The sequence below is a fragment of the Mesorhizobium sp. WSM4848 genome, assembly GCF_055811375.1.
The window spans coordinates 1-56226 of the sequence record NZ_JBVVPX010000044.1 but is presented as its reverse complement, the minus strand read 5'-3'; the positions used below and the strand labels follow the sequence as shown (position 1 = coordinate 56226).

At 63.1% G+C, this 56226-nt stretch carries 48 protein-coding genes and 4 pseudogenes; 31 read left to right on the top strand and 21 right to left on the bottom strand.

Annotated features, from left to right (window positions below):
• Positions 1-305 precede the first annotated feature (305 nt).
• On the top strand, positions 306-1241 hold the full coding sequence (locus tag AC0L16_RS29425) for a bifunctional helix-turn-helix transcriptional regulator/GNAT family N-acetyltransferase (RefSeq protein ID WP_473624910.1): 936 nt from the start codon (positions 306-308) through the stop codon (positions 1239-1241).
• Between the two features lie 45 nt (positions 1242-1286).
• Here the strand turns inward: AC0L16_RS29425 and AC0L16_RS29420 are convergent, their stop codons facing one another.
• Positions 1287-2120 (bottom strand): AraC family transcriptional regulator, encoded by an 834-nt coding sequence (locus AC0L16_RS29420; RefSeq protein ID WP_473624909.1) that lies wholly within the window; start codon positions 2118-2120, stop codon positions 1287-1289.
• A 268-nt stretch (positions 2121-2388) separates the two neighbouring features.
• On the opposite strand from AC0L16_RS29420, the gene AC0L16_RS29415 reads away from it, so the two are divergent.
• The 3 genes from AC0L16_RS29415 to AC0L16_RS29405 are packed head-to-tail and all read left to right on the top strand — an operon-like array spanning position 2389 to position 5587.
• Positions 2389-2868: a MarR family winged helix-turn-helix transcriptional regulator gene (locus AC0L16_RS29415; RefSeq protein WP_473624916.1), complete on the top strand. Its 480-nt coding sequence runs from the start codon at positions 2389-2391 to the stop codon at positions 2866-2868.
• Positions 2865-4043 carry an HlyD family secretion protein gene (locus AC0L16_RS29410; RefSeq protein ID WP_473624907.1) on the top strand — a complete coding sequence of 393 codons (1179 nt, stop codon included), beginning with the start codon at positions 2865-2867 and terminating at the stop codon, positions 4041-4043. The genes AC0L16_RS29415 and AC0L16_RS29410 overlap by 4 nt, the downstream gene beginning before the upstream one ends.
• 14 nt (positions 4044-4057) lie before the next feature.
• On the top strand, positions 4058-5587 hold the full coding sequence (locus AC0L16_RS29405; RefSeq protein ID WP_473624906.1) for a DHA2 family efflux MFS transporter permease subunit: 1530 nt from the start codon (positions 4058-4060) through the stop codon (positions 5585-5587).
• A gap of 74 nt (positions 5588-5661) precedes the next feature.
• Here AC0L16_RS29405 and AC0L16_RS29400 read toward each other — a convergent pair.
• Together AC0L16_RS29400 and AC0L16_RS29395 are read right to left on the bottom strand one after the other, a co-directional pair.
• Positions 5662-6146, bottom strand: a pseudogene (locus AC0L16_RS29400) (CAP domain-containing protein).
• 627 nt (positions 6147-6773) lie between these two features.
• Positions 6774-7097 (bottom strand): transposase, encoded by a 324-nt coding sequence (locus AC0L16_RS29395; RefSeq protein WP_473624915.1) that lies wholly within the window; start codon positions 7095-7097, stop codon positions 6774-6776.
• A 333-nt stretch (positions 7098-7430) separates the two neighbouring features.
• Between AC0L16_RS29395 and AC0L16_RS29390 the strand changes: the two genes are divergently transcribed.
• From AC0L16_RS29390 to AC0L16_RS29375, 4 genes and pseudogenes are all read left to right on the top strand, one after another.
• Positions 7431-8576: a serine hydrolase domain-containing protein gene (locus AC0L16_RS29390; RefSeq protein WP_473624904.1), complete on the top strand. Its 1146-nt coding sequence runs from the start codon at positions 7431-7433 to the stop codon at positions 8574-8576.
• Positions 8577-8766: 190 nt separating this feature from the next.
• Positions 8767-9270: a DUF2165 family protein gene (locus AC0L16_RS29385; protein WP_473624903.1), complete on the top strand. Its 504-nt coding sequence runs from the start codon at positions 8767-8769 to the stop codon at positions 9268-9270.
• 238 nt (positions 9271-9508) lie between these two features.
• A pseudogene (locus AC0L16_RS29380) lies at positions 9509-9873 on the top strand (chloride channel protein); the annotation flags it as partial.
• Between the two features lie 48 nt (positions 9874-9921).
• Positions 9922-10385, top strand: a pseudogene (locus tag AC0L16_RS29375) (response regulator); the annotation flags it as partial.
• Between the two features lie 507 nt (positions 10386-10892).
• Here AC0L16_RS29375 and AC0L16_RS29370 read toward each other — a convergent pair.
• Complete coding sequence (locus AC0L16_RS29370) at positions 10893-11456, bottom strand: TetR/AcrR family transcriptional regulator (RefSeq protein WP_473624902.1); 564 nt, start codon at positions 11454-11456, stop codon at positions 10893-10895.
• 110 nt (positions 11457-11566) lie between these two features.
• On the opposite strand from AC0L16_RS29370, the gene AC0L16_RS29365 reads away from it, so the two are divergent.
• Positions 11567-12355 (top strand): SDR family NAD(P)-dependent oxidoreductase, encoded by a 789-nt coding sequence (locus AC0L16_RS29365; protein ID WP_473624900.1) that lies wholly within the window; start codon positions 11567-11569, stop codon positions 12353-12355.
• A gap of 61 nt (positions 12356-12416) precedes the next feature.
• Positions 12417-13511 (top strand): alkene reductase, encoded by a 1095-nt coding sequence (locus AC0L16_RS29360; protein ID WP_473624899.1) that lies wholly within the window; start codon positions 12417-12419, stop codon positions 13509-13511.
• 179 nt (positions 13512-13690) lie between these two features.
• On the opposite strand, the gene AC0L16_RS29355 is transcribed toward AC0L16_RS29360, so the two are convergent.
• The 4 genes from AC0L16_RS29355 to AC0L16_RS29340 form a co-directional block, all read right to left on the bottom strand.
• Positions 13691-15391: a flotillin family protein gene (locus tag AC0L16_RS29355; RefSeq protein WP_473624897.1), complete on the bottom strand. Its 1701-nt coding sequence runs from the start codon at positions 15389-15391 to the stop codon at positions 13691-13693.
• 58 nt (positions 15392-15449) lie between these two features.
• The gene (locus AC0L16_RS29350; RefSeq protein WP_473624896.1) at positions 15450-16070 is read right to left on the bottom strand and encodes an OB-fold-containig protein; all 621 of its coding nucleotides are present in this window, start codon (positions 16068-16070) and stop codon (positions 15450-15452) included.
• Positions 16071-16075: 5 nt separating this feature from the next.
• Positions 16076-17197, bottom strand: coding sequence for a PspA/IM30 family protein (locus AC0L16_RS29345; RefSeq protein ID WP_473624895.1), 1122 nt, complete (start codon positions 17195-17197; stop codon positions 16076-16078).
• Between the two features lie 208 nt (positions 17198-17405).
• Entirely contained in the window at positions 17406-18041 is a 636-nt protein-coding gene (locus tag AC0L16_RS29340; protein ID WP_473624893.1) for a TetR/AcrR family transcriptional regulator, read from the bottom strand.
• A gap of 71 nt (positions 18042-18112) precedes the next feature.
• Here AC0L16_RS29340 and AC0L16_RS29335 point away from each other — a divergent pair, with 71 nt between their 5' ends.
• Positions 18113-18523 (top strand): DUF1761 domain-containing protein, encoded by a 411-nt coding sequence (locus AC0L16_RS29335; RefSeq protein ID WP_287069675.1) that lies wholly within the window; start codon positions 18113-18115, stop codon positions 18521-18523.
• Positions 18524-18757: 234 nt separating this feature from the next.
• Here the strand turns inward: AC0L16_RS29335 and AC0L16_RS29330 are convergent, their stop codons facing one another.
• Positions 18758-19120 carry a winged helix-turn-helix transcriptional regulator gene (locus AC0L16_RS29330; protein ID WP_473624892.1) on the bottom strand — a complete coding sequence of 121 codons (363 nt, stop codon included), beginning with the start codon at positions 19118-19120 and terminating at the stop codon, positions 18758-18760.
• Positions 19121-19247: 127 nt separating this feature from the next.
• Here AC0L16_RS29330 and AC0L16_RS29325 point away from each other — a divergent pair, with 127 nt between their 5' ends.
• The gene (locus AC0L16_RS29325; protein ID WP_473624891.1) at positions 19248-19952 is read left to right on the top strand and encodes a glutathione S-transferase family protein; all 705 of its coding nucleotides are present in this window, start codon (positions 19248-19250) and stop codon (positions 19950-19952) included.
• Between the two features lie 171 nt (positions 19953-20123).
• Entirely contained in the window at positions 20124-20951 is an 828-nt protein-coding gene (locus tag AC0L16_RS29320; RefSeq protein ID WP_473624890.1) for a DUF2189 domain-containing protein, read from the top strand.
• 251 nt (positions 20952-21202) lie between these two features.
• Here the strand turns inward: AC0L16_RS29320 and AC0L16_RS29315 are convergent, their stop codons facing one another.
• A complete protein-coding gene (locus tag AC0L16_RS29315) occupies positions 21203-23167 on the bottom strand; it encodes a TadE/TadG family type IV pilus assembly protein (protein ID WP_473624913.1) in 1965 nt (654 codons plus the stop codon).
• 349 nt (positions 23168-23516) lie between these two features.
• Between AC0L16_RS29315 and AC0L16_RS29310 the strand changes: the two genes are divergently transcribed.
• Together AC0L16_RS29310 and AC0L16_RS29305 are read left to right on the top strand one after the other, a co-directional pair.
• A complete protein-coding gene (locus AC0L16_RS29310; RefSeq protein ID WP_473624889.1) occupies positions 23517-24377 on the top strand; it encodes a TIGR01459 family HAD-type hydrolase in 861 nt (286 codons plus the stop codon).
• A gap of 26 nt (positions 24378-24403) precedes the next feature.
• On the top strand, positions 24404-25387 hold the full coding sequence (locus AC0L16_RS29305; RefSeq protein ID WP_473624887.1) for a bifunctional riboflavin kinase/FAD synthetase: 984 nt from the start codon (positions 24404-24406) through the stop codon (positions 25385-25387).
• A 58-nt stretch (positions 25388-25445) separates the two neighbouring features.
• On the opposite strand, the gene AC0L16_RS29300 is transcribed toward AC0L16_RS29305, so the two are convergent.
• On the bottom strand, positions 25446-26000 hold the full coding sequence (locus AC0L16_RS29300; RefSeq protein WP_292487921.1) for an HdeD family acid-resistance protein: 555 nt from the start codon (positions 25998-26000) through the stop codon (positions 25446-25448).
• Positions 26001-26330: 330 nt separating this feature from the next.
• Here AC0L16_RS29300 and AC0L16_RS29295 point away from each other — a divergent pair, with 330 nt between their 5' ends.
• Entirely contained in the window at positions 26331-27236 is a 906-nt protein-coding gene (locus AC0L16_RS29295) for an alpha/beta hydrolase (protein ID WP_473624886.1), read from the top strand.
• 269 nt (positions 27237-27505) lie between these two features.
• Positions 27506-28318 (top strand): annotated as a pseudogene (locus AC0L16_RS29290) (MipA/OmpV family protein).
• A gap of 35 nt (positions 28319-28353) precedes the next feature.
• Here AC0L16_RS29290 and AC0L16_RS29285 read toward each other — a convergent pair.
• Positions 28354-28668, bottom strand: coding sequence for an antitoxin Xre/MbcA/ParS toxin-binding domain-containing protein (locus AC0L16_RS29285; RefSeq protein ID WP_473624911.1), 315 nt, complete (start codon positions 28666-28668; stop codon positions 28354-28356).
• Between the two features lie 16 nt (positions 28669-28684).
• Complete coding sequence (locus tag AC0L16_RS29280) at positions 28685-28870, bottom strand: hypothetical protein (RefSeq protein WP_023802265.1); 186 nt, start codon at positions 28868-28870, stop codon at positions 28685-28687.
• A 55-nt stretch (positions 28871-28925) separates the two neighbouring features.
• On the opposite strand from AC0L16_RS29280, the gene ileS reads away from it, so the two are divergent.
• Positions 28926-31913: an isoleucine--tRNA ligase gene (ileS, locus tag AC0L16_RS29275; protein WP_473624885.1), complete on the top strand. Its 2988-nt coding sequence runs from the start codon at positions 28926-28928 to the stop codon at positions 31911-31913.
• A 304-nt stretch (positions 31914-32217) separates the two neighbouring features.
• Entirely contained in the window at positions 32218-32895 is a 678-nt protein-coding gene (locus AC0L16_RS29270) for a hypothetical protein (protein WP_473624884.1), read from the top strand.
• Between the two features lie 29 nt (positions 32896-32924).
• Here the strand turns inward: AC0L16_RS29270 and AC0L16_RS29265 are convergent, their stop codons facing one another.
• Complete coding sequence (locus AC0L16_RS29265; protein ID WP_473624883.1) at positions 32925-33377, bottom strand: nucleoside deaminase; 453 nt, start codon at positions 33375-33377, stop codon at positions 32925-32927.
• Positions 33378-33553: 176 nt separating this feature from the next.
• Between AC0L16_RS29265 and AC0L16_RS29260 the strand changes: the two genes are divergently transcribed.
• The 5 genes from AC0L16_RS29260 (at position 33554) to AC0L16_RS29240 (ending at position 40119) form a co-directional block, all read left to right on the top strand.
• Positions 33554-35665 (top strand): pseudouridine synthase, encoded by a 2112-nt coding sequence (locus tag AC0L16_RS29260; RefSeq protein WP_473624882.1) that lies wholly within the window; start codon positions 33554-33556, stop codon positions 35663-35665.
• Positions 35646-36200, top strand: coding sequence for a 16S rRNA (guanine(966)-N(2))-methyltransferase RsmD (gene rsmD, locus AC0L16_RS29255; RefSeq protein WP_473624881.1), 555 nt, complete (start codon positions 35646-35648; stop codon positions 36198-36200). The genes AC0L16_RS29260 and rsmD overlap by 20 nt, the downstream gene beginning before the upstream one ends.
• A gap of 94 nt (positions 36201-36294) precedes the next feature.
• Positions 36295-37662, top strand: a complete 1368-nt coding sequence (locus AC0L16_RS29250; RefSeq protein ID WP_473624880.1) for a M16 family metallopeptidase — start codon at positions 36295-36297, stop codon at positions 37660-37662.
• Positions 37663-37866: 204 nt separating this feature from the next.
• Positions 37867-39180 (top strand): M16 family metallopeptidase, encoded by a 1314-nt coding sequence (locus AC0L16_RS29245; RefSeq protein WP_473624878.1) that lies wholly within the window; start codon positions 37867-37869, stop codon positions 39178-39180.
• A 54-nt stretch (positions 39181-39234) separates the two neighbouring features.
• On the top strand, positions 39235-40119 hold the full coding sequence (locus AC0L16_RS29240) for a patatin-like phospholipase family protein (protein ID WP_473624877.1): 885 nt from the start codon (positions 39235-39237) through the stop codon (positions 40117-40119).
• Between the two features lie 213 nt (positions 40120-40332).
• Here the strand turns inward: AC0L16_RS29240 and AC0L16_RS29235 are convergent, their stop codons facing one another.
• Complete coding sequence (locus AC0L16_RS29235; protein ID WP_473624876.1) at positions 40333-41484, bottom strand: helix-turn-helix transcriptional regulator; 1152 nt, start codon at positions 41482-41484, stop codon at positions 40333-40335.
• A gap of 351 nt (positions 41485-41835) precedes the next feature.
• Here AC0L16_RS29235 and AC0L16_RS29230 point away from each other — a divergent pair, with 351 nt between their 5' ends.
• Together AC0L16_RS29230 and AC0L16_RS29225 are read left to right on the top strand one after the other, a co-directional pair.
• Positions 41836-42195: a hypothetical protein gene (locus tag AC0L16_RS29230; protein ID WP_473624875.1), complete on the top strand. Its 360-nt coding sequence runs from the start codon at positions 41836-41838 to the stop codon at positions 42193-42195.
• A gap of 63 nt (positions 42196-42258) precedes the next feature.
• A complete protein-coding gene (locus AC0L16_RS29225; protein WP_473624874.1) occupies positions 42259-42693 on the top strand; it encodes a cytochrome c family protein in 435 nt (144 codons plus the stop codon).
• 27 nt (positions 42694-42720) lie between these two features.
• Here AC0L16_RS29225 and AC0L16_RS29220 read toward each other — a convergent pair whose 3' ends face one another.
• Both AC0L16_RS29220 and AC0L16_RS29215 read right to left on the bottom strand, forming a co-directional pair.
• A complete protein-coding gene (locus AC0L16_RS29220; RefSeq protein WP_473624872.1) occupies positions 42721-43869 on the bottom strand; it encodes a CapA family protein in 1149 nt (382 codons plus the stop codon).
• 364 nt (positions 43870-44233) lie between these two features.
• Entirely contained in the window at positions 44234-45130 is an 897-nt protein-coding gene (locus AC0L16_RS29215; RefSeq protein ID WP_473624871.1) for an MBL fold metallo-hydrolase, read from the bottom strand.
• Between the two features lie 163 nt (positions 45131-45293).
• Between AC0L16_RS29215 and AC0L16_RS29210 the strand changes: the two genes are divergently transcribed.
• Together AC0L16_RS29210 and AC0L16_RS29205 are read left to right on the top strand one after the other, a co-directional pair.
• Positions 45294-46202 carry a LysR family transcriptional regulator gene (locus AC0L16_RS29210; RefSeq protein WP_473624870.1) on the top strand — a complete coding sequence of 303 codons (909 nt, stop codon included), beginning with the start codon at positions 45294-45296 and terminating at the stop codon, positions 46200-46202.
• A 446-nt stretch (positions 46203-46648) separates the two neighbouring features.
• Entirely contained in the window at positions 46649-48007 is a 1359-nt protein-coding gene (locus AC0L16_RS29205) for a phosphatase PAP2 family protein (protein WP_473624868.1), read from the top strand.
• 329 nt (positions 48008-48336) lie between these two features.
• Here AC0L16_RS29205 and AC0L16_RS29200 read toward each other — a convergent pair whose 3' ends face one another.
• Positions 48337-49356, bottom strand: coding sequence for a PQQ-dependent sugar dehydrogenase (locus AC0L16_RS29200; RefSeq protein ID WP_473624867.1), 1020 nt, complete (start codon positions 49354-49356; stop codon positions 48337-48339).
• Positions 49357-49489: 133 nt separating this feature from the next.
• Entirely contained in the window at positions 49490-50080 is a 591-nt protein-coding gene (locus AC0L16_RS29195; RefSeq protein ID WP_473624866.1) for a dihydrofolate reductase family protein, read from the bottom strand.
• 155 nt (positions 50081-50235) lie between these two features.
• Here AC0L16_RS29195 and AC0L16_RS29190 point away from each other — a divergent pair, with 155 nt between their 5' ends.
• The gene (locus tag AC0L16_RS29190) at positions 50236-51135 is read left to right on the top strand and encodes an HNH endonuclease (protein ID WP_473624864.1); all 900 of its coding nucleotides are present in this window, start codon (positions 50236-50238) and stop codon (positions 51133-51135) included.
• A 54-nt stretch (positions 51136-51189) separates the two neighbouring features.
• Here the strand turns inward: AC0L16_RS29190 and AC0L16_RS29185 are convergent, their stop codons facing one another.
• Positions 51190-53028, bottom strand: coding sequence for a hypothetical protein (locus AC0L16_RS29185; RefSeq protein ID WP_473624863.1), 1839 nt, complete (start codon positions 53026-53028; stop codon positions 51190-51192).
• Positions 53029-53036: 8 nt separating this feature from the next.
• The gene (locus tag AC0L16_RS29180) at positions 53037-53255 is read right to left on the bottom strand and encodes a hypothetical protein (protein ID WP_473624862.1); all 219 of its coding nucleotides are present in this window, start codon (positions 53253-53255) and stop codon (positions 53037-53039) included.
• A gap of 344 nt (positions 53256-53599) precedes the next feature.
• On the opposite strand from AC0L16_RS29180, the gene AC0L16_RS29175 reads away from it, so the two are divergent.
• The gene (locus AC0L16_RS29175; RefSeq protein WP_473624860.1) at positions 53600-54661 is read left to right on the top strand and encodes a LacI family DNA-binding transcriptional regulator; all 1062 of its coding nucleotides are present in this window, start codon (positions 53600-53602) and stop codon (positions 54659-54661) included.
• A gap of 71 nt (positions 54662-54732) precedes the next feature.
• Positions 54733-55974 (top strand): ABC transporter substrate-binding protein, encoded by a 1242-nt coding sequence (locus AC0L16_RS29170; RefSeq protein ID WP_473624858.1) that lies wholly within the window; start codon positions 54733-54735, stop codon positions 55972-55974.
• Positions 55975-56226: the final 252 nt, after the last annotated feature.

The following is a 56226-nucleotide window of genomic DNA, read 5'->3' as shown; positions in this document are numbered from 1 at the left end:
CGCCGGACAAACCTATAAGCCCGGCGGCGCCGGACCTACGCTTAGCACTCACCGATGGCGAGTGCTAACGTGGCGGTGAGATAAGCCGGCGGCTGGCGAGAGTCAAGGTGCTGAGTGAGCCGATCGACGCCAGCGATGAAGTACTGGCGCCTCGGCAGTATAAGCACCAACCGGCGTCGTTCCGCCAGCGGGTAGCAGCCGCTCGGCACGACTCGCACCGGACTGGACAATGCGGGTGCCCTGCTTCGATCGGATGCTTGACTAAGTCAAGTATCTGATCGATCTTGTGCGGGCAGGAGGATGCCATGACGATCCATCATCAACCCGGCAGGGAGCGGATCGATGCTGTGCGGGGCTTCAACCGCTTCTACACCCGCCAGATCGGGCTGCTCGACGAAGGGCTGCTGAAAAGCGCCTTCTCGCTGACCGAGGCTCGGGTGCTCTATGAACTGGCGCATCGCGATGGCCTGACCGCCACCGATCTTGCGCGCGATCTCGGTCTCGACCCCGGCTATCTCAGCCGGTTGCTGAAAAAGTTCGAGGAGCGCGGCCTGGTCGAGCGCGCGGCGACGCAAGCCGATGCGCGGCGCTCGTCGATTATGCTGACGCCGGCGGGAAGAACGGCGTTCGCGCCGCTGAACCAGGGTTCGCACGATCAGGTCGCGACCCTGCTCGACCGGCTTTCCGCACCGGAACAGGACAGGCTGGTCAAGGCGATGCAGACGGTGCAGCGCCTGCTGGGCGAGAGTGCAGAGCCCAAGGTCCCTTACATGCTGCGGTCTTTGCAGGTCGGCGACATCGGCTGGATCATCCATCGCCAGGGCTTGCTCTATGCGCAGGAATATGGCTGGGACGAAACTTATGAGGCGCTGGTCGCCGAAATCCTCGGCGCCTTCGTCAAATCCTACGATCCGAAATGGGAACGCAGCTGGATCGCCGAGCGGGAAGGGGAAGTCGTCGGCTCGGTCTTTCTCGTGCGCCAGTCGGACGAGGTGGCGAAGCTGCGCCTGCTCTATGTCGAACCCTCGGCGCGCGGTCTCGGCATCGGCAGGCGGCTGGTCGAGGAATGCATCGGCTTTGCCCCTGCGAAGGGCTACAAGACGTTGACGCTGTGGACCAACGACGTGCTCACCTCAGCGCGCCGCATCTACGAGGCGGCCGGATTCAAGCTGGCCAACCAAGAACGCCACCACGCCTTCGGCAAGGATCTGGTCGGCCAGAACTGGAATCTGGAGCTGTAGCAGCGCTTCCTGTGCTTCGGCGTCGGGCCTGTAGCCGGCCGCATCTCACCCTTCGACCGGTATCCAGATTTCCAGCCCGCCATTGCCGCTGCGCGGATCGAATTCGGGGCCGTAGCGCTCGAATTCGGGCGCGTCGGCAATCTTGTGCCCGGAGGCCGGCAGCCATTTGTTCCAGATCGTGTTGACCGTGCGGCGGATGGTCGAGATGTGGTCACGATGGGCGAACACGGCGTATTTCTGCGCCGGCACGCGTACGCGCGAAAACTCCCTCGGCAGGTCCGAAAAATCGGACACCTCGACGCCGGCGATATAGTCGAAATTGCCTGCATCGTCGCCGTTGACGCAGACGCCATAAGCGACGTCGCCGACCTCGTCTGGAATGTTGCCGATATAGGGGCCGAACCGCTGCCACTGCATCGGGATGCCGGCGCTGGTTTCGCAGCTGTAGCGCTCGCCAAGACCGGCGATGAGAAACGGCCGGCTGGTCTCAAAACGCGGCGGCTCGAGAGTGGTGAGGAAGGACTGGTCCATCAGGATCGGCTCCACGAGATCGAGGTTTTTGAGCGAGCCTTGCGCGCGCACCAGTTCCGGCGTGGTGCCGAACTGGTCGCGAAAGGCGCGGGTGAAAGCCTCATGCGAGGCATAGCCGGCGTCGAGCGCGACCGAGAGGATGTCCGGTGCACCGGCGGCGAGCCTGCGCGCCGCCTCGGTCAGCCGGCGAGAACGCAGGTAGCCCATCACCGAACGGCCGGTCGCCGCACCGAAAGCCCGCGTCACGTGAAAGCGCGACACGCCGCTGCTCTTGGCGACATCGTCGAGGGAGACGGATTCCGGCAGACGGCTTTCGACGAACCACAGCGCTTTCTCGGTCGGGTTCATATGTCTCCTCGCGATGGGTCAGTCTTCGCATTGGCCCAGCCTTCGCATTTGGCAGAGTCTTCGCATTGGCAAAGTCATGGTGCCGTCTGCTTGCACGGTCAGTTTGATTAAAATTGCGCATTGCGCAAATTCGACCGACCATCGGTCAATTTCAACCTGCTCAATCGCGATTTTGCGAGCGACCCTGAATGACTGCCATGCACGCCTGCAGGCTTCTGGCATAATGCCGCGTCTTGAATAGTAAGCACGCTTATAATATATGCCGCTCATGGTTTCCGACGGCATCGACAGATTGGGCTTTTTGATCCACGACGTGCAGCGCCTGATGCGAAAGCGCTTCGAGGCGCGCGCCAGCGGGCTCGGCCTTTCCTCGGCGCAATGGCGGCTCATGGTCCGCGTCGCCAAGGAAGAAGGCATCACGCAAGCGCGGCTCGCCGAGCTTCTCGAGATCGAGCCGATCAGCGTGTCGCGGCTGGTCGACCGCATGCAGGAGGGCGGCTGGATCGAGCGCCGTGCCGATGCCGCCGACCGCCGCGTCCGCATGGTCTTCCCCACCGCCAAAGCGAGCCAAGCCTACGCTGAGATCAAGAGCCTTGCTGGCGAAGTCTATGAAGAATCGCTGACCGGCGTGTCGCCGCGAGATCGTCGCGTCCTGATCAAGGCACTGGAGACGATGGCCAAGAACTTGGCGGACGGTGAGCCGGCGCCGGGCGAAAAAGTCGAGAGTACAGAAGGCGCAGCACGATGAACGCGGTAGCCAAGGTAGATGAGAATGCGACCAAGCTGGAGATGGAAGCTCCCGCGCAGCCGGCGGCAGCTCCGGCCACAGTCGCTCCGCAGCTAGCGCCGGCGCCGGTGGCGCAGAAGAAGAAGCGCCGTGCCGGCCGCATCCTTTTGATGGCGGCGCTCCCGGTGGCGCTGATCGCCGGCGGCAGCTACGTCTGGGTGACCGGCGGCCGTTACCAGGAGACCGAGAACGCCAATCTGCAGCAGGCCAAGGTCACAATCGCCGCCGATACGGCCGGCCGCATCGTTCAGGTCGACATTTTCGACAACCAGTCGGTCAAGCAGGGCGACGTGCTGTTCGCCATCGATGCCGAGCCTTACCGGATCGCATTGGCCCAGGCCGACGCGGCGGTGGACGGCGCGCGCCTCAATGTCGAGCAGCTACGTGCGGCCCATAGCCAGGCGGTAGCGCAGGAGAAATCCGACGCCAGCCAGGTCGACTATGCGCAGTCGCAATACGACCGGGCTGCCGACCTGGCCCGCAAGGGCATCAACGCGGAGTCGTCGCTGGACGAGGCCAGGAACGATCTCGACAAGGCCAGGCAGCAACTGGTGGTGGCTCAGCAGGGCATCCTCAGCGCCAAGGCGGCACTTGGCGGCAATCCCGATATCGAAACCGACAGGCATCCGACCGTGATGGCGGCGCTCGCCGCCCGCGACAAGGCTGCCTACGATCTGGCGCAGACCACGGTGAGGGCGCCGGCCGACGGTATCGTCAGCCAGGCTGCCTCGTTCAAGGTCGGCCAGTATGTCGGCCCCGGCACGCCGCTGTTTTCGCTGGTCGAGACCGGCGACACCTGGATCGACGCCAATTTCAAGGAAACCCAGCTCACCAATATGAAGCCGGGCCAGAAGGCTGATATTGTGGTCGACACCTATCCGGGCCGGACGTTCGAGGCCACGGTCAAGGCGATCGGCGCCGGCACCGGAGCCGAGTTCTCGCTGTTGCCGGCCCAAAACGCCACCGGCAACTGGGTCAAGGTCACCCAGCGCATTCCGGTGCGCCTGCAACTGGCCGATGCCGACGCCAGGATGGCGCTGCGCACCGGCATGAGCGCGACCGTCACGGTGGACACCGGCGTTTCCCGCGGGCTTGCGAGCATCTTCGGCCACGCCGCGGCGGGTGAAGCGCAATAGACCGCCTCCATGTCATGAGCACGCCAGAAGCCTTTCGCGAAGTGCCGCATCGCGGCCTGATCACCATTGCGATCATGCTGGCGACAGTCATGCAGGTGCTCGACACCACCATCGCCAACGTCGCGCTGCCGTCGATGGTCGGCGACCTTGGCGCGTCGGCCGACACCATCAACTGGGTGCTGACCTCCTACATCGTTGCCGCCGCCATCATGACGCCGGTGACCGGCTGGCTGGCCGACCGCTTCGGGCGCAAGGAGCTGTTCCTGACGGCCGTGGTCGGCTTCGTCGTGTTCTCCATGCTGTGCGGCGTGGCATGGAGCCTGGAGACCATGGTGCTGTTCCGCCTGATGCAGGGCGTGTTCGGCGCGGCGATCGTGCCGCTGTCGCAGACCTTCCTGCTCGACATCAACCCTAGGGAACGCCACGGCCAGACGATGGCGATCTGGGGCGCCGGCATCATGGTCGGGCCGATCATCGGCCCGACGCTGGGCGGCTGGCTGACCGAGAGCTTCAACTGGCGCTGGGTGTTCTTCATCAATCTGCCGATTGGCATCATCGCCTTTCTCGGCATGGCCGCCTACCTGCCGAACATCGCCAGACGCGTGCGCGGCTTCGATTTCTTCGGCTTTGCCATGCTCTCGCTCGGCGTTGGCGCGCTGCAGCTCATGCTCGACCGTGGCGGCGACGCCGACTGGTTCTCCTCGGCCGAGATCTGGATCGAGCTTGGCCTCGCCATTTCAGGTTTCTGGGTGTTCACCATTCATCTGCTGAGCGCCGAAAACCCGTTCATCGACCCGAAGATCTTCCTGGACCGCAATTTCGCGACCGGACTGGTCTTCATTTTCATCATCGGCGTCATCCTTCTGGCCAGCCTGGCGCTGCTGCCACCGATGCTGTCGACGATCTTCGGCTACCCGACCATCACCACCGGCGTGGTGATGGCGCCACGCGGCGTCGGCACGATGATCTCGATGCTCGTCGTCGGGCGCGTCATGCACAGGATCGATGCCAGGCTGCTGGTGATGATCGGACTGGGGCTTACGGCGCAGTCGCTCTACACGATGTCGGGCTTCTCGCCGCAGATGGACAACTGGCTTATCCTGACCTCGGGCGTCATTCAGGGCCTCGGGCTGGGCCTGGTCTTCGTACCGCTCTCCACCATTGCCTTCGCCACGCTCGATGTGCGCTTCCGCACCGACGCCACGGCGCTGTTTTCCCTGGTGCGCAACATCGGCTCGTCGATCGGCATCTCGATCGTTTCGGTCATGCTGGTGCGCAACACGCAGATCAACCATGCCGAGCTCTCGGCCCATATCAATCCGTTCAACCCCAACCTCTGGGCGGCCTCGCCGGCGGCGGCGGGCGGCGATCCGGCGGCGCTGTCGCAGATCGATGGGCTGGTCAACCAGCAGTCGCTGATGATCTCCTACATCAACGACTTCAAGCTGATGATGGTGGTGACGCTGGTTGCTTTCCCGCTGGTCTTCCTGCTGCGCAAGCCACAGAAGGCTTCAGCGGCTGCGCCCGCCGCGCCTATGGACTGACCTATGGGACCGGCGCAACGGACCGAACCGCGACGCGGCATTGCCGACGGCGCCGATTGGTCTGTGCCGAGTTGCTATTTGCCCAGAACAAGGCTCCAGTAGCGCAGCGAGCTGTCGCGGCCGTCACGCACATAGGCCAGACCAAAGCGGGTGAAGCGCGGGTCGAGCATGTTGCGGCGGTGGCCGGCCGAGTGCATCCAGAGGTCGAACAACTTCCGTTGATCGAAACGGCCCTCGGCGATGTTTTCGGCAGCAGCACCGGCAATACCGTTGCCCTTGACGCGCGAGGCAAATCCCTTGCCCCAGCCGGTGGAGTGAGTCATGCGGCCGCCGCGCGCCATATAGCCGGACTGCTGCAGGGCTGCCTGTTCGAGCTGAGGGTCGGGGACAAGCGGTTCGAGACCGGCTGAGGCGCGGATGCCCGCCAGTGTGCCGACGGCGGAGGCGGAGACCCCGGCGCCTTCGCCGGTGGGCAGCACAGTGGCGCAAGGGCAAGCCCGGCCAGCGCGGCAAGTCCGGCAGCTCTAAGCAGCATTCGCCTGTATGGCGTCGGGCGCATTTGGTCAGAACGGGGTTGTAGGGATGGTTGATTGGCGGTGTCGGTGAGCGTCATGCCTGTCTGACATAGCGGCAATAGTGGCTTTTGCCGGGCAGGCGTTCAGAAATCTCGCTCGCTGCGGTCCGTCTTCCCGGTGGTGAAATCCGACGCTTGATACCGAGACGGAATACCAGTTTGAACCCATCGGTGACCTCCACCGGTGCGCGCTGCGAATGACTGCTTCGCGCCGCATCGCAGTCATTCCTACGGTCCCGTCCATTCGCCAAAAGTGGACATCGCAATTGCGGACGCCGCAGGCAGCTTTGCGCCATGTATGGACGGCTCTCCCTTGGCAAGGGATTTTTGATGTGCTGCCGCATGGTCGGTGCGGCCATGTGTTCGACCTGTTGGTGCGGCACCTATGGGCCGCTGGCCATAATGCCTTCCGCGGAGACGGGTCCCGACCAATTCCACGCGCTCTGAGGCGCTATGGCGCAAATGGGTTTTCTATCCCCCGGTATCGACCGTTTTTCGCATTACATCGCGACTGCCCTTCCCAACTCAAACTCCGACGCTCTCCCGCTGACCGCTAGGCTGCAGTGGGCTGTGGCTCCCTATAGCGTTTGCCGCTCGTCATGATCGCCCAGATCATCCCCGCCATCTTGTTGGCGAGCGCGACCGCAGCGATCTTCGCCGTGCGACGAGCAAGCAGCTGACCAACCAGGGCCGCCTTGTTCCATGCCGCTGGGCATAGCGGATGACTGCGAGCGCACCGACCACGAGCAACTGCAGTAAGTATCGATCTCCTTGCTTGGTGATGCCTCCGAGCCGTTCCTTGCCGCCGCTAGAGTTCTGCCGCGGCACGAGGCCGATGCAGGCAGCCAGGTTCCTGCCGGACTTGAATGCCCGAGGATCAGGAACCACCGCGACGATTGCGCTTGCCAGCACCGGCCCCACGCCCGACACCTCCATCAGGCGCTGGCCGACCTCGGCCGCGCGTGCGCTTGTCCGCACCCGCCGATCCGTTTCCAGGATCTTTTATGCCGCGAGTCGCATCGATGGTCTTGGTCTATTGGTCATTTGAGCGACGGCGAAAAGATTTGGATTGCCAATACTGGTTCCTGTCGTCAATCTCAGCGTAAAATAGCCGGTTATTCGGCGGACAATCCTCCAAGCTGGTTTTCCGGTCACGTGCGAGGCGTGCTCCGGCAGTCTTCGATCTCGTTAATCTGGCCAGGGAGTGAGACAATGATAGCGAGAACACTGGGCGCCGTGGTTGTCGCAGTGTGCGCAACGGGGAGCGCCATGAGCGCGTCTACGCCCGCCCTCAAGCCGATCGACCCGGTCGCGCTTCAGGCCACCGTCGAAGGGGCGGCCAGGGAACTCCTGCTGCCGGGTGCCATGGTTCTGCTGCACACTCCGCAGGGCAATTTCGTCTTTGGGTACGGCACAACCGAGCTCGGCGTCACGAACCCACCACGCGCCGATACGCACTTCCGGGCCGCCTCGAATACCAAGACGATGACGGCCGCCGTGATCGTGCAACTGGTTCAGGAAGGGAAATTACACTTCGACGATCCGATCTCGAAGTATGTTCAAGACGTTCCGAACGGGGACAACATTACTATTGCTCAACTCCTCAAAATGCGAAGCGGCCTTTATAACTACACCAACGCGCCAGAAGTTGCGGAAAGTCTAGACCGAGACCCGACCAAGGTTTGGACTTTGGAGGAACTGCTTGCAATCGCGTTCAAACCGCCGCCACTATTCGCTCCGGGCAAGGAATTCGACTATTGCAACACCAACTATCTCTTGCTTGGTCTCGTCGCCGAAAAGATCGAAGGCCAGCCTTTGGCCAGCATCTTTCAGGAGCGCTTGTTCGGGGTGCTTGGCATGAAGAACACATTGCTGCCTGTCAGCACGTCGAACGCCATCCCCGAGCCTTACTCACATGGCTACCTTTACGGCGGCTCCTCATACGCCCTGGTGGATGCGCCCTATCCCGCCGATCTTCAGGCTGCGGCTACGGCGGGAACACTCAAGCCCAACGACGACACATGGCAGAATCCTTCCGCAGCCTTGGCGGCCGGTGGCATCATCTCTACCGCGGATGACCTGGCGACTTGGATACGCGCGCTGGTCGGGGGCAAAGTTTTCGATGCCGACTATCACCGCCAATGGGTGGAGAGCCCCGAACCGGAGGATCCAAGTAATCCCAAAGGTCAACAATATGGCTATGGTATCGTTCTGATCACCTTCGGGCCAAACAAAGTGTATTTTCACGGCGGCGAGATGCCTGGCTACAACTCGTTCATGGGCTACGATCCAGACAACGATGTCACGCTCATCGTTTGGACTAACCTGACCGTGTCACTTGATGGCATGCCGACAGCCAACGCTCTGATGCTGAAAATACTGGATCAGATTTATACAGTGTCACCACTTAAATAGGGGCGAGGAATCGCGCTTACTTTCGGGCTACTTGCACGCGCCCCGTCGCGAGCCGGTTCAACGCCCGCGGTGGAAGGGTTGTGGTCGGTCGAAGGACATTTGATGCGCGGCAGGGTTGTCCTCTGATAGTGCAAGTGTACGGAGCAGGCGCACGGTCGTGACGCCGGCGTTGAAGCAAGGGAAGACAGCGATGCTGATCGCACGCCTTTCGAAAGCGGCTTTGGTCGCCGCCATTGCGTTCCTGACCACCCTGGTCGCGTTCGGAAACATCACCGACTACGGAACCAACTGGGCCTTCGTCAGGCATGTCCTCTCGATGGACACCATCTTTCCAGACTCGGCGACCCACTATCGCAACATCACCAATCCTGCCGTGCAAACGGCCGGCTATCTGCTGATCATCGCGGCAGAGCTCGGAACGGCGATACTCTGTTGGATTGGCGCCCTTGTCCTGCTTTCGAACCTGCGCGGCTCAGCTTCGTCGTTCAATGCCGCCAAACGGTGGTCCATCGCTGGTTTGACATTGGGTTTTCTCACCTGGATGGTTGGCTTCATGGCGATCGGCGGCGAGTGGTTCGAGATGTGGCAATCGACCGTGTGGAATGGCGAGGAGAGCGCCTTTCGCTTTCACATGACGGTGATTGCGGTGCTCATCTACCTAGTGTTGAACGACGGCGAATTGCGACCTTCGTGACATTCGGACAGGTCTGCGGGATGCGATTGACCTCGCCCGGAAGAGCCATACCTATCGCCATGGACGCCGCCAACGGACCTTGTTCGGCGACCCAGAGGCGCGTGTACGGCCCCCCGTGCAAGGGCGCACTTCCCATCTGTCGAACCAGGGAACTCCTCCACAAAGCTGAGCAAGGGAATGCAGCATCCAAGCCTCGCTGAGGAAGAGACGTGAAGTTGGGTCGTTCTGATCCGGGAGCGTGAGACACGGTCCGCTTTATGCTGTCGAGCCACCCGGCGAGGTACTGGCCAAGTTCGAGGCGGCGCACGGCGCGTTGTCTCGCCGTTCGGCTCTCCACAGGGCTGCACGCCCTTCTGGGGCAGGCCGTCACGCGGCCCCCTGGGGGCGCGCCACAGCGGCGCGGACGGCCGCTTCGGGCAGCGGCATACCGCATGTCGAGGCGGTGCTGGAGGAAAGCCTGCCACCGGTGCCGTTCCGGGTGCCGCTCCGGCTGATCCCGATCAAGTTCTTCGGCGGCGTGCTGGCGATCGGCTCAGGCCTGGCGTGGGGCGCGAGGGTCCATCGGTGCAGATGGGCGCGAGCATTGCCGACCTGGTCGGCATCGTGTTCCGCCGCGACTGGGCGGACCGCAAGATCCTGATTGCAGCCGGTATGTCCGGCTGCGTCGTTACCGACGTGCGGATGCCGGGCATCGATGGCATCGAATTCCTGCGTCGGCTGAAGGCTCGTGGCTCACTTCTCCCTATGATCGTGATGACGGGCCACGCCGACGTGCCTATGGCGGTCGAGGCAATGAAGGAGGGCGCGATCGATTTCATCGAGAAGCCGTTCGATGACGACCTGCTCATCGCGACGATCCGCTCCGCGCTTGGCCGCCGGACGAGGACCATCCCGGACGGCGCACACGTCAGGGAGGCGGCGAGCCGGGTAGGATCGCTCACAGAACGCGAACGCCAGGTCCTGGACCTGCTCGTCGACGGCAAGGCGAACCGCACGAACTCGGCATCAGCCCACGAACGGTCGAAATCTACAGGGCCAACGTCATGTCGAAGATGCAGGCGAAGAGCCTGTCCGAGCTCGTCCGGCTGGCGTTGTTGGCCGACGGATCCGCTTAGTAGCCCTGTCGGTCCGGATTCTGTGCGTCTTTCGCCTGCACAAGGACGCTGAGGCGCGGATGCCCGCCAGTGTGCCGGCGGCGGAGGCCGAGACACCGGCTTCGGCGGGCAGCACGGTGGCGCAAGCGGCAAGCCCGGCCAGCGCAGCAAGACCGGCAGCTCTAAGCATTCGCCTGTTTAAGCTTGATCGGGCTTCGAATTTTCGATCTTGGCAGCGGTCATGCCCGCCTGACATAGCGGTGATCATGGCTTTTGCCGGGCAGGTGCTCAAATTCTCGCTTGCTGCGGTTCGTCTTCCCGGTGGTGAATCCGGCGTGTGGTACCGCGACTGAATACCAGTTTTGACCCCTTGGCGACCTCCCACCGGTGCGCGCTGCGGATGACTGTTTCGCGCCCTTAGCCGTCCGCGAACCCCGCTGATTGCACGCTACGGCGCGATATTCTCCAAGATAGCCACCCAATCACCGCCGATGGCCGCATTGCTCTCGAAAAGGGCACTCCTGCCGGCTATCTGGCAGACACTTGGCTGATCCCGGTATCGATCCAGGCACGCGTCTGTTCCAGAACTTCATCCGAAAGCGCGGGATCGTCGATAGCCCGGGCGAGGATCACTGCCCCCACCATCGCTGCCCAGCATCCGATCGCTGCGCGGCGCCTGTCCGCCGCGTCCAGCTCCGGGAGCGCCTCGCTGATACGATCGATCTGCGAGCGAAGGCCTTCGGTCATGGCCGAACGGGCAGCCGGGGTCTGATGGCGGATGGCCGCGGCAAGGCCCGCCGTCGGGCAACCACCGGCGGCGTTGTCGCGATGACGGGGCGCAAGATAGGCCTTCACATAAGCGCGAAGATCGCCCCCTCCGCCTGAGTCCGCGGCGAGGACATGCGCAAGGGTCTGCGCGATCAGGTCGTCCTTAGAGTTGAAGTGACCATAGAAGCCGCCATGGGTGAGCCCGGCGGCTTTCATCACTTCCGCCACGCTGACCGCTTCGAAACCATTGTCGCGGAACAGCCGGCTGGCCGCGTCCACGATTCGGTGACGATTCTCCGCCATCTGTTCTCGACTGACCTTCATTTAAAAATTCTCCGTCGGCCCCATTGACAGTTACATGATGACCATCATATTTAGCCTCAATCATGATGACCGTCATGAATATAGGTTCAATCCAAAAAGAGAGCAATCCCATGACCGCCATTCCGTCAGTCCTCATCACCGGCGCCTCCACCGGCATCGGAGCCGCCTATGCAGAGCGCTTCGCGCGACGCGGGCACGACCTCGTGCTGGTTGCCCGCGACGTGGCACGAATGGAGGCTCTGGCGGCCCGTCTGCGTCAGGAAAATGGCGTGGCGATCGACATCATCCAGGCTGATCTTACGCAGCCTGCCGAACTTGCAACGGTAGAGACGAGGTTGCGCGATGACGCCCGCATCGGCATTCTCGTCAACAATGCCGGAACGGCCATCGGCGGAAGCTTTATCGAGCAGAGCACCGATGACGTCGCGCGGCTGGTGGCGCTCAACACGACCGCGCTTCTGCGGCTTGCCAGCGCCATCGCCCCGCGTCTTGCGGCGGCCGGCGAAGGGGCGATCGTCAACATCGGCTCCGTGGTCGGCCTGGCGCCGGAGTTCGGCATGACGGTCTACGGTGCAACCAAAGCCTTCGTGCTGTTTCTGTCGCAGGGACTCAGCCTCGAGCTCGCGCCGAAGGGTGTCTACGTCCAGGCCGTGCTTCCCGCCACGACGCGAACGGAGATCTGGGAACATGTCGGCGCCGACGTCAACACGCTTTCCAACGTGATGGAGGTCGACGACCTGGTGGATGCGGCGCTGGTCGGCTTCGACCGCCGCGAACTCGTGACCATCCCGCCGCTACCCGATGCCGGGCAGTGGGACGCGCTTCAGGCCGCACGCCAGGCCATGCTTCCGAACTATCGGAACGAACATCCCGCCGAGCGGTATCGCACGGTCGCCTGAGCACCAACGAAGCCATTTCGATAAACGACTCCGCCGCGGCGGGGACAAACAAAGGTGATCTATGACGAGCACAACGCTGTTTGAGCCCTATACTCTCGGCTCGCTCACTCTCTCCAATCGTATCGTCATGGCGCCCCTGACGCGCAATCGCGCTGGCCCGGGCTTCGTTCCGGGCGATCTCGCCGCGCAGTATTACGGGCAGCGCGCGTCGGCCGGCCTGCTGATTTCCGAGGCCACGCAGATCTCGCAGCAGGGACAGGGTTATCAGGACACGCCCGGCATCTACTCCCAGGCGCAGATCGGCGGCTGGCGCAAGGTCACCGACGCCGTGCACGCCAAGGGCGGCCGGATATTCCTGCAGCTCTGGCATGTCGGCCGCGTCTCGCACGTCGACCTGCAGGAGAACGGCGCCGCCCCCGTCGCGCCCTCGGCGATCCGGGCCGCGACCAAGACGTTCGTCGGCAACGGCTTTGTCGACGTTTCGGAGCCCCGCGCGCTGGAGTTCGACGAGCTTGCGGGGATCGTCAACGATTTCCGGCAAGCAGCCGCGAACGCCATCGAGGCCGGCTTCGATGGCGTCGAGATTCACGGCGCCAACGGCTATCTGCTGGACCAGTTCGCCAAGGACGGCGCGAACGTCCGCACGGATGCATACGGCGGATCGGTCGAGAACCGCGCCCGGCTGATGCTGGAGGTTGCGACTGCGGTGGTCGAGGAGATCGGCGCTGAGCGCACTGGCATCCGGATTTCGCCGATCTCGCCCGCCAACGGCGTCTCGAGCAGCGCCCCCCAGGCGCAGTTTGACTATATCGTCGATCAACTCGATGCTTTGGGAATCGTCTACATCCATGTTGTCGAGGGCGCCACGGGCGGATCGCGCGATGTCGCGCCGTTCGACTTCGGGTCGCTCCGCCGGCGCTTCAACAACACCTATATCGCCAATAACGGCTATGACCTCGAGCTCGCGGCGTCGCGGCTCGCCGAGGGCAAGGCGGACCTGTTCGCCTTCGGGCGACCGTTCATCGCCAATCCCGATCTTGTGGAACGGCTGCAGACGCGCGCGCCGCTGGCGGAGTTCAACCCGGCGACGCTCTATGGCGGCGGCTCCGCCGGCTATACCGACTATCCCGCGATCACCGCCTCAAGCCAGCCATGAGCCATCGGAGGGCCGCGCCTGCGAGGCAGCCATCCCAACTCGACGGCAGCACCGGCGCTTTCGCCGGTGGGCAGGACGGTGGCGGCAAGGCCGCCTGCCTGACATAAACGCGATCCTGACTGCCACATAGACCGGGCGTGGATTGTTTCCACGCCCGATCAAATCAGCGTTTGGGCAGTTCAGGCCTTCGGTATCCCAGCCAGGGGGGCGACCAGCTCGTCGTCCTCCACGTCTGCCTCCTCGAACAGATCGGCCCCGTCAGCATCCGTTTCCCGCGGCCGCGTCGAGACCAGATCCTTCAGAGAGCCACCGGCGCCGGCGATGCCGGCTTCCTTCAGGAGCGCGTCGATCAGAGACTTGTTGCCGGTGAACTTCAGCAACTGGTCGGCCAGATCGCCCGGACCCGAACGCCCGCCGTCGCCGTCCGAGCGACCGCCCGAAAATCCCGCCGTGTCGAACACGCGAATGCTGTCGATACGGCTCGCCGGCTCCATCAGCGCCTTTAGTGCTTCCGGTAGCATGGTGATCCGGGCCTGCGTCAGTTCAAGCTGGATCAGCCGGTCGGAGAGCAGGTTGCGCGCGTCGTTGGTGGCGCGGATGGTGGCGGCCTCCGCCTCGCCTTCCGCGATCACGCCTTCGGCGCGGACCTTCATCGCTTCCGCTGCCGCGCGGGCTTCCACCAGCGCCGCCTCGGCGCGGTCTTCCGCCGCTGCTTTTTCGGCGCTCGCGCCAACTGTCACCGACACAGCCTCGGATTCCGCCGCTTCCTGCGCTTGCAGAACGGCGATCTGCCTTGCACGATCGGCAATTTCGCGTTCGCGCGCCGTCTGCACCTTTTCTTGAGCCGCAACCGTCAGCGCCTCGGCCTCGCGGGCCTTGGCTTCAGCCTGGCTGGTTTCCTGGCTCTTCTTGGCGATGGCCACCGCCATATTCTGGCGCGACAATTCAACCTCGCGCTCAGAGTTGATGCGCGCCTCTTCCTTGGCGCGCTGCGCTTCCGCCGCATGCTCGGCGATCTCGCGTTCGCGCGCGATCTGCGCGGCCTGTTCGGCGAGCTTCGCCGCTTCCTCGGCCTTGGCCATTTCTGAGCGGGTGGAGGCCTGCTTGGAGACGACGTCGCGCTCCTGCTCCAGCCGCGCCTCTTCCTCTTGCCGCTTCAACGCGTACTTTTCGCGCGAGGCGTTCAGGTCCTGCTCGGCAATCGCTACTTCGGTCTTCCGCGTCACCTCGTTGCGCTCCTTGCGGCGCTGTTCGGTGATGGTTGTCAGCTTGGCCAAGCCGACCGCGTCGAAGGCGTTGGTTTCGTTGAAGAACTCACGCGGCGTCTGGTCGAGGCCCGTCAACGACACCGATTCCAGCTCCAGCCCGTTCGAGCGCAGATCGGTCTCGACTGCGTCCTGCACCGCCTTGACGAAGTCCGAGCGATTTTCATGCAGTTGATCGAGCGTGTTGCGCGCGGCCACAGAGCGCAGCGCGTCGACCAGCTTGGCTTCCACCAGATCCTGGATTGCCTTCGGGTCGTTGACACGGTCGCCCAGCGTCTGCGCAGCGAGGCCGATGCCGTCATCCGTGCCGTCGACGCGTACGTAAAACTCGGCACGGATGTCGACGCGCATGCGGTCAGAGGTGATGAAGGCGTCCTCGCGGCGGCGGTCGACCACCAGCTTGACGGTGTTGAGCTTGACCTTCGCCAGCGCATGCAAGATGGGCAGGATCAGCGCGCCACCGTCTTTGACCACTCTGCGGCCGCCGACGCCGGTGCGCACAAAGGCCTCGTCACGTTCGGCGCGCTGGTAGAGCCGCCCGAGCACAAAGCCGATCACCGCGATCACGAAGAGAACGATGCCGACCCAGATCAGAAATTGAACTATGTTGTCCATAACTTGCCCCCAGATTTGAAAGTGTTTGATGTTCGGCTTTGCCCAGAGCGCGCTCTGGCTAGATATGCTCCTCGAACGGCACTACCAGCCAGACACGGCCGGGTCCCTCGGCGGCTTTCACCACCACGACCAAAGCGCCTTTCTCGATTTTCATTCCCGCGTCTGCGGGCCGCGCCCGCAGCGTATGCAATTCGCCATGCTCATCGCGCACTCGGATCGAGCCGGGCCGACCGTCATCCAGCGGCCCGAGCGTGACCGTGCCGCGACGCCCGACCAGATGATCGTGGTTGACGGCGTAGCTCTCGTCCTGCGGCAGGAGATGAGCGATCCAGCCGCCGGTGATTTTCGTTACCATCACCGCCGCCGGCGCCGCGCCAAAAGCGTAGCTCCACGCCGGCAGGACCGGGAAGATCTGCCACAGCATGATGCCGACCATCCCGAACGTGACCAGCAGAAGCAGTATCAGGATGGCGAAGGGTACCCGACCGAAATTCAACCAGTCGAATACCTCGCCCAGATGTGTGGCGTCGAGGAGGTGGTCGACTGCGCCGTCTTCGCCGCCACCATGGTCAAAATGTCCGGCTCCAACAAAGAACAGGACGATCTGCAGGACCCCCAGCAACATCCCTGCCAGCAATGGATAGAGATAGAGCGCCGGCGCGTGGAGAATATCTGCCATCGGCGCTACTTCTTACCCTTGAGTTCGCTGCGCAGTGTCGCCAGCCGGTCGTCAATGCGGCGCTGGCGCCCAAATTCTTCGAGTTCGACAAGATCGTTGTCGCGCGGCTTGCCAGCGGGCAGGTCGGTCAGCCGCGCCACGCTGGAAAGCGCGGCCGCAATGCGATCCTCTGGTGCGGGTTTGCGGAACCCGCCGCCAGCGCTGCCTACCGTGCCCGGCTTCTGCGCCTCGCGGGCGCGCCGCGCTATCTTCACCCGCTCCTCGGAATCGCGGCGGGCCGCACTTGCGGCGCTGAGCGCGCCTCGCGCTTCGTCAATGCGCACATCGACACCCTGGATCAGCTTGTCGATAGAGGCGGCCTGCGCGTCGATGTCGTCCTGACGGCCAATACCGGCCCGTGCGAGGTCTTCGCGACCCTCTTGCAGGGCGATACGGATATTCTGGTCCAGCCCCTCGCGTTCCTCGGTCAGGTCGTCCTTCTGCAGGGTGTAGCGCTTGCGCTCGGCGATCAGCGCTGCGAGGTTGGATTTCAGCTCGTCGGCGGCCTTGTCGATCTCGCGGATTGCTTGTTCGGCCACCGCCTCGGGAGCCTTCTTCTCAAGGCCGTCGATCACGGTTGCGACCAGGCCGGCGGCGAGGCGCGAAACGCGCCCGGAAATGGATTCGGTCTGCATGGCTTCGATCTCCCTGTGTTGCATGTCCGCCGACAGCGGAACGGTGAGCAGATAGGCCCCATTATCCCGTACGAGGTGGGAAAGTTGCGCCTTCTCCTGGCTATCGGAGTAGCCGGTGGCCAGGAATCCCGCGAGCACTCGCCCCTCGACGGTCGAAATCGAAACCTTGTCGACGCCCTTGAAGGACATGAGCTTGTCGTCGAGCGGCAGCCGATCGGACGACCAGGCGCCGGAGGCGTATTCGCGAATGCCATTGGTCACCAGTCGCGCCGGCAGGCCGGTCTCGGCGCGGATCGCTTCATAGGCGAGCTTCTGGAGTTCAAACGTGTTGGTGCGCTGGCTAGAGTCGGTGCGATCCAGGATGTCGTGCATGACGGCATAAGCCGCGAAAGTCATGTCGATGGCGCGTTCGCCAGCGCGGCTCAGGATTAGCTTGTAGTGCGCCGTCTTCATATGAGTTCTCCCTCCCAATCACCTAGCAAGTGATTGGGAGGATTTCAAGCCACAATCACCAAAAACGTGATTTGTTGTTGGGAAGGGTTAATGCACATGTGTTGTTTGGTGCCAGCAGTGTGGCGAGTGTCGGCGAAAAGGGCTGGACGCTGCCCCGCGCACGGCTGCGGTCGCCCTGACCGCCTCCACGCACCGACGGGAGCGGAACTTAGTCTCGCCCAATCAGCGTTTTGATCAGCGTCTCGGCGAGCCAGCTTTCATATTCGTCCGAAGACCAACCCCGCTCCAATACGAGCATGCGATATACGTCGCGGCCGGTGTACATCCATAAGATGTCGCGCACGCGGGCCAAGCCGAGTTGGCGCGCGACAGTGACGGATTCGACGAGAAGCTTGGCACGCGCTTCCTGCAGCTTGAAGCGGACGGTCTCCAACTCCGTCTCGATCGCCTTCAACTCGGGAGACAGAGCCGAGACGCCGCGCATAAGGCCGATCTCCTCGCGTTCCGCATCAAGGATGACCCGAGAGATCGAGGCAGTAATACGCAGAATCTCCTTGGGGTCTCTCGCGTTCTCGGCCTGCTTGGCTATCTCCGCATAGCGCGGGCCGAAGAAGGAACGCTCAACCACGGCTCTTAGAATGCCGGTCTTCGACTGGAACAGGGCATAGACGGTCGGTGCCGAAACACCGGCGGCTGATGAGATGTCATTGATCGTGACCTTTTCCACTCCGCGCGCAGTAAAAAGCTCTTTCGCCACATCGAGAATGCGTTGGCGCGTGCCGGAAGCGCGCTCCGACCGCAGCCGTGCGTCGTAGCGCCTGCGGGTCTTTGAATTGTCTTTCATATTGGATATAGTAAGCTATACCCAATATAACCGCCAGATCATTGAATCCGGAGGCTGGAAGGAGGAGCAGCATGATCGAGTTTGTGCCGATAAACCTCTGGGGGATCGGAACTGCGGTCCTCGCAGCCTGGGTTGTCGCTGGGCTTTGGTATTCGCCGCTGCTCTTCATCCGACCATGGGCCGAAATGTCGGGCGTCGACGGCGCGAAATTCGCCGCCGGCCTGCGGCGGGCGATTGCGGTCGACCTTGCCTCGTTTGCGGTCATGGCGTTTATCCTCGATCAGGTACTTCACGCCTGGGGCGCGCTGACGATCGTCTCGACCGTCCTCTGCACTTTCCTGCTCTGGCTCGGCTTCGTCGCTGTCACGCTGTTGCACTCGGTGACCTATGAGCACCGGCCTCTGCGCTATTATGCGATCAATGCCGGCTATCGCTTGGTCAGCATGGTGGCAATGGGCGTGATCCTGACCGTGTTGCGGTAACAAAGGCGCCTTACCCGGCAGGACGCGGAAGCGCCGCAAAGCTTGTCGCCGTCGCTCGGCGGCCGCTCGAATGTCCGCTCTTTGAATATTCGCAGCCCGAATCTGCCGGTCTGCACCGCATGACGCGCACTGGCCGCTTCCGGTGCTCCCCTCCGGTACCCGGCCTGGGACGGCAGATCCCACCCAAAGCGGTTGCACAACGTATAGTTGCACGCGTCAGATTTGCCCCACTGCTTATTCCGCCGCCACGAGCCTTGTTTCCGGCGTCGAGACCCGGCCGGCCCGATCGTCCTCGGTATCGTCCCACCAGTCGCCCAGGGCGTCGATGAGCGGCACAAGCTTGAGACCCGCTGCGGTGAGATCATAGTCGACGCGTAGCGGATAGCCGGCATGCGGCGTTCGCCGCACGATCCCGGCTTCCTCCAGCTTGCGCAGTTCCAGCGCCAGAATGCGGTGCGACACGGTCGGGTTGTCACGCCTCAGGTCGCTGAAGCGCTTGGTCCCGTCCTTGAGATAGTAGAGCAGCAAGGTGGGCCAGCGACCGCTGAGCACACGCATGGCCTCTTCGATCGGGCAGCTTGAGACGACATCTTTCATGGGCGGTCCCGTGGTGGTTTCGGAGTGATGGTTACAGAATTGTGCGTAATTTACATGGGACGACCAGCGTTTAGGGTCAAGCTTCGCTGCGCAGCGTGATCCCTAAACCTGGAAGAGGACCAAGAAAATGGAACCTATCCTCCTTTACGGCGTCCCGGCGGGAAGTTCGATGGGGCTCGTCGCTGCTTTTGAACGCCTCGGACATGCCTACCGCCTGTGCCGCGTCGACATGTTCACTGAAATGAAGAACGACGCCTATGCCCGCATCAACGGCCGTCAGGAAACGCCGCTGATGATCACCGACGAAGGCAGGGCGCTCACCGAGACGATGGCGATTGCCGCGTGGCTCGAAGCCCGCGACACGCAACGTCGCATCAGCTTCGACCCGCGCTCGCCGCAAGCCGACCGGATGCATCAGCTGATGGCTTTCGTGAATACCGGTTTCACCGCCGCTTTCACCCCGCTCTGGGCTGCCTATGAAATGGAATCGGCCGAGCCGGCCCTGCTGGCGACCTTGCGCGACTTTGGCCGCAAAGCCGTTACTGAGCGCCATGACCGGCTTGAGGCGATGATCGGCGACACCGACTTTCTGGTCGGCGATCGCCTGACGCTTGCCGACACCACGCTGATCGGCGTGGCGCGTTGGGCGGAGTTCCACCAGGCGGTCGACGGGGCCGCCTATCCCAGGCTGGCGGCGCTGCGGCGCCGGATCGAAAGCGATCCGGACGTGCGATACGCGCAGGCCATCGAGGACGGCGAAACGCCGGCGGGTTCGGGTGCCTGCCTTGGCCACGTTCCGCTGGCCGAGGTGATTGAACGATTTGGTGCCTAGCCTCTTTTCAGCCGCGCGGCACGAACACGGCCTGTGCTGCGCCGCGCTTGCTCAACCCCACCCGATTCGCGACAAGCACGTCGAATTCGGCTATCATGCCATCGCTCTTGAAGTGGCAGCTACGGGCCGCCATCCTGGCGGTGGCCGCCCCCTGAAGACGGGAGAATGGGTATGGCCAGCTTTCATGTCATGTCGGACGCGCGTGGAATGCACGTGCAGCCCCGGGTGCGCCGCATCACCACGGCGGACCTGATCGATGCGCTGCGGCTCGGCGTCGAGGACTTTTGGGCAAAGCCATCGCATTACGTCTTCATGTGCCTGATCTATCCGGTGGTCGGATTGATCCTGGCGCAGTGGACGACATCCGGCGCCTACGCCATCCAGCTGCTTTACCCGCTGATGTCCGGCTTCGCCCTGCTTGGACCGTTCGCCGCGATCGGCCTCTACGAGATCAGCCGCCGCCGCGAGCTCGGCATGGACACGTCCTGGTGGCACGCGCTCGAGGTGCGCCACTCGCCGGCGTTGCCGGCGATCGCGGTCATCGGCATCATGCTGGTGGCACTGTTCCTGCTCTGGCTGTTGACCGCGCAATCGATCTACACCAGCCTGTTCGGCGCTCAGCCGCCGGCCTCGATCAGTGGCTTTTTGCGCGAGGTGCTGACAACGCCCAAGGGCTGGACGCTGATCCTGCTCGGCAATGCGGCTGGCTTCGTCTTCGCCGCGATCGTGCTGGCGACGACCGTCGTCGCTTTCCCGCTGCTGCTCGACCGTGATGTCGGCGCGGTCTCGGCGATCGAGACCTCGGCACGGGCGGTGATGACAAACCCGCTGCAGATGGCGCTGTGGGGCCTGATGGTCGCCGTGCTGCTGGTCATCGGCTCGATCCCGCTGTTTGCCGGGCTCGCCGTCGTCATGCCCGTGCTTGGCCATGCGACCTGGCATCTCTATCGCAGGCTGGTCGAACCAGAGCGGGCGCAGCCGGACCGGCGGCCGATGTAGGCGCGTTAACAGCCGAAGAATGCAGCGGCCCAGAACAAAGCTGTTCGGTCGCGATCCTTCGCGCCCCCCTCTGTCCTGCCGGACATCTCCGAGGGGGGAGATCGGCAGCTTCTGCGCCTCGCCTCTTCTGCGGCGTTGGAGTTTGGCGAAAGCCGTGGCGACATCCGATCACCCCCCTCGTGGGGGAGATGGCCGGCAGGCCAGAGGGGGGCGCTGTCCCGCCGGCCTCTCCCTAAGTCACCCAATCGCCTTCAGCCGACGATGCGCAGGTTCGACAGCTCGTTGGCGATTTCCTTGAAATTGTCCGACAGCGTCGCCCCGGTCGCGTTCCAGAACAGCTTGGCCGGCTTGGTCGGATCGGTGGGATCCTTGCGGAAGCGCGAGTCCGAGGAGCAGGCCTTCAGCGCGTCGAGTGCTTTCTTGTCGCCGGCATCGGTGGTCGACAGGTCGAGCGCAACGGTCATGACGAGGATGTTCGAATTCTTCGCGTTGCCGCAAAGGGTCTGCATCTGCTCGTCCAGCGCGGCGGTGTAGTTGGCGCCGGTGTAGGTCGTCTTGCCGATGTCGGTGCTTGTGTTCATGAACAGGCGCGTCACGCTTCCAGACCCCGGATATGTCAGGCCGGTGTAACCGTAAGCGGCGTAGGTCGACCTGTTGTTGGCATAGCCGCTGTCGCTGACGGCGCTGTAGGTATTGGCGCCGTCGGTCAGCACGATGACCACTTTGTCGTTGCCTCTTTCAGCGTTCGGCCGGCCCTCGGTGAAAGGTTCGTTGCTCGACACCGTCCGCCAGCCCCAGGCAAGGCCTTCCGGCACGTTGGTGTTGCCGTTCGGCGCCATGGCGTCGATGGCGTTGTCGATCTCCTCTTTCTGGGCAAGCTGGGTCACGTCTTTGAGCGGTGTGATCGGGTTGGTCGTGCAGGACGAATTCGGGCCGTCGCCCGAGGCAGCCGACTTCGAGCCGTAAGGCTTGACCAGGAAATATTTGCGCATGTCCGACTGCCGCTGCGATGCGGTTGGGCTGTCGGTGTAATAGGGCCAGTCGGCCCACCAGTTGTTGCCGTAACCATAGGACAGATAGGTCACGTCGTCAGTGCCGTCGCGGTTGAAATCGAGCCAGAGCGTGCCGGCCTCGTCGGGCGCAAACATCGGCACGAACAGCGTGGCAGGCGTGGCGGTATCAGGCGTCGTGTCGTCGTTGTTATAGGGGTACGGCCTCGCCTCCACGCAACCCTGCCAGCTCGCATAGCGGCTGGTGGTGTAGATATATTCCGGGGTGGTCCAGTGGCCGGTCCGGCAAGTGCCGTTTTTCCTGTATTGATCGCAGATATACTGCTTGCTGTTGGGCACTTCTTCGCGACCGGATTCGACCGTCATGTCGGCGAAGAGGCTGAAGCGGGTCAGTGGTTGATCCTCGGTATCGCCCCAGCCGGTGCCGCGTTTGTACCAGAGGCCGTTGAGCTTCTCGGCGTATTTGTCCGGATCGTCGGCGGCGGTCATCTTCGTCCAGTCGAAATTCTCGTGCTGGATCGGGGAGATGCCGTCCTGGTCCATCCAGCTATCCAGATCATGGGTGGGACCGACATTGACCGAAGCAGCGAACGGCACGAGGGAGAACTGCACCGGTTTGCTGACCTGCTTCATCTGCTGTGCCTGCAGCGCCAGCGTATCGACAAGCTGTTTGGCGGCAGTCTTCAGCAGGTCTATTCGCTTCTCCCCGGTGCCGGAACCGAGGTCGTTCATCGAGCCGGAATTGTCGAGCACAAGGGCGACTTCCAGCGTATTCTTGAGGCGGATTTCCGAGCACTCCGTGAAAGTTGTACCGCCGCTGGTGGTCCCGCCGCCCAACAGCATGGCGGCGGCCGGCAGAAAATAGGGGTGATAGGTCAGGGCGCTGCAGAGCTTCAACGTGCCGCCACCCGCGTTGCTGTTGGGCAGGGTGACGGTAAGCGACGTGTTGGCCGGATCGACGGGGCCGAGATTGGTTTCGAAGAAAGTCTTGGCGTAGGCTCTGGCGGCGTCGTCGGTTGCGCCGGAGACGACCTGCTGGGCGGTGGCGAGGCCGGCGGCGTCCAAAGCGTTCAACGTGGCGTGCTTCTGGCGCAGCAGTTCCGAGTAATCGACGCTGAGCGCCACTCCGCCCATCAGTGGCACCATCGTGATGACCGTCATCAGCGTATAGTTGCCACGCCGGTCCCTACCGAATTTTCGGATCATTGCCTTCAGCACCCCGCCAGAGTCGGCGAAAGATGCCATCAATCCTTAAATTTCAGATTGCTGAAAAACGTCCAACGTCGGCACAAGTTTTCAAAGCTCGTTAACCACGCCGCCGATGCCGGCATTGCTGCGCGCGGCTGGACCGCCCGCCGAAGCCTGCAGAGTGGGTGAAGCCTCGGCGAGAGCGGCTTGCGCGCTTGCCTTTGTCATTGCCAAGGCAATCCTTGAACCAGGGCAATCCTGAAAAATGTGAAAGCTGGTGACAGGGTCAAGAGCTTCGGTTAATGCGAACCTGCCACGGCGGACCGTCGGCGGTGACGCTCGCAACCATCATGATCTGGGAAACAATATGGCGGACTCGCCCGATATCATCGGCTCGCTCGCGGATTTGTCGGGAGCCTATTGTGCCATCCTGTGCGATGTCTGGGGTGTGGTCCACAATGGCGAACGGCATTTTCCGGCCGCGGCTCTGGCGCTGGCCACCGCGCGCGAGGCGAAGATACCTGTCGTGCTGATCACCAATTCGCCGCGCCGCAGCGCCGATGTGGTGGCGCAGATGAATGCGATCGGCGTTCCCTCGGCGGCCTATGACCGCGTCGTCACCTCCGGCGACGTGACCCGCGATCTGATCATGGAGGGGCCGCGAAAGATCTTCCACATTGGCGCCGATCGCGATTTCACGCTCTATGACGGGCTTGATGTCGAACTGGTCGAGGAGTTCGAGGCGTCCGGCGTGGTCTGCACCGGGCTGTTCGACGACGAGGTCGAGAAGCCGGAGGACTACGCCGATCTTCTGCGACGGCTGCGCGCCAGGAACCTGCCCTTCATCTGCGCCAATCCCGATATCGTGGTCGAGCGCGGCGAGCGGATGATCTGGTGCGCCGGGGCCCTGGCCCGCGACTATGCCCAGCTCGGCGGGCGCACGCTGATCGCCGGAAAACCTTATGCTCCCGTCTATGACGTCGCGATGAAGGAGATCGCCGACCTGCTCGGTCGCCCGGTCGAGCGCTTGGACGTGCTGGCTATCGGCGACGGCATGATGACCGACATCAAGGGTGCTGCCGACAATGGCTTCGACGTGCTCTACGTGTCGGGCGGCATCCATGCCCGCGACTACGGCGATCCGTTACAACCGGATCCGGCCAGGCTGATCGCCTTTCTGGAAAGGCACGGCTACCGGCCGGTCGCGGTCATTCCGAGACTGCAGTAGGCTCGCTCGATGACGGAAGCCTGAAAATGACGCAAGCCTTCGAACGCGTTTCCGCAGTCTCGCCGCTGCCGGCCCATTTGCGGGGTGGCGTGGTGGCGATCGGCAATTTCGACGGTGTGCACCGCGGCCACCAGGCCGTGCTCGAGCGCGCGCTGGCCGAGGCCCGCCGGCGCGGTGTGCCGGCGCTGGTGCTGACCTTCGAGCCGCATCCGAGAAAGGTGTTCCGGCCCGAGATACCGCTGTTCGTGCTGACGCCGCCGCCGATGAAGGCACGGCTGCTGTCGCATCTGGGCTTTGCCGCACTCGTTGAACAGCCGTTCACGCGCGACTTCGCCGCACTGTCGGCGGAAGCGTTCGTGACCGATGTGCTCGACAGGAATCTCGGTATCATCCACGTCGTGACCGGCTTCGACTTTCACTTCGGCAAGGACCGGCAAGGCGGCCCGGCCTATCTGATGGCGGCCGGCGAACGCCACGGCTTCGGCGTCACCCTGGTTGACGCCTTTCGCGACGAAGGCGCCGAGGTGGTGTCGTCGAGCCGCATCCGGGCGCTGCTGTGCGAAGGCTCGGTGGCCGAGGCCGCCAGCCTGCTCGGCTACCGCTTCACGGTCGAGAGCGAGGTGATCGGCGGCCAGCAGCTTGGCCGGACGCTCGGCTTTCCAACCGCCAATATGAGGCTTTCGCCGGAACCCACTCTGAAGGAAGGGATTTACGCCGTCCGCTTCCGCCGCGCCGACGGCACGCTTCTCGATGGCGTTGCCAGCTTCGGTCGCCGCCCGACCGTCGATGACAACGGCGCGCCGCTTCTGGAAACCTTCGTCTTCGACTTCTCCGGCGATCTCTACGGCGAGATATGCGCGGTGTCCTTCTTCGGTTTCCTGCGCGCCGAGGTGAAGTTCGACGGACTCGACGCGCTGGTCGCGCAGATGAAACGTGACGAGGCCGAGGCGAGGGCGCTGCTTGCCGGCATCAGCCCGCTTTCCGAGCTCGACGCGGCCGTTGCTTTCTAAACATGATCCCGAAAAGTGGGAACCGGTTTTCGGGCAAGATCATGCTAAAACCAAGAACCTATTTTTTCAGCGCCAGGCCGATCGCAATGAAGGCCCAGCCCTGGAAGATCAGGTCGACGGCGAGAAACAGCCCCAGCACCCATACGCTGTTGACTGGCCAGCCCATGGCGATGACCAGGCCGGCAAGCGCACTGATGACGCCGGCCGCAACCAGCCAGCCCCAGCCTTTTTCCGGTCTGTGCCTGTACCCGACCCAGGCCCTGAGCACGCCTGAAGCGAGAAGGGCGACCGCCAGCAGGAAGGTCAGCACCGCCGAGGCCAGCAGCGGATTGTAGAAGGCAAAGAACCCGGCGACGGCATAGAGCAGACCGCTGAGCAGCCAGTAGAAGAACCGGGTCCATGTCTTCACACCGAAGGCATGCATGATCTCGATGATTCCGGCCATCAGCATCAGCCAGCCGACGACGTAGATCGAGGCGACGGTGGCGATGAACAGATTGCCGAAGGCGATGCCGCCGAGGATCAGCAGCAGCACGCCGAGCCCGACGAACCATCCCCATTTCGCCCGCGTCTGACCGATTGCATCTTTCAAGGCATCGCCGTGCAGTGTCATCGCCCTTCTCCCTCAGGTTACCTTTGCCGGCATGAGAGTAACGCTGACAGGCTTGCCGGTAAAGCGAGCAGGGGGCGAGCGCCACGCCCCAAGCGATCGCTTGCCAGACGTGGCTAGACCCGAAGCGGCCAGATACCAGACGTAATATTTCGACCATGTGCGGCGGCAGTGCTAAAGCATGACGAGCGGGTTCTGGACGACTGTTGTCCCCTTGTCTTCGCCATGGCGCAAACGAAAGCGGTGGCCCAGCGCTGGCAGTGACGCTTTGTTGGATGACGCGAGGCTGCTGCTTTCCGCCCGATTTTATGCTTGATGAGGCTAGGGAAGCAAATGGGCGATATGGACGAAGGCCTCGATCTGACGGAGATTAACGCGGTCCGCAGTTTGCTGACGTCAAAGCCACGACCGGTGGGCTGGGACGAACGCCGGGCACGGCTCGACGAGGTTGGTTCCGTGTGGCCGATTGCGGACGACATCAGATGCGAGGATGCGGTTTTCGATGGCCTCGAGGGAGAGTGGTCGCTAGCGCCTGAGAGTGACAGCGATAAGGTTCTGCTCTTTTTCCATGGTGGTGGCTACTGCTCCGGCTCGCTCAAAAGTCATCGTCGAATGGTGACCGAGGCAGGCCGAGCAATGGGAATGCGCACCCTCGCGATCGACTATCGACGCGCACCGGAACATCCTTTCCCTGCGCAACATGAAGACGCACTCACCGCATGGCGCTTTCTGGGCCGGCAAGGGATCGCGCCGGATCGCATCGTGGTTGGCGGAGACAGTGCGGGCGGCAACCTCACCCTGTGCCTGGTCAGTATATTGTGCGCGGCAGGGGAGCTGTTGCCGCGATGTCTTTGGCTGGTTTCGCCCTGGACGGACCTCTCGATGTCCGGCGCGACACTATCAACTAAGGACGCGATCGACCCTATCATCCACCGGGCGTATTTGGAGGAACTGGCCACCGCCTATGTTCCCCATGGCGTTGGTCGGCGCGATCCCCTGATCTCGCCGTTGTTCGCCGATTTGAACGGATTTCCCCCAATGCTGATACAAGTCGGTTCGGCCGAGACGCTGTTGTCGGACGCAACTCGGCTCGCGCAAGCCGCTGGCGCGGCTGACGTCAAAGTAGGTCTCGAAATTTGGCCGCATATGATTCACGCCTGGCCGGTTTGGAATGCAGGATTGAGTGCCGGTCGCCGCACCCTTCACAGCGCGGGAAGCTTTGTCCGCGGATTTTTGTAACTCCTGGGTGAGCAGCCAGGCTCGTACGGCTATTGCCAAATTCAAACAGCAGCCGAGACATTCCAGGATGGAAAGCGAGTTGGCAGCTGCTGGCGCATTTCCTGACGTCTTGATCTGGGACCTCGGCGGTCTAGACAATTGACGGCAATGCGGAACAGTACGACCAATGCCGCCGATGTTACGGATATTAAATCAAATTTTACCGAGCGGGCGCGATGGCTGGTGAAGGCTGGTTGTGTCGGCCAACGTGTTCGACGTATGGAGTAACGATGCGTTCTGTCCGAGCGAGTCCGGTGGTTCTGGCCGCCTTCATATTTGGGGGTCCCGGTCTCGCCGAAGCCGGCTAGGGCGCTTTCGGCTGGATGTCCGGCGATTGGTATCTGACAGTCGGCGCCACCGGCCTGGTCGCCCCCGATTTCGAAGGCAGCAAGAGCTATATACTCAGCGCCCAGCCGATCATCTTGCTCGGCAAGGTCGGTCCTGCGGCCCGCTTCACCTCGCGCAACGACAACATCTCGCTTGGGTTGATCGACGATGGCGGCTTCAGCGCCGGCCTGGCCGGAAAAATCCTGTTTTCGCGCGATGGCGACGACGCCGACGAGTTGAGAGGCCTCGACCCGGTGCGCTGGGGCGGCGAGGCAGGCGGCTTCTTCGAATTCTATCCTTTGGACTGGTTGCGCGCCCGCGCCGAATTGCGGCACGGCGTTCGCGCCCATAGCGGCTTCGTCGCCGACATCGCCGCCGACGCATTCTCCGATGTGACGCCGGAGGTCAGGATTTCGGCCGGGCCGCGCGTTTCGTTCGCCTCGTCGGACTATTTCGACGCCTATTATGGCGTCGACGCCGAGGAAGCCGCAGCGTCGGGCCTCAGCCAGTACCGACCGGGCGGAGGCGTCAAGTCGGCGGGCCTCGGCGGCGCGGTGACCTGGAAAGTGACCGAGCCGATGACGGCCAGCCTGTTCGGCGAATATTCGCGGCTGATGGGTCCGGCGGCCGATTCCAGCCTGGTCAAGGAGCGCGGCTCGAGGGATCAGTTCACGATCGGCGTATCGACGACCTATCGGTTCGATTTCTCGATGTGATGTCGCAGGATGTGTATTGCGCGCAGCCGCATGGCTCAGGCGACTATGCCGTAGGCGATGCGGTTGCGTTCGTCTTCCACAAGCGTGGCACCTGGTTCCGATTGCAGGAGATCGATGGGCACTTGGTTGAGCACCCGACTTGGCTTGCGCAGCCACCGCTGCGCCTTTTCATGGTTGACGAAAACGCGATCCGCCATCGTTGAAATGCGTTCAAGTCGCAAAGCGCGGTCGGACTCAGTAGTTGTCAGGGTCACATTTCGTTCCTTCCGGTGCCCTAACTGTGAAATGCAAACCGTAGATGTTGGTCTTCCAACACCATCTGCCGATAAACATAGGCGCAATCGGTACACGCCCCTAGGGTATGCATCAGAGTTCGGGCTTTTCAATGGGGCCGGCCTCGTCTAAAAGCCCGGTCATGACGCAGTTTCCTCGCGCACTCGCGATTGCGATACGAATTACAAGCCCGGTGTTCCGGGCGGCCTGAGCGCCGCCGGAGCCGCCGGGAATTTTGCGCGCGGCCTCTCGCGCTTTTTCCAGATCATGATAGTTCAACGCCCGGGCTCTTTTGCCGGGCAATGTATATGGCAGACCAATGACCGATACGCCGATGACCGACACTGTTGAAACGATCGACTATTCCAAAACGCTTTATCTGCCGCAGACGGATTTTCCAATGCGCGCCGGTTTGCCCGAGAAGGAGCCGCTGCTGGTCAAACGCTGGCAGGACATGGAGCTTTACCGCAAGCTGCGCGAAAACGCCGCCGGCCGCGAAAAATACGTGCTGCATGACGGCCCGCCCTACGCCAACGGCAACATCCATATCGGCCATGCGCTGAACAAGATCCTCAAGGACGTCATCACCCGCTCGTTCCAGATGCGCGGCTACGACTCGAACTACGTGCCTGGCTGGGATTGCCACGGCCTGCCGATCGAATGGAAGATCGAGGAACAATACCGCGCCAAGGGCAAGAACAAGGACGAGGTGCCGGTCAACGAGTTCCGCAAGGAATGCCGCGAGTTCGCCGCGCACTGGATCAAGGTGCAGGGCGACGAGTTCCAGAGGCTCGGCGTCGTCGGCGACTTCGACAATCCCTATACGACGATGGCGTTCCATGCCGAGGCGCGCATCGCCGGCGAACTGTTGAAATTCGCCATGTCGGGCCAGCTCTATCGCGGCTCAAAGCCGGTGATGTGGAGCGTGGTCGAGCGCACCGCACTGGCTGAGGCCGAGGTCGAATACCAGGACTACGAGAGCGACACGATCTGGGCGAAGTTTCCGGTTGTCAGCCTTGCCCGGCAAGTCACCGACGTCATCGATGGACAGCTCGCAAAGCTGGATCCGAAGCTTACCCAGACGTCACTGGACTTGCTGGAGGCCGATGTCGTTATCTGGACGACGACGCCATGGACCATCCCCGGCAACCGTGCCGTGAACTATTCGCCACGCATCAACTATGGCCTCTACGAGGTCACTGCGGCCGAGAATGCTTTCGGCCCGCAGACTGGCGAAAGGCTGATCTTTGCCGACGCGCTGGCAGAAGAGGCTGCGACCAAAGCCAAGGTGACGATGGACCGCCTCCGCAGCATTTCGGCCGAAGAGCTTGGAAGCCTTACGCTTTCTCATCCCTTCAAAGGTTTGAATGGCGGCTATGAATTCGATGTCCCAATGCTGGCCGGCGAGCATGTCACCGACGAAGCCGGCACCGGTTTCGTCCACACCGCGCCGGGCCATGGCCGCGAGGACTTTGACGCCTGGATGGATGCGGCTTCGGACCTTCGCCAGCGCGGCATCGACACCGCGATCCCGTTCACCGTCGACGATGCCGGCTTCTTCACCAAGGATGCGCCAGGCTTTGGCGCGGACCGCGAGGGCGGTGCGGCGCGTGTCATCGACGACAACGGCAAGAAGGGCAATGCCAACCAGGCGGTCATCGACGAGTTGATCAAGCGCAACGCGCTGTTCGCGCGCGGGCGGCAGAAGCATTCCTATCCGCATTCGTGGCGGTCGAAGAAGCCGATCATCTTCCGCAACACGCCGCAATGGTTCGTCTTTATGGACAAGGAGCTCGGCGACGGCACGACGCTGCGCAGCCGTGCCCTGAAGGCGATCGACGACACCCGCTTCGTGCCGGCCGCCGGCCAGAACCGCATCCGCGCCATGATCGAGGAGCGCCCCGATTGGGTGCTGTCGCGCCAGCGCGCCTGGGGCGTGCCGATCGCCGTCTTCGCCGATGCCGACGGCAACGTCCTGCGCGACGAGGCGGTCAACCAGCGCATCATCGACGCCTTCGAGAAGGAAGGCGCCGACGCCTGGTTTGCGGCCGGCGCCAAGGAGCGTTTCCTCGGCAATCACGATGCCTCGAAATGGCAGCAGGTGATGGACATCCTCGACGTCTGGTTCGATTCCGGCTCGACCCATGTCTTCACCCTGGAGGATCGTCCGGATCTGAAATGGCCGGCCGACGTCTATCTCGAAGGCTCCGACCAGCATCGCGGCTGGTTCCACTCCTCGCTGCTCGAAAGCTGCGGCACCAGGGGCAGGGCGCCTTACTACACCGTCGTCACTCATGGTTTCACCATGGACGAGGAGGGGCGGAAAATGTCGAAGTCGCTCGGCAATACTGTCGTGCCGCAAGACGTCATCAAACAGTCGGGCGCCGATATCCTGCGACTATGGGTGGTGACGACCGACTACTGGGAAGACCAGCGGCTCGGCAAGAACGTGCTGCAGACCAACATCGACGCCTACCGCAAGCTGCGCAACACCATCCGCTGGATGCTGGGCACGCTTGCCCATGACGATGGCGAGGACGTGCCGCTGGACAAGATGCCGGAGCTGGAGCGGCTGATGCTGCACCGGCTCTCCGAACTCGATGAAGTCGTGCGCGCGGGCTACGACGCCTTCGAGTTCAAGCGCATCACCCGCACGCTGCTCGACTTCATGGTGGTCGAGCTGTCGGCCTTCTATTTCGACGTCCGCAAGGACGCCCTCTACTGCGAGGCGCCGTCCAGCGTGAAGCGCAAGGCGTCAGTGCAGGTGGTGCGCCATCTGTTCGACTGCCTGGTGAAATGGCTGGCGCCGATGCTGCCCTTCACCATGGAGGAGGCCTGGCTCGACCGTCATCCGGACGCCGTCTCGGTGCATCTCGACCAGTTTCCACGAATCCCGGCCGACTGGAAGAACGAGGCGCTGGCGGAAAAATGGCGCAAGGTGCGGCAGGTTCGCCGTGTCGTCACCGGCGCGCTGGAGATTGCGCGCGCCCAGAAGGTCATCGGGTCGTCACTAGAAGCGGTGCCGGTCGTCACGCTCGATGATGCGGCGCTCGAAGCGGCGATATCGGATGTCGACATGGCCGAAATGGCGATCACCAGCGATCTGGTCATTGCGCATGGCAACGCGCCTTCTGGCGCCTTCACGCTGGACGACGTCAAGGGCGTCGCCGTGGTGGTCGAGAAGGCCGAGGACCGGGGTCTGCTCAAATGCGCGCGCTCATGGCGATACACGGCCGATGTCGGGCAGGACAAGGAATTCCCCGACGTTTCGGCGCGGGACGCGGCGGTGCTGCATGAATTGAAGGCGCTTGGTCGACTTTAATGCATGTCGCCTAAAAGTGCGTAGCGGTTTTGGGATAACGACATGCACGGCCAGAATGCATGTCGCCCAAAAGTGTGTAGCGGTTTTGGGATAACGACATGCCAGGGGGCCATATCGGTGCACAAATGCCACGGCAGGCGACTGATCGGCCCCCGCTCGTTGCCCTTAACGAGTGGTTGAGATAAACACGCGAAACTCCGGACGACAAATTGTCGCCGGATTTCCGTCGGAAGAGCATAGGCGATGGGGACCGGACCTTTGGCCGGTGGCGATCGAGAGGCTGTCTAGAGTGGGACTTTTTGGCATGACCGAAAGAACTTGCGCGCGCGTTGCGCTGCTGGCGCCGCTTGTCGTGTCCGGCTTGGCCCTGTCCGGCTGCATGGGCTCGCCGACTTACGGGACCGACAAGACCGCCTCCGCCCAGCTTGCCGGCGATCTCACCAGCGCTTTTTCAGTCATGCCGAAGAACAAGGAAAAGATCGACTACAAGCCGCGTCCCGAACTGGTGAAGCCGGCGCCAGGCCAGAAGCAACTGCCGCCGCCGCAGGACAGCATCGCGACGGCAAGCGCCGATTGGCCGGAATCGCCCGAGCAACGCCGCGCTCGCCTGCGTGCCGAGGCCACGCTCAATCAGGACGATCCGTCCTACCAGGCGCAGATCGTCGATGACGTCCAGTCGGATCAAACCGCGATCAAGGCTGCAATGAAGCAGTCGGCTTCCAGTCATCCGCCGGCCTGGACGCCGGCGGATTCGGACAAGGGCCGCGCCGCCGAGGTCAAGCGCCGCCTCGCCGAACAAAAGCAGGGTGACCCGAACACCCGCAGATATCTGAGCGAGCCGCCGGTGCAATACCGCGCCGCTGCCGGCACCGCGCCGGTCGACGACCTCGGCGAGGACGAGTACAAGAAAGAACGCCGCCTCAAGAGGGAAGCGGCCGCCAAGAACAAGAGCGGCGGTATGTTCGACTGGCTGCCATGGTAGGCTGCAGGCGCTAGGGTAGGCTGCCGACGCTACGGTTCGCGTCGCTCCCTGAAAAAATCCTTCAGAAGCAGCGCCGCGTCGCTCTCGGCCATGCCTGGATAGATGTCTGGCACGTGGTGGCAGGTCGGTGAGGCGAAGAAGCGCACGCCGTTGACCACAGCGCCGCCCTTCTCGTCGGCGGCGCCGAAATAAAGCCGGCGCAGCCTGGCGAACGAAATGGCGCCGGCGCACATGGCGCAGGGCTCCAGCGTCACATAGAGATCGTGGCCGGTGAGCCGCTCGCTTGACAGCTTGCGGCAGGCCTCGCGGATCGCCAGCATCTCGGCATGGGCCGTAGGGTCGGCAAGCTCGCGGGTGCGGTTGCCGGCACTGGCAACGACCGTATCGCCGCTGGCGACGACCGCGCCGACCGGCACTTCGCCGCGCAGGGCGGCGGCTTGGGCCTCCTTCAGCGCCAGCGCCATGAAATCCGGCCGCTTCAAGCGGTTTCCATTCCTATTATCTCCTCGCTACTCCGGCGTGATCCTGTTATCTAGCGCATGATCCCGAAAACCGGAATCGGTTTCGCAAGGGATCATGCGCCAAATCAAAGTCCTACAGCGTCGTTTGCGCGTCCGTACGGACGCGCGGCGCTGCAGTGCAAACGAGCAAAAGCCACATGGACGACAAAGACGAGAAATTCCCGCGCCAAAAGGGTCCGCGCCAAAAGGGTCCGGGCCAAAAGGCTCCGGGCAAAAGCGGCCCGAAACCATCGGGCCCGCGTAGTCGCGATGCCGCTGCCGGCAAGAGCGGCAAGCCGTCCTTCGGCGCGAAAAAACCGTACGCGCCACGTGGCGACCGCCCGCTGGCCGCTGACGGCGAGCGGCCGAAGCGTGACTTCAAAAGCGGCGACCGGCCGATCAGCAGGGGGCCGCGCCCCGACGGCAAGCCTTATGAAAAGCGTGAGGGGCCGCGCAAGCCATACGCCCCGCGCGGCGACCGGCCGATGGCCGCCGACGGCGAGCGGCCGAAGCGCGACTTCAAAAGTGGCGAACGGCAGTTCAGCAAGGGGCCGCGCCCTGAAGGCAAGCCCCATGAGGGGCCACGCAAGCCGTACGCCCCGCGCGGCGACCGCCCGATGGCGGCTGACGGCGAGCGGCCGAAGCGCGACTTCAAGAGTGGCGACCGGCCGTTCATCAAGGGGCCACGCCCTGAAGGCAAGCCTTATGAACAGCGCGAGGCGCCTCGAAAACCCTATGCGCCACGCGGCGACCGGCCGGCGGCTGCCGAAGGCGAGCGCAGCGAAAGGCGCTTCGACCGTCCCAAGCACGACTTCGGCGATCGGCCCAAGCGTGATTTTGCCGGTGATCGGCCCCAAGGGGCATCGGGTGGCTTCAAGCCGCGCCCGCGTCCCGCCGAAGCGACGGAAGAGGCTGGTGAGCGCATTGCCAAGCGGCTGGCCCGCGCCGGCCTTGCCTCGCGTCGCGATGCCGAGGAACTGATCGCGGCCGGCCGTGTCAAGGTCAATGGAAAGGTGCTGTCCTCGCCGGCCTTCAATGTGATGCTTGGCGACATCATCCATCTCGACGGCATGGAGATCCCGCCGATCGAGCGTACCCGGCTGTTCCTGTTCCACAAGCCGGCCGGCGTCGTCACCACCAATCGTGATCCCGAGGGCCGCAAGACCGTCTTCGACGTGCTGCCGGCCGACCTGCCGCGGCTGATGACCATCGGCCGGCTCGACATCAACACCGAAGGCCTGCTGCTGCTCACCAATGACGGCGGGCTGGCGCGCGTGCTCGAACTGCCGGCGACCGGCTGGCTCAGGCGCTACCGCGTGCGCGTCCACGGCAAGGTCGAGGAAAGTGCGCTCGCCGGCTTGCGCGAAGGCATCGCCGTCGACGGCGTCTTCTACGGCGCCATCGAGGCGACGCTCGACCGCGAGCAAGGCACCAACGCCTGGCTGACGCTTGGCCTGCGCGAAGGCAAGAACCGCGAGGTCAGGAACATACTGGGCTCGCTTGGCCTCGACGTGACGCGACTGATCCGCATTTCCTACGGACCGTTCCAGCTCGACGACCTGCCGGAGGGCCATGTGCTGGAGATCAAGGGCCGGGTGCTGCGCGACCAGCTCGGCGAACGCCTGGTCGAGGAGTCCGGCGCTAATTTCGACGCTGACATCACCAAGCCGTTTTCCAACAAGCCGGTGCGGCGCGAGCGGGAAGAGGAACCGGAGCGGCCGAAATTCACCCGCGATGGCGAACGCCGTCCGATCGGCGAAGGCGGGCTGATCAAGAACCGCAAGCGCCGCGAAGGCAGCCGCGACGAGGCACTGGGCAAGCTGTCGACAAGTCCCGGCAGAAGTTTTGGGCCGGAAAAGAGCTTTGGTGAGCGCGGCCCTAAATCTGAGCGTAGCGGGCCGGGCGGCTTCGGCGGCAAACCGGGCGGCGGGAAAAAGTCCGAACGCGAGCAGCGCCCGATCGAGCCGCCGGGCCAGCGCAAGGCCAATGTCTGGATGGCGCCGGGTGCGCGGCCGATCGGCAAGGGCAGGGCGGACGCCGATGCCGCCAAGGCGGCCGAAGCCAAGGAACGAAAGGCATCGTTCAAGCCGTCTTACGGCAAGCCCGCCTATGGAAAACCGGGAGGGGGAAAACCCGGAGGCGCAAAGCCGTTCGGCAAGCCGCGTGGTGAACGCCCCAGTTCCGGCAGCAGTGATAGCGGCAAAGGCGGCGACCGGCCGCGCAGCGGCCCCAAGGGATCTAGGGGAGGCAATGCGGATCGTCGGCGGTGAGTTTCGTGGGCGTCCGCTGGCGACGCCCCGCTCAAGCGCCATCCGCCCGACCACCGACCGCACCCGCGAGGCTGTCTTCAACGTGCTGGCGCATCGTTTCCCCGACAGGCTGGTCGGCGCGCGGGTGCTCGACCTGTTCGCCGGCACCGGCGCGTTCGGCCTGGAGGCGCTGTCGCGCGGCGCATCTTATGGCGTCTTCATCGAAGAATCGGCGGAAGGGCGCGGCCTGATCCGGACCAATGTCGAGGTTTTCGGCCTCACCGGGCGTACCAAGATATTCCGTCGCGACGCTACGGCTCTGGGCGAGGCGGGCACGATGGCGGCGTTCGGCCTGGTGTTCGCCGACCCGCCCTATGGCAAGGGCCTGGGCGAGCGTGCCTTGCGCTCGGCCAAGGCCGGCGGCTGGCTCGCCCCCGGCGCGCTCTGCGTCGTCGAGGAGGCGGCAGCGGCGCCGTTCGAGGCAGGGCCGGGCTTTTCGGTTGTCGACAAGCGCAGCTATGGCGAGACGGTTATCCGCTTTATCGAGGTTGGATGAAGGGAGCGCAGCGCCTTCAAAATGACGAACAAATCAATTTGCCTGTGGCAACACCCCCGCCTATCGTCCCGCCCCACGACAACCGGAGTCGTTGATGACATCTCAGGCTGATTGGCTGCGCGGAACGCTTTTTGCGCTGGCTCTCGTGATGACCGGCCCGGTTCTGGCCGACAACAAGCCGGACGACGGCAAGGTGACGAATTTCCTGCTCGACAACGGCATGGAGGTCGTTGTCATCCCCGATCGCCGCGCGCCGATCGTCACTCATATGGTGTGGTACAAGATCGGCAGCGCGGATGAGCCGCCGGGCAAGTCCGGCATCGCCCATTTCTTCGAGCATCTGATGTTCAAGGCGACGACCAACCATGCGGCCGGCGCGTTCGACCGCGCCGTCTCCGCCATCGGCGGTTCGAACAACGCTTTCACCTCCTATGACTACACCGCCTTTTACGAGACGGTGGTGCCGCAGGCGCTCGAGCAGATGATGGATTTCGAGGCCGATCGCATGCGCAACCTCATCCTCAACGACGACGTCATCGCCACCGAGCGCGACGTCATCCTTGAGGAACGCCGATCGCGCATCGACAGCAATCCGCAGGCAGTGCTCGGCGAGGAGGTCGACGCCACGCTCTGGCAGAACCAGCCCTATCGCATTCCGGTGATCGGCTGGATGCAGGAGATGGAGAAGCTGAACCGCGCCGACGCCAAGGCTTTCTACGACAAATATTATACCCCCAACAACGCCGTGCTGGTGGTGGCCGGCGATGTCGAGCCGCAGGTGGTCAAGGCGCTGGCCGAAAAGACCTATGGCAAGGTCGCGCGTGGTCCAGACCTGCCGCCGCGCATCCGTCCGGTCGAACCCGAACAGAACACCAGGCGCACGGTGACGCTCGCTGACGCGCGTGTCAGCGTGCCGAATTTTTCGACGCAATGGGTGGTTCCCTCCTATCACACTGCGAAGCCGGGCGAAGCGGAAGCGCTGGACCTGCTTGCGGAGATCCTCGGCGGCGGCGGCAGCCGCAGCCGGCTGTACCAGCAGCTTGTCGTCAAGCAAGGCATTGCCGCCGAGGCCGGTGCCTTTTTCCAGGGCACCATGCTCGATGCCACCAACTTCACCGTCTATGGCGCGCCGCGCGGCGATGCCAAGCTGGCCGATGTCCAGGCGGCGGTCGAGGCCGAGGTCGCCCGCATCGCCAGCGAAGGCGTCACATCGGACGAGCTGGAGAAGGCCAAGAATCGTTTCGTCCGCTCGATGATCTTCGCCCGCGACAAGCAGGATTCGATGGCCAACATCTACGGCGCGACGCTCGCCACCGGCGGCAACGTCAGGGATGTCGAGGAATGGCCGGGCCGCATCCGCAAGGTCACCGCCGACGAAGTCAGGCAGGTTGCGGCGCGCTATCTCAATCTCAACCATTCAACATCAGGCTATCTCTTGCCGCAGACACAGGCAGGGAATTGATCGATGACGAGGAATCAGCATAGCGGCGCGTTCTGCCTTCTCCCCTTGTGGGAGAAGGTGGATTGGCGCGAAGCGCCAAGACGGATGAGGGGTGCTGCACGGAGCTCCATCGGTGCCAAGCTGGAACACCCCTCATCCGACCGAGCTTCGCTCGGCCACCTTCTCCCACAGGGGGAGAAGGGAAGGTCGCGCATAGCCGCCCCTTTGGCCACTCTGCTCCTCTCCCTCGTCTTCCTCGTCCTGCCGGCGCTTTCCGCTCGTGCGGCCATGAGCGTCCAGGAGGTGACGTCGTCAAAGGGTATCACCGCCTGGCTCGTGGAGGACTATTCGGTGCCGCTCGTCGCCATCCGCTTCGCCTTCGACGGCGGCGCGACGCAGGATCCCACTGGAAAGGAAGGCCTTGCCAATCTGATGAGCGGCCTGTTCGACGAGGGCGCCGGCAATCTCGACAGCGAGGGCTTCCAGATCAAGCTCGACGACGTCGGCGCCGAGATGAGCTTCGAAGCGGCGCGCGACGGCATCTACGGCTCGATGCGCATGCTGGCCGAGCAGCGCGACGCGGTGTTCGACCTGTTGCGGCTGGCGGTCACAGAGCCGCGTTTCGACCAGGCGCCAATCGACCGCATCCGCGCGCAAGTGCTGTCCGGCATCATCGCCAACGAGCTTGACCCCGACACGCTCGCCCAGCGCAAATGGCTGGAGGCACTATACGGCACCCATCCCTATGCGCGGCCCGAAGAGGGCACCAGGCAAAGCATCGCCACCATCACGCCGGACGATCTTATCGCCTTTCACAAGGCGAATTTTGCGCGCGACGGCCTGCATGTGGCGGTTGTCGGCGCCATCGATGCCGAGACGTTGAAGAAAAAGCTCGATCTGGTCTTCGGCGGCCTGCCACAACATCAGGCGCTAACGCCCGTTGCCGACATCGATCCGAAGCTCAACCAGCAGCTCGAGGTCAATTACGACCAGCCCCAGACGTCGCTGCAACTCGCCTATCCCGGCGTCAGGCGCAGTGCGCCGGATTTCTTCGCCGCGGTGCTGATGAACGAGATCCTTGGCGGCAGCGCCTTCACCTCGCGGCTGTTCGATGAGGTGCGCGAAAAACGCGGCCTGGCCTACAGCGCCAGCTCCGACCTGGTCGACCACCAGCACGCCAACGCCCTGGCCATCACCACGGCGACCCGCGCGGATCGGGCGGCCGAGACTTTGGCTGTCGTGCGCGAGGTGGTGAAGCGCATGGCCCAGGAAGGGCCGACCGAAGCGGAACTGGCGGCGACCAAGAAATACTTGATCGGCGCCTACGCCATCAACAATCTGAACTCCTCCGCCGCCATCGCCGCGACGCTGCTCGAACTGCAGCTCGACAAGCTCGGCATCGACTACATGCAGCGCCGCGCCGCCTTCATCAACGGGGTGACGCTGGATCAGGTCAAGGCGGCGGCGAAAAAGCTGCTTTCCGCCGAGCCGGCCATCATGGTCGTCGGGCCGAAGCACGCCGAGGCCAAGGAGGAATGAGCCCAAATGGGGGGCAGGGCCAAATGAGGCGCAGGGCCAAATGAGGGGCAGGGGATGAGCCCGAGCTTCGGCATCGCCTTCGGCGGCGGCGGCGCGCGCGGACTGGCGCATATCCATGTCATCGAGGCGCTGGACGAGCTGGGTATAAGGCCGGTCGCCATATCAGGCTCATCGATCGGCGCCATCATGGGCGCCGGCATGGCTTCGGGCATGGCCGGCAGCGACATTCACGACTACATGCGCTCGATCCTCGGCCGCCGCGCCGAAGTGGCGGCGCGCATGTGGCGGGCGCGGCCAGGCACCTTTGCCGAGGCGCTGCAGGGCGGGCTGCGTGTCACCCAGTTCAATGTCGAGCGCATCCTCAAGGCATTCATGCCCGACGCCATACCCGAAAGCTTCGCCGAGCTGAAAATACCGCTGAAGGTGACGGCCACGGATTTCTTCGGCCATAAGCTCGCGGTGCTGAGCGACGGCGACCTGCATTCGGCGCTTGCCGCCTCTGCGGCTATTCCAGCGGTATTCCGCCCGGTGATGCGCGACGGCAGGCTGCTGATCGACGGCGGCATCTACAATCCGGTGCCGTTCGACCTGATCGAGCACGACGCCGACATCATCATCGCCGTCGACGTCGTTGGCGCGCCGACCAAAGGCGGGCGCAAATACCCGACCTCCGTCGACCTGATGTTCGGCGCCACGCAATTGATGATGCAGTCGATCATCGCCGCCAAGCTGAGGCAATGCCAGCCGGACATACTGGTCAGGCCGGCGGTGTCGAAATACCGCGTGCTCGATTTCATGAAGATCGATGCCTTGATGGCCGAAACGGCTGATATCAAAGACGAGCTGAAGCGGGAGATCGAGAAGGCGGTGGAGACGAGGGCCAAGGTCGACACGAGCAAGCGCCCCAATCAGGTGGGGGGCGTGGCGCGGAAAGTCTGACGCCTGGTGCCCTCCGAAACAAGCGCAAGCGCTGAACATTTGAAACATCTGCGCTGCGACAGGCACCCAGAAGACTTTCCGCGGTATTCTGCCGGACCTGAACCGTTTGGCTGATCGCTTCCCGGTCCGGCACTGGACCCGGCCAAGCCGGAACTGATCAAGACGATCCGCGGCGTCGGATACCTGTTTCCAAAGCGGTGAATGAGGTGTGGTTCAGGGACCGGGCTGCCCGGCGGGCGGAACGATCTGCATGACAAGGCGCATCAGATCGGCCTGGCGGGAGACGCCGGTCTTCTGGAAGATGTTGTCGAGATGCGTCTTGGCGGTCGCGTTGGCAATGTGAAAGCTGGCGCCGGTTTCGGCCAGGGTGTGCCCGGCGAGAAGGCTGGCGAGCACACGGGTTTCGGCCAGCGTGAGCCCAAAGGCTGTCGCCAGCATGTCGGCGGCGATATGCTCGTCCGGTGCATTGCCGATGAACACCGCGGCTGCCGCCGCGGGCTCCATGCCGGCGCGCAGATCGCCGCCGGCAATCGGCAGCACGCGGGCGAAGACGGGCGGCAGGTTAGGTTCGGTGAGGAGGACGGCAAGCCCGTTCTTGCCGATGCTGGCCTCATCCTGAGCCGCAGCCAAGATGGCGCTGTGAAGCTCCTTGGAAGCCGACGGGATCTTCGCTTGCAGAATGCCCCGGACATCCTGGATCGAGCCGCCGCTCCGCAGCCTGCACTTGGCCGAGCGATTGGCGTGCAGGATGGCGCCACGTTCATTGGTGAGGACCACGGCGCATGTGAGCGCATCGAGCGCCTCGGCCATGCGTGCGCGTTCGATCGTGCTGATATCCAGCATGTTGCTGATCATTACCGACCGGCGCACATGCGGCAGCAACAGTCCGCCAAGCTTGATTTCACGGTCGGTGATAATCCCTTGCCGCTCATGTCGGGCAACGGCGAAGCCGGCAAGGCGGGTAGGGGTATGGATCAGGAAAAACGACATGACGTCGACCAGGCCTTGCGGCTTCAGCCACTCCTGAAAATATCGGGAGGTCTCCAGGTCGGCTTGCGGGACATGGCGCGAGACCACATGCGGCACATCGAGCGAAGGCCATTTCGAGAGGTTCTCGATCAGCCGGGCGTGGATCTCGGGGACATGTTTCGCCTGTTGCTCCAGCCAGTATGGCGCTATTCCCACGGTCCTGTGGATCAGCAGCCGGTCGTGACTGAGATCGTCAAGGTGCAGCACCGCTGTCTGGGCGTTGAGCGCATCCCTGATCCCGGCAAGCGCGTACTCCCATCGCCCCGGGTCGAGTGCGCAATCGTAAATCGAGCCGATCAGCTTCGACAGCTCATGACGCGACAATGCCTTGGCCATCGAGGGCCCCCCGCATGTCGACAGCGCGTCCGACGCGGAAAGCCGCGCGCTCTCACAGGTGCTCTCGCCTCTCCAAACTTTAGCGATCGCTTAAATTCGATTATCTCCCCCAAACAGGGGATGTGCAAGCAGCCGTGCGGTGAAAAGCTTAAGCCTTAGAAGAACGTCACACTTAACTGTGACAACCAGTGGGGCTCAGCGCGTTCCTGGCTCGCGGACCTTCGCCACTGTGATGCAGCCGGGGGGACTAATCAAGAATTCTGCCTGCGTGCGCCGACTATCACGGCGCGAGCGCCTATTGCTGAAACTTAAGCCGGGCTCGGCCCGGACAATTCGGGATGGAGCAGCATTATGAACAGGTACATTGCTTTTGCAGCACTTTGCATGGCGGCGATGCCCGCCCATGCCGGCGAGCTTGGAGCCATGAAGGCTGAAAGCATCGATCTCGCCGGCTTCCTTGGTGTCGTCTATTACACGCCGCGGGAGGACGGTTATCGGGTGGTCACCACAATCGCGCAGGGCGAGGCTGGCATGCCTGTGCGTTTCGTGGCGACACTGACCGAGAACCAGATGGTCGCGGTCTCCGTGCCGGGCAAGCTGGGAGAGTCGGACCAGATCATCGAGATATCGCGTGTCGGCGGCAAGCTCGTCGTCAGCCCGCAGCCACTAGACGGGATCGTGGTCGCGTCTCCGACGCTCGCCGTCGAGTGATGACCGCCGTCGAATGATCCAAGGTCGAGTGATCCAGGGGCATGCGCGTTGCGGCGGCGCTGGATGAGCATGCAACACGGGCCGCGGACGATGTCTCCATGGCTCGTCCTCCCGTCTGTCGTCGTCTTTTCCGTCGCCGCCGGCTTCGCCGTGTCTTCGCAAGCTGACCTGGCCCCGGGCAAGCTCTACGAAATTGTCGGCGGCAAGGTCGATGCGCGAACCTATAACGGCTTCCGTCGCTACCATGGCAGCTGCAATCACTGCCATGGTCCCGACGGCATGGGCTCGACGTTCGCCTCGGCCCTTGTCGACCGGCTGCCCGGCATCGAGGTCTTCCGGCGCAATGTTCTCGACGGCGTGCGCAGCGGCCCTTCGGTGATGAAGGGCTTCGCCGACGACCCCAACGTCGCTCCTTACATCGACGACATCTACGCCTACCTGCGGGCCCGCGCCGACGGTGCGCTTGGCCGGGGTCGGCCTGAGAGGCTTGAAAATTAGTGCTATTGCCTGCCGACCGCAGGCGCTTCACCAAAGGACAGCGAGACGGTCGTCGCCGAGCGCCACATGCGTACCGAAAGGTGAGCACTCGCGCTCAAGCATGGCCGCGAGCCAGGCGGCATCTTCGCGCAGGGCGCGGTTTAGCCGGGACCTGGCGAGCTGGAACGGCACCAGGTCGAGCGAAACAAGCGTACCGTCCGGTATCGCGAGCCGCGGCAGGTACATCAGCGCAAGCTCACCACGAAACGTTTCGTTGCCGGTGATTCCCTCATAGTCGGTGAGGAAGTCGCCGCACCCGTAGAGGATCAACCGGCCGTGATGGATTTCGATCGGCTTGGGATGGTGGGAGGAGTGCCCATGCACGACGTCGAAACCTGCGACATCGATGAGAGCATGGGCAAGCGCGCGTTCTTCCGCCCGGACTTGGTAGCCCCAGTTGCTGCCCCAGTGGATCGAGGCCACGGCGAGGTCGCCAAGCTGTTTTATGGCCTGCACGGATCGGGCGATCTGCGCGAGCGACCGGGCCGAAACATCCGCCAGCAAATTGACGCCTGGCTTGTAAGCCCCGGCTGCCCATGAGGCTGGAACGCCGCTCGTCCCGAGCGCGAAGCCGAACACGAGCACGCGGCCTCCGCCGGCCAGTTCAATGACGGCAGGCGCCGCCGCTTCATCGGCGTCGAGCCCGGCCCCGGCATAGGTGAGGCCGGCAAGCCGCAGCGTATCGAGGGTTTCGACGAGGCCGGGCTCATCCCAGTCGAGCACATGGTTGTTGGCGAGCACGCAGCAGCTTACCCGCGCCGCCGCCAGGCAGCCGATGTTTGCCGGATTCATCTTGTAATTGATCCCCTTGGGCACCAAGGACAGGCTGGTGGTGATGCTGGTCTCGAGATTGATGATCCGCGCGTCGGGCGCTTCACGGTCCAAATCGGCGAGCGCATCGCCCCAGACATACGCCTCGTCGACCTTTCTCGGGATCAGTCCATTGATGCGTTCGGCAAGCTCGACATAGGTCGTCGCCGATTTGACATAGCGCTCGCTGAGGTGCGGATCGCCCGGACTGGCGAGGATCTGGTCGATGCCGCGCCCGAGCATCACGTCGCCGCACAGGAACAGTTTTGCGCTGCTTCGGACGGGTCGTTCGGATCCTGCGGCGACGTTGTTCGCGATCTGCGGCATCTTGGACCTCCTTCCCCGCCAACACCCGGTGACCCCAAGGGGTTCCCAGCCCAATTAGCGCGGATCGCATCGCGCGCCGCGAGGTCAACCTGTTCGTCGACCACAGCCAGATCGTGCAGCACGAAGCGCTTCGCTCCGGCATCTGGGGAACCAAATGCACCTGGGGGCGGATTCAGAATATTGGGTGAGGGGCGGCGCAGGCCTCGTTCCAGCTTGGGTTCCTCGCCCCACGAAAGTGGGGAGAGGTGGCTCGGCGAAGCCGAGACGGAGAGGGGACTGCGCCTTCCGAAAGCCCCCTCTCCGGCCGCTTCGCGGCCACCTCTCCCCCACCTTTCGGTGGGGGCGAGGAACCCAGGTCGTGTCCTCAGCCCCACTTCATCTCGCCGGTGGCGACCTTGGAGCCGATGTCGAGCGCGACGCCCATGCCGAGGCCGGGGAAGCGGGCTTCCATGGCGCCCTTGAGTGCGGCCGCGTCCTTGGCCTTGGCCAGTTCTTCCTCGAAGGCAATGAGGTAGGTCTTGGTGTGCTCGACGCCCGAAAGGTCGGTGGCGGCCTGCGGCGTCATGTGGCCGGGCACGACGATTTCGGGCTTGGCGGTCGCGATCTTTTCGAGATTGGCGAGCCAGGCGGCGCGCTGTTCCCTCGTCGGCGTGTCGGCGGTCCAGACATGCACGCCGGAAAAAATCATCACCCCGCCGAACACCGCATTCAGCGACGGCACCGAGAGATAGCGCCGGTTGGCGAGGCCTTCGGCGTCGACGATCTCGATGGTCTCGCCATCGACGGTGAGCGTCTTGCCGTCGAACATCTCGGGGATGACGACATCGGCAAGCGCCTGCGGGCCATTCTCCTTGAGCTGCGGCCCCCAGACGGCGATTTTCTTGTCGACGCTGCCGTTGATGGCGGCCACCGTCTCGGCAGCGGCGATCACCCGTGCATGCGGAAAAACCTGCTTGATCGGCTTGAGGCCGAAATAATAGTCCGGGTCGGACTGGCTGACATAGATGGTGGTGAGCGTCTTGCCGGTCGCCTTGATCGCCTCGGCCACCGCTCGGCCGTCGGAATAGGTGAAACCGCCGTCGATCAGCAGCGCCTCGGAGGCGCCGGTGATCAGCACCGGGGCGCGAAAGAAGCCGTTTTCGCCGGCCGGAAAATGCTTCCAGGAAAGCCCGCCGGCCGCATGGCCAAGCCCGGGGGGAGCGAAGACGGCGGCGGCGCCGGCGGCGAGGGTGGTTTTCATGATGGCTCTCCGTGTGAACATGGATGTCTCCTGGGAGATGCGGAATTCGGGCGAGGCGGGCGCATCTCCCGGCGCAGCCTCGACGCCGGGAAGATGGCAAAAGCCGAATGCGTATTGAAGGCCAACAAAATAGACGTAATGTATGCCATTGCCTGACAATGAGTGCATTTGCCATGAGCCGCGCATGAACCTGAACCGGCTGGCCTATTTCGCCGCGGTGGTCGATGCCGGCTCCTTCACCCGGGCTGCCGAGCGGCTGGGCATCACCAAGGCGGTCGTCAGCCAGCAGGTGGCGCGGCTGGAGCGCGATGTCGGAACGACGCTGCTGATCCGCACGACGCGGCGCGTCCATCCGACCGAGGGCGGCCGGACATTCCATGCCCGCTGCCTGCAAGTTCTGCAGCAGGCCGAGGATGCCTTCGACGAGCTCGCCCAGGCTGCCGCCGAGCCGACCGGCACGCTGCGCATCGCGGCGCCCAACGATTACGGCACCTCGGCAGTGGTGCCGGTGGTCGCCGCCTTCAGCGCCCGCTATCCCGGCTGCCGGGTGGAGCTGACGCCGGGCGACGAGACCATCGACCTGGCGTCCGGCGGAATGGACGTGGCGATCCGCGTCGGCTGGCTGGCCGATTCCAGCCTGCAGGCACGACGCATCGGCATCTTTCGGCAATTCATGGTGTGCGGCGCCGAGTTTGCCGGGCGATTTAAGGCCGGCGAACCGCAAGACTTGTCCGGGCTGCCCTTCGTCGCCAACATGGCGCTGCGCGAACCGCTGCTCTGGCAATTTTCGCGCGGCGACGCCGAGCAAACCGTGCGCATGCAGGCAACGATCGCCATCGACGCGACGCCGGCCGTGCTGGCCGCCGTCCGCGCCGGTGCCGGCCTGTCGGTGCTGCCGGACTTTTTGGTACGGGACGAGCTGGCTGCCGGGCGGCTAATCCACATCCTGCCCGAGTGGCAGCTGCCCTCCGGAGGCATCTACACAGTCTACCCCGCCGCACGGTTTCGCCCGCCCAAGGTGACCAGGTTTGTCGAGATGCTGGTCGCGGCCGAGCAGAAGGTAGGGTCAGGCGGGGAGGGGCGCCGAGGCTGAAGCTGCCGATCTCCCCCCTTGTGGGGGAGATGGCCGGCAGGCCAGAGGGGGGCGCTGTCCCGCCAACCTATCAGTCGATTGCATAGCGTAACCGCGCAAGTCCCCAGCCGATCACAGGTTGAAACGAAGGCCGGCGTTCCTTCGCGCCCCCCTCTGCCCTGCTGGGCATCTCCCCCACGAGGGGGGAGATTGGCTGTCTTCGGCGCCTTCGCCAATCACCAGCGATGCAAAGTGCCAGTCAATGTGATTGGCAGGATAGGAAGTGGGTGCAAATCAGGAAGACAGTGGCCTTCGGACGTGCTCTTTCACAACGCTGCCCGGCTCTAACTTTTATCCTTTTACCCGGCAGCGCCTCGCGGTATAATTAGTTTTCGCTAAAATAAAGGAAGGCCGTGAAAACGGAAAACCCTCCGTCTTTGGGCGGGGGCAACCTAGGGGAGGCTCGCATGCTCAGCGGTTTTGGCAAGGCCTGCGCGGTAATCCTTTTTTCAGGGAACTGCGCTTTCGCCCAATCGGATTTGATAGAACCAGAGGCTGGAACGTGGAAGACGTGGGTGATCACGTCTGGCGAGGACTTCCGAGTCCCGCCGCCGCCTGACGCCTCCGCCGCAGCAGCCGAATTGGCGCAGATGCGGGATCTCTTGGCGCAAAAGGATCCGGCTGCCGCCGACAAAATCACCTTCTGGGACGCCGGCTCGCCTGGGTACCGATGGATCGATCTGGTCAACAATCGCCTTCTCGAAAACCAGCAGATTCCAAATGCGCACCGCGTCTACTCCTATTTGACGATGGCGATGTACGACGCCACCATTGCTGCCTGGGACGCGAAGTACTTCTACAATCGGCCGCGCCCGAGCGAGGCGGATGCGACACTGGCGACTGCGCTGCCGCCGCCGCGGAGTCCCTCCTATCCATCCGAGCATGCCGCAGCCGCCGGAGCTGCCGCCACCGTTCTTTCTTATTTCTTTCCCGAAGAGACATCGTCGTTCAAGGCAATGGCCGAAGAAGCGGCACAGTCGCGTGTCCTTGCCGGTGTCCAGTTCCCAAGCGATTCTTCCGCTGGCCTGGAGTTGGGGCGGAGGGTCGCAGAGCAGGTGATTGCGCGGGCAAAGGCCGATGGCTCCGATGCAAAGTGGACCGGCACCGTTCCGACCGGGCCGTGCATGTGGGTCGGGAAAAAACCCGCCAATGTAACCATGCCAAACTGGAAGCCGATCGTGCTGGCTGCACCCGATGAATTCAGGCCGCCGGCGCCGCCCGACTGCCAGTCCCCGGCCGTAAAGGCCGAGATGGATGCAGTCCGACAGTTTGAACGAAAATTCCCTAGCAGCTACAAAGCATTCTACTGGCAAAGCCCATCCGGCCTGTTCACCGACTGGTATGATTATGCCAGCAAATGGATGTTCGAGGACAAGACGGATACGAACCCGCCGCGTGCCGCGCGGGCTTACGCGATGCTCGCAACGGTCTATTACGACGCCTACATTGCAAGCAACGACGGGAAGTACGCCTATTGGTATCTGCGGCCCAACATGCTTGACGCGAGCATCACTCCCATGTTCGCGGTGCCAGCTCATCCCAGTTATCCGTCGAACCACTCCGCGCTCTCGACTGCCCGATGTGAGGTCCTGGCGTACCTGTTTCCCGGCCATGCGGAGTTTATCCGCGCGGTTGGCAAAGAGGCGGGTGATTCCCGCGTCTGGGCAGGCATCCACTATGAAATGGACAACCGGGCCGGCGCCGCGCTCGGTAAGGCGGTCGCCGGGAAATTCATCGAGCGGGCAAAAACCGACGGGGCGGACTAGCGGAAGGAAGGGCGCTGTAAGGTCGGGGCGAGGCACGCTGATGACCGAAACGGGCGAGCTTGAAGCGCCGAGGCCGAAGCTGCCGATCTCCCCCCTCAAGGGGGTTGAGGAGTGGTCCGCGAAGCGGACGGAAAGCCAATTGCTTGGCTTTCCGAACGACGAAAGCCCGGCAGGGCAGAGGGGGTCGGTTCGATCGGGCGCGACCTCCTCGCTTGCGACAGTGGAGGTTGGCGCATTACGTGAGACAACCCCCTCTGGCCTGCCGGCCATCTCCCCCTCAAGGGGGGAGATTGGCTGTCATCGGCGCCTTCTCCAATCACCAGCGTTCGTCATCGCCTGAAGATGTAAATCGCGCCTCCGGCGTCGTCGGATACGAGCACGGAACCGTCCGGCGCTTCCTTGACATCCACGGGCCGACCGACGCCTCTGAGGAAAGTCGTCGCCGAGACGGGCCGGCCGCCCCTGAAGCGCACCCGCACGACCTGACGCCCGACTGGAACTGACCTGTTCCAGCTGCCGTGCTCGGCGACCAGAGCGTCGCCGCCGAGGCTGCGGAAGAAATGGATTCCGAGGGTTGCGACATGCGCTTGATATTCGAAGACGGGCGGAATCTGCTGCGCGGGCGGCCGTGCGTCCCGGAACCCCTTAAGCGGGATTCGGCCTCCGAAGTAGGGAAAGCCATAAAAGCCGCCCGGCCGAAGCGCGTTCAGCTCGTCCGGCGGGATATCGTCGCCCATTCGGTCGGCGCCGTTGTCAGTGAAGAACATGGTGCCGCCGCGCCAGTCGAAGCCGACCGAATTGCGAACGCCCCAAGCGACGCGCCGAAGATCGGACCCGTCCTGGTTCATGCTGACTATCGTGCCTTGCAGTCCACGCGGCAAACAAATGTTGCAAGGCGATCCGAACGAGACATAGAGCCGGGAATCGGGGCCGACGGCAATGTAGCGAAGATTGTGGGCTCCCGAATTCGGCAGCCCTTGGCGAATGTCGCGCCTGCCGCTCAGGGCGCCCCCCGGCCCGATATCGAACGCGGTCACGCGGTCGCTCGAAGCTACGAACAAACGGCCGCGTGAGCATGCGACTCCATTCGGAGCGGAGAGTCCGGAGGCGACCCGCCGGGCGCGGCCACCGGACACCGGCACCGCGTAGACCGAGGAGCGTTTGGTTCCGACGAACAGGACGTCGCCGCAGACCGCCATTTCGCGCGCGGCGGGAACGCGGGCGAGAACCTCAGCCCGCGCGGGTCCGGGGGCGAGAGCCACGCCAGAGGCGGCCGCCGCGACCGAGACGAGAGCGAGAGGCCCAATTCTAACGGAAAGGAACCCGGCCTTAGGCGAAAAGACGTCCATCGGTGCCCTCCGAATACAAGCTGACTTTGCTGGAGGGAATTGGGGCGACTTGTTCTTGTTTCAAGCCGGAGCCCAGGGCCTCGCTGCGGCTGAGCAGCAGATGGGTGAAACGGGCAAGGAGCGGTAAAGCGTATCACAACTTCGCTATTACCGGCGTATACTCAAGCGCCACCACGCCGTTGCTGAATGGCGCGGCTGAAATCAGCTCGAGCGGCACCTGTTCGCCGGGCGGGAACAGCGGCTTGCCCTGGCCGACGGCGCCGGGATAACTGAGCAGCCTGACGCGGTCGACCAGCCGGTGGCGCAGCAATTCCTGCGCCACGCTGAGGCTGCCATGCACATAAATGTTGCCGCCGCTGCCTTGCTTCAATTCCCTGACCGCTCCCGGCAGTGCGCCCTGCAGCAGCTCGGCCGGTTTCCAGTCGAGCGCTTTCAGGCTCGTCGACACGACATATTTCGGCAGCGCGTTGAAGCGGTCGGCGAAGTCTCCGGTTTCCTCAGGCCACGAGCCGGCGAAAATCTCATAGGTCGTGCGCCCCAGAAGCATGGCGCCGCTGTCAGCAAGCTCGTCCTCCTTGAACCTTTGCATTTCATCGTTCCAGGTCACGCTGGGCAGCTTCTCGACCTCGGCGATGCCATCGACGCTGATGAATTCGGTGACGATGAGTTTCGCATGGCGCTCTCCTTCTGTCAGAGGACGGACCGCGCGAGCCTTTTGCGACATGCCTCGTGAAAATATGCGCGGCGCTTGTTAGGGCTATTCGCCTCCAAAGGACCGATACCATGGGGAAAAGCTTCTCCGACCTGGACTAAGTTCCCAAGATCGGATTGGAGTTACATCTGAGGCAGATATTCCCAAAAACGCATTGCAGGAAAATCATGGGGTTCGGGGTATTCATTCATCGCTCAGATTCGATCTACGATGACAGCCCCGCAGAGCAGTACCAGTTTCCTCGCCCCTATCTAAGCCGCGTCGAAGCATGCGTCGGCGACTGGATCATCTATTACGAGCCCAGCAAGGTAAACGATACCCGTGGCTATTACGCCGTAGCCAAGGTTCAACAGATCATTCCCGATCCTGTGACGCCTGATATGTACCTCGCTCTGATCGAGCCCGGGACCTATCTCGATTTCGTCAATCCTGTTCCATTCAACGGAACTGATGGTCTCGTTGAACGAGGCTTGCTCAACGACCAAGGGCGGATTTCCGGTCGCGCCCAATCGGCCGTCCGCCCAATCAGCCCAGCCGATTTCAACCGAATTATCGATCTGGGCCTGGACACGAATGGTTCGTTGCTGCCGCGCGTCGATGAGGTCGGCACATCTGCCGGCTTTCACGATGAGCAGGCGCCATTCGAATTCGAGCAGAGTCGTGATCGCGTAAACTATATCAGATCGCGAATCGTGCGGGACCGAATTTTCCGTCGCATCGTCTTGCGCGCCTACGACGAGCGCTGCGCGATCACCGGACTCAAATTAATAAATAGCCGCGGCCGGGCCGAGGTTTCTGCCGCGCATATTCGACCCGTCGAAGCGAACGGACCCGACGTCATCAACAATGGAATCGCGTTGTCTGGCACAGCGCATTGGATGTTCGATCGCGGGTTGATCAGCCTGTCCGATGACTTGGAAATCCTGATCTCACGACAGGTCAACGACCTCGACAGCGTGCAGGCATTCATAAACACAACCCGTTGCGCGCTTCCCGCTCGTCGACAGTTTGACCGCCCGCATCCTCGTTTCTTGCAATGGCACCGCGAGCATTGCTTTAAGCAATGAGGTGGCGAAAGTGGCTTCCGGCAGCGACAGCCATTCGATGCGCACGGCTCCGATTCATGCGGTTACGAGCACCAACTCCTCGTCCTCGGCGCCATTCGTCTCGTCACTTTGCCGGTTGGGCCTGAACAGGCGGCCCATGCTTCGGCGTGCTGGCTGGAGGGAATCGTAGAAGTCATCCGCGGCAAGACTCAAACTTTCTGGTGCCAACGCATGCTTGACTGCGTCGGCGTCCCATTCCTTATTCAACTGCTTTGCAAGGGCGAACACAACAGCCCTGCCGACACGCAGGATCATGCTCTTCTCCGCTTGCTGCAGCGCTGCCTCCCGCATGCTATCAACGTCGGTGACAGTGGCGTATGACGCCTCCAACGTCTCGCGCATCTCACCAATCGAGGGATACAGCATGTTGAGAAACAACTGTCCGTTCTCGTAGTAGCGTCCAGCTCGGCTTCGAAGCTGCTTCTCGTCGATCTCTTCCGCCGATCGCAATAGTACAAGCTCAGGCGCCCGCTCACGGTCCTTCCAGAGGTCCGCCGCTTTTGCGCCTTGCGGCGCTAGGTTGAGATCGACATGTTTCGTCCTCGGCTTCGATCCATTGGTCGAGCCTTCGCCTTCCCGCGTCGGCTGAGTGCCAACACCCGAGGAAGAGTCCACCAGCCGGACCCCGGTCGGCGTCGCACGTGGCAGAACGCGACGTACTCGCAGATCGTCAAGCAGCTTCTGAAGTTCGTCACGAATATCGTCGTTCGAGGTGCTTTCCGGTGCAAATGAGCGGATGAGGTCGATGAGCCACTGCGGACGATGCTGGGCGACTAGATCGCCGAAGTGCGTAGCCTGAACCGTTTCCTGCTCACCCGACCTATAACGCAAGAACTGTCGGTAGCCGTCCGGCAGTACCGACGCGTTGTCAGGAAGTTCGATATGGACGGAGATATGCTTCGACCCGAACGGGACGCCAAAGAGTGGAGCATTGATCGCCCAAGCCCTGCCTGTTTTCACGTCGTAGAGTTCGTCCTTGTACACCATACCTACGAGGCTGAGCGCGGATTGGATTGCTCCGCTGATTGATCGATTGTGGCTTGGTGATTTTTCGTAGGGCGGGTCGTAGTAGTAGTGGACTTTTATTCCAACCGGCGTTTCGACGGTCTCGGTCCTCTCGAAAGCACCCGCCGCCGCTCGTCGCGGCAGAGGTTCGAACACGCGCGTTCCCTCGCCAAGCTTGTGCGTGCCGGTTTGGAGCACCACTCGGACGCCCTCGGGTAGCCGGTAGAACCGGTGGTATAGGTAGGTCGCCAGCCACTGAGCGTCTAAGAGCGGGTTGCCGTTGTAAGGGTCGCGTGCCGTATCTTGCTCGTGCTCGTTGCCCAGGAGCCGCACTTCAGTCCAATCCTCCCCGAGGTCGTACCCTTCCTCGCGCGCTTGTTGCGTAACGTTCACGACCTCTGCGAATTCCCCGTTATCGAGTTGGCGACGAAGCCGGCCGTAGCGGCCATCGCGCTGACAGAGGAGGACTTCGTTCACTTCACCGGAATTGCACGATCGATAGATCATGCCGAGCTTATTAGAGGGAAGTGAGGCCACCTTCGCGCCCATACCGAAGTTCGCATCCAATCCCTTCTCCTTTCGGATTGATGCGGCCAAATCGCACATCCGATAGAGTTCGCTCGCGTCCATTCCAGGCCCGGTGTTCCAGATGGCCAGTTTCGGTGTGCCGCCGAAATCGACCACCCGGAAGGTTACTTGCCGACGTCCTTCCTCTGCCTGAGACGCGGCCTCAAGCGCGTTCTTCGTGAGTTCGCGGATCATCATCATCCGCGGACAACGCTCGATCGTGGTCGCCACCAAGAAATCGGTATCGTCAATTTGGATCGGAGTAATGCTCGAAGAGTCCATTGCCAATCCTACAGCTTGAATCCGGATTTCCGGACACGGGGCGTCTCAAAGCGTCCTTCTACCGCAACAACGGCTTCCCGCAGCGCTCGAATGATTTTCCTCACCTCGACCTCCTCATATTCGTAGACCTGACGGTTTGAGAGATTGCCGATCCGAGCTATCGCCTCAAGTGCTTTGGTGGTCCGGCTCTCAGCCAGTTGACGGAATTTTTCGCGCTTTTGTGACAAGGATGACGTCATATTCCACGTAAACTTCGCAAATTTAGCGAAATACGTTGCATGAAATACGCACATTTGCAATCAGCTACGTGGTGGCTGAGCATTTTGTGGGCAATGCGAACAAATCTACAGGCCTGCCGGCAGGTGATTGCCGGTGGCATAAAAGCGGGCGAAACAGGCTTGGCAGGCCACTGACCATTCCATGCGCTCTTGCCTTACCCCCATCTTCGATCTAATCTCCCTCTGAGAAAACCTTTTCCCATATCGCCCGCGTCTGCTATCTCGGCACTCAGCGCCCTCGCAGGACCATAAGAGAAAAGCTTTTCTCAAACGGGAGGATCGATATCCAAATCATGGCGTCCGACACCCAGCCAACGCCAGTCTCCGCCAAGCAGCCGGTCACCCTCCGTGAGGTGGCAGCGCTTGCCGGCGTCAGCATTGCGACGGCGTCGAAGGCGCTGAACGGGCAGGGGCGGATGACCGCCGAGACGCGCGAGCGTATTCGCGAGACGGCGCAGCGTCTTGGCTTTCGCCCCAACAGCCTGGCGCAGAGCCTGTTGCGCCGGCGCTCGTTCACCGTCGGCCTGTTGACCAACGATACCTATGGCCGTTTTTCGCTGCCGGTCATGTCGGGCATTTCGGATGCGCTGGTCGACAAGGGCGTCTCGGTGTTTTTGTGCAATGTCGAGGACGACCAGCGCCTCGGCCAGATGCATGTCGATGCGATGCTCGACAAGCGCGTCGACGGCATCATCGCCACCGGCAAGCGCATCGACCGCCATCTGCCGGTCGACCTGTCCAATCTCGGCGTTCCCGTGATTTACGCCTTCACCCAGCCAGATCCCGGCGCCGTCGCTTTTGTGTCTGACGATGCCGGCGGCGCGCGCCTGGCGGTCGAGCATTTTTGCCGGCTCGGCCGGCGGCGCATCGCCCATGTCAGCGGGCCGACGAGTTTTGCGGTGGTGCACGCGCGGGCACAGGCCTATCGTGACGTGCTGACCGAGAAAGGCTTGCCGGTCATGGAACCATTGCTCGGATCGTGGTCGGAGGCATGGGGGCACGAGGCGGTGAAGACGCTCTTCGACGGCAAGCTGTCGAAGAGCGGGGGCGAAAAACCCGACGCCGTGTTTTGCGGTAATGACCAGATCGCGCGCGGCGTCATCGACGCTTTGCGCGAGCGCGGGCTTGTTGTGCCGGACGATGTCGGCGTCATCGGGTTCGACAATTGGCAGATCGTCGCCGAGGCAACCCGCCCGCCGCTGACCTCTGTCGACATGAACCTGGCGGCACTCGGGCGCGAGGCCGGGCTTACCTTGCTTTCGCTCGTCGGCGGCGAACCCGCTGAGCCGGGCATCCGAAAACTGCCGTGCCGGCTGGTGGTGCGTCAGTCATGCGGCCGTCCGTCGGATGGCTAAATCAAAGACGCCGTGCCGGGAGCGCGGCCGCAGGAAAGAACGATGAGGAGAAAAACATGAGGAGGAGAACCATGAAGACCATGATTGCCGGGTTTGCGCTTGCCGCGAGCCTGTTTGCCTTCCCAGCCGCTGCCGCCGAAACCGCCAACATCTGGGTCCGGGCCGACGGCTCGAACTTCATGCCGCGCATCGTCGATGCCTTCAACAAGGGGCATGAGAACCAGATCAAGCTGGACATCATCCCCAATGCCGAGATCATCCCGAAATATGGCGCAGCCGCTGCCGGAGGCACGGCGCCCGATGCGCTGTCGCTCGACCTGATCTACACGCCGTCCTTCGCTGCCGCCGGCCAGCTGGAGGACATCACCGACTGGGCAAAGTCGCTGCCTTATTTCAACAGCCTGTCGCCGGCGCACGTCAAGACCGGCACTTATAAAGGCCGCATCTACGGGCTGCCGTTCTCCGCCGATAGCTCGGTGCTGATCTGGAACAAAAAACTGTTCAAGCAGGCCGGCCTCGACCCTGAAAAGGGCCCGACCAACTGGGCCGAGATCGAAGCCTATGCCGAAAAGGTCAACGCGCTTGGCGGCGATATCAAAGGCTTCTATTTCTCCGGCAATTGCGGCGGCTGCAACATCTTCACGTTCACGCCGCTGATCTGGGCCTCGGGCGGCGACATCCTCACCGAGGACGGCTCGAAGGCGACGCTCGACAGCCCGCAGCTGCGCGGCGCCATCGATCTTTACCGCTCGATGGTCAAGAAGGACCTGGTGCCGGCCGGCGCGCAGACCGATACCGGCTCCAACTTCTTTGCCGCGTTTGCCGCCGGCAATATCGGCATCTCGCCGTCCGGCGCCTTCGCCATCGGCGCACTGAACACCCAGTATCCAGACATCGACTATGGCGTCACCTTCCTGCCTGGCAAGGATGGCGGCTGGTCGTCCTTTGCCGGCGGCGACAATTTCGTCGTCACCAAGGGCACGACCAAGGTTGCGGTGGTGAAGGAATTCCTCGATTTCGCCTATTCGCTGGAGGGCCAGACCATCCTGGCGAAATACGGCAGCCTTCCGGTGCGTGGCGACATCGCCAACGAGGCGCTGAAGGAACTAGACCCGCGCTACAAGATCGCCGCCGAGGCCATGGCCAAGGGCCGGACGCCCTATTCGGTGGTGTTCAACGACCTGATCAACTCCGCCAATGGTCCGTGGAACCAGATGGTCAACGAGGTCTTCTTCGGCGAGGACGTCAATGGCGCCATCGCCAATGCGCAGGAAACCATGCAGTCGATCATCGATTCGGCACCGCAGCAGTAAGCGCCGGTCCGGCCGTCAGCCTGTCTCCCTGGGCAGGCGGCCGGACATTTGCATCCATTTGACAGGGCTATTTTACATGGAAGCTTTGGGGCATCTGCCCGCTCCAATCTCGCCCCTGCCACCTCTCCACGAGGGGGAGGGCAATTCGAGCTTGGGTTCCTCTCCCCCGCGAAGCGGGGGAGAGGTGGCTCGGCGAAGCCGAGACGGAGAGGGGGACTGCGCCCTACGAAAGCCCCCTCTCCGGGCGCGGGG

What these genes read in the sequence shown, in the direction of transcription:
- AC0L16_RS29425 (WP_473624910.1), top strand. Translation starts at nt 306, where the DNA reads ATGACGATCCATCATCAACCCGGCAGGGAGCGGATCGATGCTGTGCGG.
- AC0L16_RS29420 (WP_473624909.1), bottom strand. Translation starts at nt 2,120, where the DNA reads ATGAACCCGACCGAGAAAGCGCTGTGGTTCGTCGAAAGCCGTCTGCCG.
- AC0L16_RS29415 (WP_473624916.1), top strand. Translation starts at nt 2,389, where the DNA reads ATGGTTTCCGACGGCATCGACAGATTGGGCTTTTTGATCCACGACGTG.
- AC0L16_RS29410 (WP_473624907.1), top strand. Translation starts at nt 2,865, where the DNA reads ATGAACGCGGTAGCCAAGGTAGATGAGAATGCGACCAAGCTGGAGATG.
- AC0L16_RS29405 (WP_473624906.1), top strand. Translation starts at nt 4,058, where the DNA reads ATGAGCACGCCAGAAGCCTTTCGCGAAGTGCCGCATCGCGGCCTGATC.
- AC0L16_RS29395 (WP_473624915.1), bottom strand. Translation starts at nt 7,097, where the DNA reads ATGGAGGTGTCGGGCGTGGGGCCGGTGCTGGCAAGCGCAATCGTCGCG.
- AC0L16_RS29390 (WP_473624904.1), top strand. Translation starts at nt 7,431, where the DNA reads ATGAGCGCGTCTACGCCCGCCCTCAAGCCGATCGACCCGGTCGCGCTT.
- AC0L16_RS29385 (WP_473624903.1), top strand. Translation starts at nt 8,767, where the DNA reads ATGCTGATCGCACGCCTTTCGAAAGCGGCTTTGGTCGCCGCCATTGCG.
- AC0L16_RS29370 (WP_473624902.1), bottom strand. Translation starts at nt 11,456, where the DNA reads ATGAAGGTCAGTCGAGAACAGATGGCGGAGAATCGTCACCGAATCGTG.
- AC0L16_RS29365 (WP_473624900.1), top strand. Translation starts at nt 11,567, where the DNA reads ATGACCGCCATTCCGTCAGTCCTCATCACCGGCGCCTCCACCGGCATC.
- AC0L16_RS29360 (WP_473624899.1), top strand. Translation starts at nt 12,417, where the DNA reads ATGACGAGCACAACGCTGTTTGAGCCCTATACTCTCGGCTCGCTCACT.
- AC0L16_RS29355 (WP_473624897.1), bottom strand. Translation starts at nt 15,391, where the DNA reads ATGGACAACATAGTTCAATTTCTGATCTGGGTCGGCATCGTTCTCTTC.
- AC0L16_RS29350 (WP_473624896.1), bottom strand. Translation starts at nt 16,070, where the DNA reads ATGGCAGATATTCTCCACGCGCCGGCGCTCTATCTCTATCCATTGCTG.
- AC0L16_RS29345 (WP_473624895.1), bottom strand. Translation starts at nt 17,197, where the DNA reads ATGAAGACGGCGCACTACAAGCTAATCCTGAGCCGCGCTGGCGAACGC.
- AC0L16_RS29340 (WP_473624893.1), bottom strand. Translation starts at nt 18,041, where the DNA reads ATGAAAGACAATTCAAAGACCCGCAGGCGCTACGACGCACGGCTGCGG.
- AC0L16_RS29335 (WP_287069675.1), top strand. Translation starts at nt 18,113, where the DNA reads ATGATCGAGTTTGTGCCGATAAACCTCTGGGGGATCGGAACTGCGGTC.
- AC0L16_RS29330 (WP_473624892.1), bottom strand. Translation starts at nt 19,120, where the DNA reads ATGAAAGATGTCGTCTCAAGCTGCCCGATCGAAGAGGCCATGCGTGTG.
- AC0L16_RS29325 (WP_473624891.1), top strand. Translation starts at nt 19,248, where the DNA reads ATGGAACCTATCCTCCTTTACGGCGTCCCGGCGGGAAGTTCGATGGGG.
- AC0L16_RS29320 (WP_473624890.1), top strand. Translation starts at nt 20,124, where the DNA reads ATGGCCAGCTTTCATGTCATGTCGGACGCGCGTGGAATGCACGTGCAG.
- AC0L16_RS29315 (WP_473624913.1), bottom strand. Translation starts at nt 23,167, where the DNA reads ATGATCCGAAAATTCGGTAGGGACCGGCGTGGCAACTATACGCTGATG.
- AC0L16_RS29310 (WP_473624889.1), top strand. Translation starts at nt 23,517, where the DNA reads ATGGCGGACTCGCCCGATATCATCGGCTCGCTCGCGGATTTGTCGGGA.
- AC0L16_RS29305 (WP_473624887.1), top strand. Translation starts at nt 24,404, where the DNA reads ATGACGCAAGCCTTCGAACGCGTTTCCGCAGTCTCGCCGCTGCCGGCC.
- AC0L16_RS29300 (WP_292487921.1), bottom strand. Translation starts at nt 26,000, where the DNA reads ATGACACTGCACGGCGATGCCTTGAAAGATGCAATCGGTCAGACGCGG.
- AC0L16_RS29295 (WP_473624886.1), top strand. Translation starts at nt 26,331, where the DNA reads ATGGGCGATATGGACGAAGGCCTCGATCTGACGGAGATTAACGCGGTC.
- ileS (WP_473624885.1), top strand. Translation starts at nt 28,926, where the DNA reads ATGACCGACACTGTTGAAACGATCGACTATTCCAAAACGCTTTATCTG.
- AC0L16_RS29270 (WP_473624884.1), top strand. Translation starts at nt 32,218, where the DNA reads ATGACCGAAAGAACTTGCGCGCGCGTTGCGCTGCTGGCGCCGCTTGTC.
- AC0L16_RS29260 (WP_473624882.1), top strand. Translation starts at nt 33,554, where the DNA reads ATGGACGACAAAGACGAGAAATTCCCGCGCCAAAAGGGTCCGCGCCAA.
- rsmD (WP_473624881.1), top strand. Translation starts at nt 35,646, where the DNA reads ATGCGGATCGTCGGCGGTGAGTTTCGTGGGCGTCCGCTGGCGACGCCC.
- AC0L16_RS29250 (WP_473624880.1), top strand. Translation starts at nt 36,295, where the DNA reads ATGACATCTCAGGCTGATTGGCTGCGCGGAACGCTTTTTGCGCTGGCT.
- AC0L16_RS29240 (WP_473624877.1), top strand. Translation starts at nt 39,235, where the DNA reads ATGAGCCCGAGCTTCGGCATCGCCTTCGGCGGCGGCGGCGCGCGCGGA.
- AC0L16_RS29235 (WP_473624876.1), bottom strand. Translation starts at nt 41,484, where the DNA reads ATGGCCAAGGCATTGTCGCGTCATGAGCTGTCGAAGCTGATCGGCTCG.
- AC0L16_RS29230 (WP_473624875.1), top strand. Translation starts at nt 41,836, where the DNA reads ATGAACAGGTACATTGCTTTTGCAGCACTTTGCATGGCGGCGATGCCC.
- AC0L16_RS29225 (WP_473624874.1), top strand. Translation starts at nt 42,259, where the DNA reads ATGAGCATGCAACACGGGCCGCGGACGATGTCTCCATGGCTCGTCCTC.
- AC0L16_RS29220 (WP_473624872.1), bottom strand. Translation starts at nt 43,869, where the DNA reads ATGCCGCAGATCGCGAACAACGTCGCCGCAGGATCCGAACGACCCGTC.
- AC0L16_RS29215 (WP_473624871.1), bottom strand. Translation starts at nt 45,130, where the DNA reads ATGTTCACACGGAGAGCCATCATGAAAACCACCCTCGCCGCCGGCGCC.
- AC0L16_RS29210 (WP_473624870.1), top strand. Translation starts at nt 45,294, where the DNA reads ATGAACCTGAACCGGCTGGCCTATTTCGCCGCGGTGGTCGATGCCGGC.
- AC0L16_RS29205 (WP_473624868.1), top strand. Translation starts at nt 46,649, where the DNA reads ATGCTCAGCGGTTTTGGCAAGGCCTGCGCGGTAATCCTTTTTTCAGGG.
- AC0L16_RS29200 (WP_473624867.1), bottom strand. Translation starts at nt 49,356, where the DNA reads ATGGACGTCTTTTCGCCTAAGGCCGGGTTCCTTTCCGTTAGAATTGGG.
- AC0L16_RS29195 (WP_473624866.1), bottom strand. Translation starts at nt 50,080, where the DNA reads ATGTCGCAAAAGGCTCGCGCGGTCCGTCCTCTGACAGAAGGAGAGCGC.
- AC0L16_RS29190 (WP_473624864.1), top strand. Translation starts at nt 50,236, where the DNA reads ATGGGGTTCGGGGTATTCATTCATCGCTCAGATTCGATCTACGATGAC.
- AC0L16_RS29185 (WP_473624863.1), bottom strand. Translation starts at nt 53,028, where the DNA reads ATGGACTCTTCGAGCATTACTCCGATCCAAATTGACGATACCGATTTC.
- AC0L16_RS29175 (WP_473624860.1), top strand. Translation starts at nt 53,600, where the DNA reads ATGGCGTCCGACACCCAGCCAACGCCAGTCTCCGCCAAGCAGCCGGTC.
- AC0L16_RS29170 (WP_473624858.1), top strand. Translation starts at nt 54,733, where the DNA reads ATGAAGACCATGATTGCCGGGTTTGCGCTTGCCGCGAGCCTGTTTGCC.